At 72.8% G+C, this 57,259-nt stretch carries 47 protein-coding genes (2 of these 47 cut by a window edge); 15 read left to right on the top strand and 32 right to left on the bottom strand.

Going from position 1 to position 57,259, the window contains the following annotated elements:
* On the top strand, positions 1-899 hold the 3' portion of the coding sequence (locus HCU62_RS03340) for a 4Fe-4S dicluster domain-containing protein (protein WP_163298390.1). 244 nt of this gene lie to the left of the window's left edge; only the last 899 of its 1,143 coding nucleotides appear in the window; its start codon lies off the left edge, out of view; the stop codon is at positions 897-899.
* Positions 896-1,270, top strand: a complete 375-nt coding sequence (locus tag HCU62_RS03335; RefSeq protein ID WP_163298389.1) for a DsrE family protein — start codon at positions 896-898, stop codon at positions 1,268-1,270. The genes HCU62_RS03340 and HCU62_RS03335 overlap by 4 nt, the downstream gene beginning before the upstream one ends.
* A gap of 96 nt (positions 1,271-1,366) precedes the next feature.
* Here the strand turns inward: HCU62_RS03335 and HCU62_RS03330 are convergent, their stop codons facing one another.
* Positions 1,367-2,113 (bottom strand): EF-hand domain-containing protein, encoded by a 747-nt coding sequence (locus HCU62_RS03330; RefSeq protein WP_163298388.1) that lies wholly within the window; start codon positions 2,111-2,113, stop codon positions 1,367-1,369.
* A gap of 214 nt (positions 2,114-2,327) precedes the next feature.
* On the opposite strand from HCU62_RS03330, the gene HCU62_RS03325 reads away from it, so the two are divergent.
* From HCU62_RS03325 to HCU62_RS03310, 4 genes are all read left to right on the top strand, one after another.
* Positions 2,328-3,551, top strand: a complete 1,224-nt coding sequence (locus tag HCU62_RS03325; RefSeq protein ID WP_169755425.1) for an ATP-binding protein — start codon at positions 2,328-2,330, stop codon at positions 3,549-3,551.
* Between the two features lie 16 nt (positions 3,552-3,567).
* Positions 3,568-4,806 carry an NAD(P)/FAD-dependent oxidoreductase gene (locus HCU62_RS12495; protein WP_169755424.1) on the top strand — a complete coding sequence of 413 codons (1,239 nt, stop codon included), beginning with the start codon at positions 3,568-3,570 and terminating at the stop codon, positions 4,804-4,806.
* 65 nt (positions 4,807-4,871) lie between these two features.
* Positions 4,872-5,486 (top strand): methyltransferase domain-containing protein, encoded by a 615-nt coding sequence (locus tag HCU62_RS03315; RefSeq protein ID WP_169755423.1) that lies wholly within the window; start codon positions 4,872-4,874, stop codon positions 5,484-5,486.
* A gap of 48 nt (positions 5,487-5,534) precedes the next feature.
* On the top strand, positions 5,535-8,279 hold the full coding sequence (locus tag HCU62_RS03310; RefSeq protein WP_163297669.1) for a hybrid sensor histidine kinase/response regulator: 2,745 nt from the start codon (positions 5,535-5,537) through the stop codon (positions 8,277-8,279).
* Here the strand turns inward: HCU62_RS03310 and HCU62_RS03305 are convergent.
* From HCU62_RS03305 to HCU62_RS03290, 4 genes are all read right to left on the bottom strand, one after another.
* Positions 8,276-9,799 carry an HD domain-containing phosphohydrolase gene (locus HCU62_RS03305; protein ID WP_163297670.1) on the bottom strand — a complete coding sequence of 508 codons (1,524 nt, stop codon included), beginning with the start codon at positions 9,797-9,799 and terminating at the stop codon, positions 8,276-8,278. The two genes, HCU62_RS03310 and HCU62_RS03305, sit on opposite strands and share 4 nt — an antisense overlap.
* A 117-nt stretch (positions 9,800-9,916) precedes the next feature.
* Positions 9,917-10,750, bottom strand: a complete 834-nt coding sequence (locus HCU62_RS03300) for a ribonuclease H-like domain-containing protein (RefSeq protein ID WP_163297671.1) — start codon at positions 10,748-10,750, stop codon at positions 9,917-9,919.
* Positions 10,751-10,788: 38 nt separating this feature from the next.
* Positions 10,789-12,132: a citrate synthase gene (locus HCU62_RS03295; RefSeq protein ID WP_163297672.1), complete on the bottom strand. Its 1,344-nt coding sequence runs from the start codon at positions 12,130-12,132 to the stop codon at positions 10,789-10,791.
* Between the two features lie 93 nt (positions 12,133-12,225).
* Entirely contained in the window at positions 12,226-13,635 is a 1,410-nt protein-coding gene (locus tag HCU62_RS03290) for an MBL fold metallo-hydrolase RNA specificity domain-containing protein (RefSeq protein ID WP_163297673.1), read from the bottom strand.
* Between the two features lie 74 nt (positions 13,636-13,709).
* On the opposite strand from HCU62_RS03290, the gene HCU62_RS03285 reads away from it, so the two are divergent.
* The 6 genes from HCU62_RS03285 to HCU62_RS03260 all read left to right on the top strand — a co-directional run bounded on the left by HCU62_RS03285 (position 13,710) and on the right by HCU62_RS03260 (position 19,787).
* Positions 13,710-15,086, top strand: a complete 1,377-nt coding sequence (locus HCU62_RS03285) for a cytochrome c3 family protein (RefSeq protein ID WP_163297674.1) — start codon at positions 13,710-13,712, stop codon at positions 15,084-15,086.
* Between the two features lie 74 nt (positions 15,087-15,160).
* Positions 15,161-16,186: a cytochrome c biogenesis ResB family protein gene (locus tag HCU62_RS03280; protein WP_169755422.1), complete on the top strand. Its 1,026-nt coding sequence runs from the start codon at positions 15,161-15,163 to the stop codon at positions 16,184-16,186.
* Positions 16,179-16,961 carry a cytochrome c biogenesis protein gene (locus HCU62_RS03275; RefSeq protein WP_163297676.1) on the top strand — a complete coding sequence of 261 codons (783 nt, stop codon included), beginning with the start codon at positions 16,179-16,181 and terminating at the stop codon, positions 16,959-16,961. Before HCU62_RS03280 ends, HCU62_RS03275 begins: the two co-directional genes overlap by 8 nt.
* 32 nt (positions 16,962-16,993) lie before the next feature.
* Positions 16,994-17,944, top strand: coding sequence for an NHL repeat-containing protein (locus HCU62_RS03270; RefSeq protein ID WP_169755421.1), 951 nt, complete (start codon positions 16,994-16,996; stop codon positions 17,942-17,944).
* Positions 17,941-18,318, top strand: a complete 378-nt coding sequence (locus HCU62_RS03265) for a hypothetical protein (protein ID WP_163297678.1) — start codon at positions 17,941-17,943, stop codon at positions 18,316-18,318. Before HCU62_RS03270 ends, HCU62_RS03265 begins: the two co-directional genes overlap by 4 nt.
* Positions 18,315-19,787: a B12-binding domain-containing radical SAM protein gene (locus HCU62_RS03260; RefSeq protein ID WP_163297679.1), complete on the top strand. Its 1,473-nt coding sequence runs from the start codon at positions 18,315-18,317 to the stop codon at positions 19,785-19,787. Before HCU62_RS03265 ends, HCU62_RS03260 begins: the two co-directional genes overlap by 4 nt.
* On the opposite strand, the gene HCU62_RS03255 is transcribed toward HCU62_RS03260, so the two are convergent.
* The 12 genes from HCU62_RS03255 to HCU62_RS03200 all read right to left on the bottom strand — a co-directional run bounded on the left by HCU62_RS03255 (position 19,784) and on the right by HCU62_RS03200 (position 35,646).
* Positions 19,784-21,223, bottom strand: a complete 1,440-nt coding sequence (locus tag HCU62_RS03255) for a beta-propeller fold lactonase family protein (RefSeq protein ID WP_163297680.1) — start codon at positions 21,221-21,223, stop codon at positions 19,784-19,786. The genes HCU62_RS03260 and HCU62_RS03255 overlap by 4 nt on opposite strands.
* A 398-nt stretch (positions 21,224-21,621) precedes the next feature.
* A complete protein-coding gene (locus tag HCU62_RS03250) occupies positions 21,622-22,671 on the bottom strand; it encodes a cytochrome c3 family protein (RefSeq protein WP_163297681.1) in 1,050 nt (349 codons plus the stop codon).
* A 9-nt stretch (positions 22,672-22,680) separates the two neighbouring features.
* Positions 22,681-23,550, bottom strand: a complete 870-nt coding sequence (locus tag HCU62_RS03245) for an NHL repeat-containing protein (protein WP_163297682.1) — start codon at positions 23,548-23,550, stop codon at positions 22,681-22,683.
* Between the two features lie 46 nt (positions 23,551-23,596).
* Positions 23,597-24,784 carry a cytochrome c3 family protein gene (locus HCU62_RS03240; protein WP_163297683.1) on the bottom strand — a complete coding sequence of 396 codons (1,188 nt, stop codon included), beginning with the start codon at positions 24,782-24,784 and terminating at the stop codon, positions 23,597-23,599.
* The gene (locus tag HCU62_RS03235) at positions 24,781-26,724 is read right to left on the bottom strand and encodes a cytochrome c3 family protein (RefSeq protein ID WP_163297684.1); all 1,944 of its coding nucleotides are present in this window, start codon (positions 26,722-26,724) and stop codon (positions 24,781-24,783) included. The genes HCU62_RS03240 and HCU62_RS03235 overlap by 4 nt, the downstream gene beginning before the upstream one ends.
* Positions 26,693-28,345: a peptidylprolyl isomerase gene (locus HCU62_RS03230; RefSeq protein WP_169755420.1), complete on the bottom strand. Its 1,653-nt coding sequence runs from the start codon at positions 28,343-28,345 to the stop codon at positions 26,693-26,695. The genes HCU62_RS03235 and HCU62_RS03230 overlap by 32 nt, the downstream gene beginning before the upstream one ends.
* Entirely contained in the window at positions 28,333-28,962 is a 630-nt protein-coding gene (locus tag HCU62_RS03225) for a hypothetical protein (protein ID WP_163297686.1), read from the bottom strand. Before HCU62_RS03225 ends, HCU62_RS03230 begins: the two co-directional genes overlap by 13 nt.
* A complete protein-coding gene (locus HCU62_RS03220; RefSeq protein WP_163297687.1) occupies positions 28,962-30,509 on the bottom strand; it encodes a FlgD immunoglobulin-like domain containing protein in 1,548 nt (515 codons plus the stop codon). Before HCU62_RS03220 ends, HCU62_RS03225 begins: the two co-directional genes overlap by 1 nt.
* Before the next feature lie 7 nt (positions 30,510-30,516).
* Complete coding sequence (locus tag HCU62_RS03215; protein ID WP_163297688.1) at positions 30,517-31,131, bottom strand: hypothetical protein; 615 nt, start codon at positions 31,129-31,131, stop codon at positions 30,517-30,519.
* Between the two features lie 31 nt (positions 31,132-31,162).
* Positions 31,163-33,178: a hypothetical protein gene (locus tag HCU62_RS03210; RefSeq protein WP_169755419.1), complete on the bottom strand. Its 2,016-nt coding sequence runs from the start codon at positions 33,176-33,178 to the stop codon at positions 31,163-31,165.
* A gap of 144 nt (positions 33,179-33,322) precedes the next feature.
* Positions 33,323-34,420, bottom strand: a complete 1,098-nt coding sequence (locus tag HCU62_RS03205; protein WP_163297690.1) for a cytochrome c3 family protein — start codon at positions 34,418-34,420, stop codon at positions 33,323-33,325.
* Between the two features lie 131 nt (positions 34,421-34,551).
* Positions 34,552-35,646, bottom strand: coding sequence for a cytochrome c3 family protein (locus tag HCU62_RS03200; RefSeq protein ID WP_163297691.1), 1,095 nt, complete (start codon positions 35,644-35,646; stop codon positions 34,552-34,554).
* Positions 35,647-35,987: 341 nt separating this feature from the next.
* Between HCU62_RS03200 and HCU62_RS03195 the strand changes: the two genes are divergently transcribed.
* A complete protein-coding gene (locus HCU62_RS03195) occupies positions 35,988-37,025 on the top strand; it encodes an NHL repeat-containing protein (protein WP_163297692.1) in 1,038 nt (345 codons plus the stop codon).
* Between the two features lie 90 nt (positions 37,026-37,115).
* On the opposite strand, the gene HCU62_RS03190 is transcribed toward HCU62_RS03195, so the two are convergent.
* From HCU62_RS03190 to recC, 5 genes are all read right to left on the bottom strand, one after another.
* Positions 37,116-38,009, bottom strand: a complete 894-nt coding sequence (locus HCU62_RS03190; RefSeq protein ID WP_163297693.1) for a hypothetical protein — start codon at positions 38,007-38,009, stop codon at positions 37,116-37,118.
* A gap of 46 nt (positions 38,010-38,055) precedes the next feature.
* A complete protein-coding gene (locus tag HCU62_RS03185) occupies positions 38,056-38,772 on the bottom strand; it encodes a cytochrome C (RefSeq protein ID WP_169755418.1) in 717 nt (238 codons plus the stop codon).
* A gap of 583 nt (positions 38,773-39,355) precedes the next feature.
* Entirely contained in the window at positions 39,356-41,110 is a 1,755-nt protein-coding gene (gene recD / locus HCU62_RS03180; protein WP_163297695.1) for an exodeoxyribonuclease V subunit alpha, read from the bottom strand.
* Positions 41,107-44,610, bottom strand: coding sequence for an exodeoxyribonuclease V subunit beta (recB, locus tag HCU62_RS03175; protein WP_169755417.1), 3,504 nt, complete (start codon positions 44,608-44,610; stop codon positions 41,107-41,109). The genes recD and recB overlap by 4 nt, the downstream gene beginning before the upstream one ends.
* A 508-nt stretch (positions 44,611-45,118) precedes the next feature.
* Positions 45,119-48,325 (bottom strand): exodeoxyribonuclease V subunit gamma, encoded by a 3,207-nt coding sequence (gene recC / locus HCU62_RS03170; RefSeq protein ID WP_169755416.1) that lies wholly within the window; start codon positions 48,323-48,325, stop codon positions 45,119-45,121.
* Positions 48,326-48,637: 312 nt separating this feature from the next.
* On the opposite strand from recC, the gene HCU62_RS03165 reads away from it, so the two are divergent.
* Together HCU62_RS03165 and HCU62_RS03160 are read left to right on the top strand one after the other, a co-directional pair.
* On the top strand, positions 48,638-49,294 hold the full coding sequence (locus HCU62_RS03165; RefSeq protein ID WP_163298109.1) for a DUF2238 domain-containing protein: 657 nt from the start codon (positions 48,638-48,640) through the stop codon (positions 49,292-49,294).
* A gap of 117 nt (positions 49,295-49,411) precedes the next feature.
* A complete protein-coding gene (locus HCU62_RS03160) occupies positions 49,412-50,071 on the top strand; it encodes a nitrite/sulfite reductase domain-containing protein (RefSeq protein ID WP_163298108.1) in 660 nt (219 codons plus the stop codon).
* 81 nt (positions 50,072-50,152) lie between these two features.
* Here HCU62_RS03160 and cydB read toward each other — a convergent pair whose 3' ends face one another.
* The 10 genes from cydB to HCU62_RS03110 form a co-directional block, all read right to left on the bottom strand.
* Entirely contained in the window at positions 50,153-51,175 is a 1,023-nt protein-coding gene (gene cydB, locus HCU62_RS03155; protein WP_163298107.1) for a cytochrome d ubiquinol oxidase subunit II, read from the bottom strand.
* Positions 51,176-51,193: 18 nt separating this feature from the next.
* Positions 51,194-52,507 (bottom strand): cytochrome ubiquinol oxidase subunit I, encoded by a 1,314-nt coding sequence (locus HCU62_RS03150; protein WP_163298106.1) that lies wholly within the window; start codon positions 52,505-52,507, stop codon positions 51,194-51,196.
* A 92-nt stretch (positions 52,508-52,599) separates the two neighbouring features.
* Complete coding sequence (locus HCU62_RS03145) at positions 52,600-53,301, bottom strand: DVU0298 family protein (RefSeq protein ID WP_163298105.1); 702 nt, start codon at positions 53,299-53,301, stop codon at positions 52,600-52,602.
* Positions 53,298-53,621: a hypothetical protein gene (locus tag HCU62_RS03140; RefSeq protein ID WP_163298104.1), complete on the bottom strand. Its 324-nt coding sequence runs from the start codon at positions 53,619-53,621 to the stop codon at positions 53,298-53,300. The genes HCU62_RS03145 and HCU62_RS03140 overlap by 4 nt, the downstream gene beginning before the upstream one ends.
* A 41-nt stretch (positions 53,622-53,662) precedes the next feature.
* Positions 53,663-54,856, bottom strand: coding sequence for an FprA family A-type flavoprotein (locus HCU62_RS03135; protein ID WP_163298103.1), 1,194 nt, complete (start codon positions 54,854-54,856; stop codon positions 53,663-53,665).
* A gap of 81 nt (positions 54,857-54,937) precedes the next feature.
* Positions 54,938-55,096, bottom strand: a complete 159-nt coding sequence (gene rd / locus HCU62_RS03130; protein WP_163298102.1) for a rubredoxin — start codon at positions 55,094-55,096, stop codon at positions 54,938-54,940.
* A gap of 55 nt (positions 55,097-55,151) precedes the next feature.
* Entirely contained in the window at positions 55,152-55,376 is a 225-nt protein-coding gene (locus tag HCU62_RS03125; protein WP_163298101.1) for a rubredoxin, read from the bottom strand.
* Positions 55,377-55,412: 36 nt separating this feature from the next.
* Entirely contained in the window at positions 55,413-55,931 is a 519-nt protein-coding gene (locus tag HCU62_RS03120; protein ID WP_163298100.1) for a ferritin, read from the bottom strand.
* 13 nt (positions 55,932-55,944) lie between these two features.
* Entirely contained in the window at positions 55,945-56,322 is a 378-nt protein-coding gene (locus HCU62_RS03115; protein ID WP_163298099.1) for a desulfoferrodoxin, read from the bottom strand.
* 66 nt (positions 56,323-56,388) lie between these two features.
* On the bottom strand, positions 56,389-57,259 hold the 3' portion of the coding sequence (locus HCU62_RS03110) for a multiheme c-type cytochrome (protein WP_163298098.1). Its footprint extends 659 nt past the window's final position; only the last 871 of its 1,530 coding nucleotides appear in the window; its start codon lies beyond the right edge, outside the window; it ends in the stop codon at positions 56,389-56,391.

Genomic DNA, 57,259 nt, shown 5'->3' with positions numbered 1-57,259 from the left:
CCGACCCCGGCGAGGTGATGATGGGGCTCCGGCGCTACCTCACCGCCAGGTACGACTGGACGGGGATCTCCCGGCGCTTCTACACCTCCACGGCCTTCGAGGTCTTCGCCTTCGCCGCCGTGGCCGCCCTGGTAGGGCTGGGCATCCACCTCTTCCACGGCCCGGTGCTCACCGACCGGGTGGCCCTCAACACCTTCGCCCCCCGGCCGTTGGTGGAGCGCTTCGACCTCGCCCTGCTGGCCGTCCTCTCGGCCCTGCTCCTCGGCAACGCCAACCGCCTGCGCCGGGCCGTCATGGGGCCCGGGGCCCGGGCGCCAGTCTCGGCCTACCTCGCCGAGTTCCGGGAATTCCTGGCGCACTTCTTCACCCAGAAGCGGTTCGCCGGCTGCGGCACCCCCGAGCAGCGGACCCAGTGGATCGTCCACCTCCTGGTCATGACGGGCTACTCGGTGGTCTTCCTCCTGGTGGTGGCGGGCCTCCGGTGGTTCCAGCGGGACGAGATCCTGCCCCTGTGGCACCCGGTCCGGCTGGCGGGCTACTACGCCACCTTCGCCATCCTCTACGGCACCACCTACGCCATGGTGGGCCGGATCCGGCGGAGCAAGCCCGTCTACGCCCACTCGCACTCCTCGGACTGGGCCTTCCTGGTGATGCTGTGGCTCACCACGGCCACGGGGCTGGCCGTGCACGTGGCGCGGCTGCTCGGCTGGCCGCTCACCACCTACGCCGCCTACACCCTCCACCTCACGATCGCGGTCCCCATGCTGGTGGTGGAGGTCCCCTTCGCCAAGTGGACGCACCAGCTCTACCGGCCGCTGGTGATCTACCTCGTCAAGGTCAAGGAACGCGCCGCCCGAACGGCGACACCACAGAGAGAGAAGGGAGACAAAGGCACATGACGGAACAGGAAGAGAAGATCCTCTACATCTGCACCCACGCCGACGACGACCCGGAGAAGGCGGCCATGCCCTTCGTCATGGCCAACGCCGCCCTGTCCATGGACGTCAAGGCGGTGGTGGTCCTCCAGGGGCAGGGCGCCTACCTGGCGCTGAAGGGCTACGTGGAGCACATGCTCCCCTCCGGGGGCTTTCCGCCCCTTCCGAAGCTCATGTCCGACTTCCAGGCCCTGGGCGGCGAGCTCCGGGTCTGCGCCCCCTGCATCAAGGAGCGCAAGATCGACAAGTCGGAGCTCATCGAGGGCGCCGCCACCATCGCCGCCGCCGAGCTCACCGTGCTCGCCATGGAGGCCAAGGCCGTCTTCAACTACTAGCCTGGACCCGCGGACACCGTCCGCGCACCCCTCCCCCCACAGACGCGGCCGCGCCGGCCTCCCGGCGCGGCCGCCCCTTTCCGGGGCCGCCCCGGCCTAGTCGAAGAAGGGGGCGCAGTAGCCGGGCCACATGCACACGCAGTTGCCCGTGGAGACGTCGTCGTTGGAACACCCGGGATGGGTCGCGGAGGGGCACCAGCCGGCGTCGGGGTGATCCTCGCAGTAGCCGTGGGGACGCTCCCCCGGGCCGCCCGACGACGTGTCGCCCATGAGCCAGACGCAGGTCGGCCCGCAGATCATGACGGCGATCTGGCGGCTCGAAGCCATGCGCCGCGGCACCGCCCCCGACGGGCGCCGCGCAAGCTCCTCGCGGGTGAAGCGCCCGTCTCCGTCCACGTCGAGCCCGGAAAGGCGCTCCAGGGCCACCCGGACGAATTCCTCCCGGGTTACCCGGCCGTCGCCGTCGGTGTCGAAGGCCTCCATCACGGACTGCACCCGGCGCTCGTTGGCGGCGAGAAACTCCGCCCGGCAGACGGCACCGTCCCGGTCCTCGTCCATGTCCTCGGTCACCAGGGCCCCGGTGGCATGGGTCCGGGCCTCGAAGAGCTCGCGCGCGTCCACCGCCCCGTCCCCGTCGAGGTCCGCCGACACCAGCACCCGCCCCGCCACCCGGGCCAGGGACCGCCGGAGCTCCGCCGGGCCCGCGCCCTTTCCGCCCGGCGGGGCCAGGGCCGGGTTCCGGGCGGCCATGGCCGCCAGCTTGTCGGCCAGCCCCGGCCCGGGCCGGGCCGGGCCGCCCTGCCACCGGTCGCACCCGAAGAGAACGGCAAGGGATGAAATCATTATAAAAAAGTATTTTTTTGAAATATATCGATCCATTTTTATTTCCTCCACACTATTTATCCCATATAGCCCAAATTTAGCTAATATCAGACCACAGAAAACATTGCAACCCGCTGCATTCGCCCGGGCGGCGTTCCGGTTGTGCCGCCGGGCTCCGGGCTTATAATCCAGACAGGGCCCGGGCGGACAACCGGCGGCCCCAGGAGATGGTGCCGTGCGCGACCAGGACAAGACGAAGGACGTCCTCATCCGGGAGCTTCAGGTGCTCCGCGCCAAGGTGGACGAACTCAAGACCCTGGAGCACAAGTGCCTCGTGGCCGCCGAGCAGCTCCACCGGGAACGGGCCAGCTACGAGGCCATCTTCGAATCCGTCAACGACGCCATCCTGGTGCTGGACATGGACTCGGGCCGCATCCTCGAGGTCAACCGAAAGGGCCTCGAGATGTTCGGCCACCCGCCCTCCCGGCTGAAGAAGATGAAGCTCGAGGCCCTGGGCGCCGAGGATCCCCCGCACGGCGGCGAGGACGTCCCCGGCCGCCTCCGGGCCGCCGCCGAGGCCCCCCAGCTCTTCGAGTGGCTGGTCCAGGACCGCGCGGGACGCCGCTTCTGGGTGGAGGTCAACCTCAAGCGCGCCCTCATGAGCGGCAAGGACCGGATCCTCGCCGTGGTGCGCGACATCCAGAACCGGAAGGCCGAGGAGGAGCGCCTCCGGCGCTTCGCCGCGGAGCTCGAGCGCAGCAACCGGGAGCTGGAACAGTTCGCCCGGGTCGCCTCCCACGACCTCCAGGAACCGCTGATCACCATCATCGGGCTCCTGCAGCTCTTGGCCCGGAAGTACGCCGCCGGCCTCCCCCCCAAGGGGCGCGAGATCCTGGACCGCGCGGAACAAGGCGCCCGGCACCTCCAGCACCTCATCCAGGACCTCTTGGCCTATTCCCGGGTGGACGCCGCCCGGGCCCATCCCGAGCCGGTGGACTGCGAGCGGGTGCTCGGGCAGGTCCTCGAGGCCCTGGACGGATCCATCCGGGAAAGCGGCGCCCGGGTGACCCACGACCCCCTGCCGCGGGTGACCGGGGATCCGAGCCTCCTCTTCCAGCTCTTCCAGAACCTCATCAGTAACGCCATCAAGTTCCGGGGGGAGGCCCCGCCGCGGGTCCACGTCTCCGCGGCCCGGGAGGACGGCCGGTGGGTCTTCTCGGTGGCGGACAACGGGATCGGCATCGCCCCCAAGGACTTCGACCGGATCTTCGACATCTTCCAGCGCCTCCACCCGCGCCGGAAGTATCCCGGGACCGGGATCGGCCTCTCCACCTGCAAGAAGATCGTGGACCTCCACGGGGGGCGGATCTGGGTGGAATCGGAACCCGGCCGCGGGGCCACGTTCCGCTTCACCCTGGCCGGCGGCCCCGGGTCCCTGCCCGCCCTGCCCCGGGCCTGAGGCCGGGGCGCCCCCCATGCCACCTCCTCCCCGCGCGGAAATCCCCGGGCCGGCCGACGTTCTGGTGGTGGGTCTCGGCCCGGCGGGGGCGGCGGCGGCCGTCTCCCTGGCCCGGGCCGGCTGGCGGGTGACCGCGGTGGACCGGTCCACCGGGGCGCCGGAGAAGGTCTGCGGCGACGGGCTCACGGCCGACGCCCTCCGGGCCCTGGAGGCCCTGGGGCTTTCAGGGCCCGTCCTCCGGGAGGCACGCCGGCTGGACCGGCTCGAGATCCACGGCCCCGGGGGCGGCCGTGCGGTGGTGCGGGGGAACTTCGCCAGCCTGCCCAGGGCCCGCCTGGATGCCCTGCTCCGGGCGGAGGCACGGGCGGCGGGGGCCGGGGTCCTGGCCCCGTGCACCCCGGCCGCCCCGCTGGAACGAGACGGCCGGGTCACCGGCGCCCTCGTCGCCGGGGCGGCGACCCGGGGCGCCGTCCTGCCCCTCCGGGCCCGGGTGACCCTCCTGGCCACCGGCGCCGCCGCCCGGCCCTTGCGGTGTTTCGGGATCCTGGAACGGGCCGCGCCCTGGGCGGCGGGGGCCCGGCTGCGCCTCGAGGTACCCGGAGGCGCACCCGGGGCCGGCAAAGCCGCGCTGGCCATCCGATTCGACCGGGCCCTCTGCCCGGGGTACGGGTGGGTCTTCCCGGGGCCGGGCGCCACGGTCAACCTGGGCGTGGGGGTCTTCTACCGGCGGGGCCGCCCGCCGGGCCGGGCGGGCCTGGCGGAGCTCTGGCACCGCTTCGCCGCCGGCTTCGCGCCGGCCGCCGCGGCCCTCCGGTCCGGCCGGGTCCTCGCCCCCCTCCGCGCCGCCCCCCTCCGGTGCGGCCTCTCCGGCAGCCGCCCGTGGCGGCCGGGCCTCCTGGCCGTGGGCGAGGCGGCCGGCCTCACCCTGCCCCTCATCGGGGAGGGTGTCGGCAAGGCCCTGGAGAGCGGGCTCCTCGCCGCCGACCTGGTCCGGGCCTTCCTGGAAGGGCGGCTCCCCGAAAGCGAGCTGGGCCCGGCCTACGCCTCGGAGATCCAGGCCCGGTGGGGCCGGCTCCACCACGGGTACCGGCGGGGACAGCGCTGGCTCGCCTCGCCCCGGGTCTGCGACTTCTTCGTGCGCCGGGCCCGGCGCGGCGGCTACGTGCGGCGACAGATCGAGGGGACCCTGGCGGAGACCACCCACCTCGGGACCCTCTTCACACCCCTGGGCCTCCTGCGGTCCATGTTCTCGTAAGCCCCCCGGGATGCGCCCGGGCCCGGCGGCGCGGAGGGCGTCCCTGTTCCCCGGCCTCCCCGCCCGTGGTAGAGTTGGGCGGCGCCACGGAACCCATGACCACCTGGATCCCCCTCATCCTGGCCGCCGCCGGCCTCCTCTTCCTGGCCAAGGCCGCCTACGTGGCCGCCACGGCCTCGGTCTACGGGACCACCCGGGGGGCCCTCTTCGTCCCCACCGCGCAGGCCAGGGTCCGGGCCGCCCTGGACGCCCTTTCCCTGCACCCGGGCCAGCATCTCGTGGACCTCGGCTGCGGCGACGGGCGGGTCCTCCGCCTGGCCGCCCGCCGTCACGGGGCCCGGGCCACCGGCTTCGAGCTCAACCCCCTGGCCTACCTCCGGGCCCGCCTGGCCTGCCGGGGGCTCCCAGGTGTCTCGGTGCGGCGGGAAGACTTCTGGAAGGCCGATCTCTCCGGGGCGGACGCGGTCTTCTGCTACCTCTGCCCGGACGTCATGGCGCGCCTGGCGCGGAAGCTCTCCGGCGAGCTCCGCCCCGGGACCCGGGTGGTCTCGTGCAACTTCGAGATCCCCGGATGGGTGCCGGACCGGGTGATCCGGCCGGACCATCCCCTTCACAACGCCCCCATCTACCTCTACCGGGCCCGGCGGAAGGCCGTTGCCAGGAAGCCCGAAACGTTCTAGATTGCAGGTGCGCCGGCGGCCCGACGGTCCAGCCGGACGACGCGCTCCATGCCCGCCGACGACTTCTTCCACGGCTTTCTGCCCGCCAGCGGCCCGGCCTTCGACCTCGCCGCCGACGCCGCCGCCCTGGCCCTCTTCCGGGCCGACCCCGTGCCCATGTGGATCCGGGACCCCTCCGGCGGGGCCCTCCTGGACGTGAGCCAGGGCGCCCTCGACCGCTACGGCTACACCCGGAGCGAGTTCCTCGCCCTGGACGCCGCCGCGTTCCGGGAGGCCGGCACGTCCCCGGCCGCCGTCCTCGGCGGCGACCGGCACCGCGCCAAGGACGGCACCGCCTTCGATGTGGAGATCCTGGCCCGGCCCCTCTTCTACGACGGCCGCCGGGCCGAGCTGGTGCGGGCCGCCCCGCCCGCCGCCTACGCCCGGACCGATCCGGGCGGCGCCGGGGCCCACCGGGACCTCTTCTTCCACAACCTGGACGGGGTCCTGGTGACCCGGGAAGGGGAGATCGTCGCGGTCAACCCCGCCCTGTGCGACATGCTCCGATCGGCGCCCGGCGACATCCTGGGCCGCTCCCCCATCGACCTCCTCCACCCGGAGGACCGCCCCGTGGCCGAAGACCGGATGCGCCGGCTCCTCCACGGCGAGCAACTCCCCGACTTCGCCCTCTACCGGGCGCTCCGGCGGGGCGGGGACGCGGTCTGGGTGGAAGCCCACAGCAAGATCCTCCGGATGGGTGACGACGGCGGTGCCGCCTTCCTCACCATCGTCCACGACATCACGCCGTGGATGACCTCCCAGGCCCGCCTCCAGGCCGAGCGGGACCGCGCCCGCCGCTACGTCGAGACGGCCGGCGTCCTCCTCGTGGCCCTGGACCTCGAGGGGCGGGTCACCTTCCTCAACCGGGAGGCGAGGACGGTCCTGGGGACCGGGGCCGAGGCGGTCGAGGGCCGGGACTGGATCGAGGACTTCCTCCCGCCCCGCCGCCGGGAAACGGTCCGGGCCATCCTCCGCCGGGTCCTGGAGGGAGGCGAGGCGGAATACGCGGACGAGGGCCCGGTGCGGACCCTGGACGGGGACGAACGCCTCGTCGCCGCCCGGTACGTCGCCTTCCGCGCCCCCGGCGGCGCCCCCGCCGGCGTCCTCGTCTCGGGGACGGACGTCACCGAGCAGCGGGCCATGGAGGCGGCGCTCCGGAGGAGCGAAGAGAAGTACCGGCGGTTCTTCGACGCCTCCCCCGTCTCACTCTGGGAGGAGGACATCTCCGAGCTCAGGGCGGCCCTCCGGGCCCTCCGGGACGAAGGCGTCCGGGACATCCGCGCCTACATCGACGCCAATCCCGGATTCCTGGAGCGGGCCGTGGCCATGGTCCGGGTGCTGGACGTCAACCCCGCCACCCTCGCCTTCTACGGGGCCGACTCCAAGGCGCAGCTCCTCGGCGGGCTCGACAAGATCTTCACCAAGGACTCCCTGGAGGTCTTCCGGGAAGAGGTGGCGGCGGTCTTCGAAGGGCGCCGGGTCTTCGAGTCGGAGGCCGTCAACCGCCGGATCGACGGCCGGGAGGTCTCCATCCTGCTCCGGGTCTCCATCCCGCCCGAGGACGCCCCCGACCAGGTGATCCTGGTGGCCATCATGGACATCACCCGCCGGAAGCGGCTCGAGGAGGAACTCCTCAAGGTCCAGAAGCTGGAATCCCTGGGGGTCCTGGCCGGCGGCATCGCCCACGACTTCAACAACCTCCTCACCGCGGTCCTCGGCAACATCTCCCTGGTCCTGGCCGACCCGGGCACCGGGGAAACGGCCCGGGACCGCCTGCACCAGGCCGAGCGCGCCACGCTCCGGGCGCGGGACCTCACCCAGCAGCTGCTCACCTTCTCCCGCGGCGGGGCCCCCGTCAAGCGGGTCCTCCGCCTGGAACCCCTCGTCCGGGAGGCCGCCGGCTTCGCCCTCAGGGGCACCGCCGCGGCCTGCGATTTCCACTTCCCGGAGGACCTGCACCCCGTGCTGGCGGACGAGGGGCAGCTGGGCCAGGTCGTCCAGAACCTCGTCCTGAACGCCGCCCAGGCCATGCCGGAGGGCGGCCGCATCGAGATCCGCGCGGCCAACCTGGACCTCGCCGACCCCGCCCCGCCGCTCCGGCCGGGGGCTCACGTGCGCCTTGCCGTCCTGGACCGGGGGCCGGGCATCCCGCGGGACCACCTCCCGAAGGTCTTCGACCCGTACTTCAGCACCAAGCAGCTCGGCAGCGGCCTCGGCCTCGCCGTCTGCTATTCCATCGTCCGGAACCACGGCGGCATCATCACCGCAGGGGCCCGTCCCGGCGGCGGCACCGCGGTGGAGGTCACGCTCCCGGCGCACCCGGGCGCGGCCGAGCCGCCGGAGGCGCCCCCCGACGCCCCCGTCCCCGGAACGGGCCGTATCCTGGTCATGGACGACGATGCCATGGTCCGAGACGTCGCGGTCCAGCTCCTCACGGCTCTGGGCTACGAGGCCAGGGGGGTCGGCGACGGCGACGGCGCCCTCGAGGCCTGGCAGGCGGCCGCCGAGGCCGGGACCCCCTTCGACGCGGCCATCCTGGACCTCACGGTGCCCGGCGGCATGGGAGGACGGGAAACCGCCGCGCGGCTCCTCGAACGTCACCCCGGGGCCCGGCTCCTCGTCTCCAGCGGCTACGCGGACGATCCCGTCATGGCCCGGTACCGGGACCACGGCTTCCGGGCCGTGGTGAAGAAGCCCTACGACCTCCGGGAACTCTCCGCCACGCTGCGGCGGGTTCTCGAGGAGGACCGCTAGCCCCCCTCCGGCCCCGCCCCTTCGGCCTCCCGGTCCTCGCCGGGCCCCACCTCCAGGAAGACCCGGACCACCTCCGGGTCGAAGTGCGTCCCGGCCAGGGACCGGATGTGCTCCCGGGCCTCGGCCTCGGACCAGGCCTCGTGGTAGCGCCGCTCCGAGCGAAGGGCGTCCCAGGTGTCGGCCACGGCGAAGATCCGGGCCGCCAGCGGGATCTGGGGCCCCTTGAGACCCCGGGGATAGCCCGTCCCGTCCCACTTCTCGTGGTGGCAGTAGGGGATGTCCAGGGCCGGCCGGAGGTAGGCGATGGGCGAGAGCATCTCGAAGGCCAGGGCCGGGTGGCGCCGCATGACCTCCCACTCCTCGTCGGTGAGGGGCCCTTCCTTCATGAGGATGCTGTCGGGGACGGCCATCTTGCCGATGTCGTGGAGGAGCGCCCCCCGGCGGACGTGGACCAGCTCCTCGCCGCGCATGCCGAAGGCCCGGGCCAGGCGAAGGGTGAGCTTGACCACCCGTTCCGTGTGGCCCTGGGTCTCGCGGTCGCGCAGCTCCAGGGCCCTGGACCAGCCCTCGATGGTGGAATCGTAGGCGAGGATGAGCTCCGCGTTGGAGCGCTGGAGCTCGTTGAACAGGGTGGCGTTGTCGATGGCGATGGCCGCCTGGGCCGCCAGGGCCTCCAAGAGGTCGAACCATTCCGGGTCGGATTCCGGGTGGCGCCGGAAGAAGACCTCGAGCACGCCCTTCACCTGGCCCTTGGCGATGAGCGGCACGGCATAGCAGCACTCGAACCCCTCGTCGCGCACCAGGTCGAACCGGCGGAAGCCCTGGGCCGGGTCGTGGAGGTCGTGGACGTGCACCAGGCGGCGGTCCAGGGCCGCCCGCCCCGCGCTGCCCTCGCCGAGCCGTTCCCTGGAACGCTGGATCCCGGCGCCGCGGAACCCGCGGCCCGCCTCGTATTCCAGGTCCTGGGTGATGGCGCTCAAAAGGAGCACGTCCACGGCGTCGGCGCCGAGCAGCGGCATCACCTGGTCGAGCAGGACGTCCAGGGTCACCCGGAGGTCCAGGCTCGAGGTGATCATCATGTCGATGGCATGGAGGGCGGCCAGGTGCTGCAGCCGCACCCGGGCCTGCACCTCGGCCCGTTCCCGGGCCGCCATCTCCCGCTCCAGGGCCTCGTTCTGGCGGAGGAGATCCGCGTTGACCCGGGCGATCTCCGCCTCGTGGGCCAGGATCCGGGCCACGGTGCGCCGGGTGAGGTCCACCACGAGGAAGACGAAGACCGCCCCGGCGAAGAAGACCGCGCCGGTGACGAGGGCCAGGGGAAAGCGCACCGGCCGGGCCTCGATGGCGATGAAGACGGCATACCCCGCGAGGAAGAACCCGATGAGTCCCATGACGGCGTCCCAGGCCCGCCGGTACTCGCCGGGGACGCCCCGGCGGATCCTCACCGCCGCCAGCACCGAGGCCGCCAGGAAGAGGAAGCCCATCGCGGCAAGGAGGATGGCAAGGGACGGGACGGACATGTTCGACCTCCTCCCCCGGCGGCGGCCGGGCGGCTCGGCCGGCCCCGGGGGTGCGATGGTTCCATTATAGGCCGTCGCCGCGAAGATGCGCCGGCGGGGCGCCGCAGCGGGCGCCCCTCAGGCCGCGGGGGCCCCGAGGGCCCGGAGCACCCCGCGGTCCGGCGCGAAGGGCGGCGGCGGGGGCGCCGGCGCCTCGAGGGGCGTCTCCCCGGCGAAGGGCGTGGCGCCGAGCCGCAGGTTGTAGGCCGCCACCATGAGCCGCTCGAGGTTCACCGTGTCGGCGGCGTTGTAGGCGATGAGCGTCTCGAGGGCCCGGCGCGAACCCGACCGGCGCCAGGCGGCCCAGAGCCGGACGGCCGTCCACCCGTCCACGCCGTCGAGCCCGTCGCGGCGGACGCCGAGGGCCCGCTCGCACCCCTTGAGGCCCCCGCGGAAGCCGAGGGCGCCCAGGACGCAGCGGAGATCGATGTGGGCCTGCCCCAGCCGCAGCCCCATGGAGCGCTCGAGGAAGGGGAGATCGAAGCACCGGCCGTTGTAGGTCACGAGTACGTCGTAGCGGGCGACGTCCGCCGCGAAGTCGTCGAGGTTCTCCCCGTGGACGTACCACCGGAGCCGGCGGCCGTCGTAGAGCGCGGCGGTGGTGACGTGACCCGACTCCGCGTCCAGGCCCGTGGTCTCGATGTCGAGGTAGGCCGTCCGGGCCCGGAAATGGGGAAAGAGGCGCCAGTGCTCGGCGGGCGGGAGGCGCCCGGCGAAGAAACCGGGCCGGCCCTCCGCCAGGGCTCGGCGGGAGGCCTCGAGGCAGGCCGACGCCGACCGGGCGGCGGAGCGGGGGAGCACCCCGGTGCCGGCGGCGAGCAGATCGTCCCACGACCGGATGCCCCGGGCCCAGAGCCGGGCCTCCGTGACCGGGCCCACCCGGGGGATGTGGAGAAAGGTGCGGGGCAGCACCGGCCGCCGGCCTCAGGGGGACGGGCGTCGGCGGCGGCTCACCGGCCGGCGCAGGGGACGTCCTCGTCCCCCGCCTCCACCCGATCGTCCAGGGGGACGAACTCCCGGGCGCCGGGGCCGGTGTAGATCTGCCGCGGCCGGTAGAGCCGCGACTCCGGGTCGTCCCAGAGTTCCTTCCAGTGGGCGATCCATCCCGGCAGCCGCCCCAGGGCGAACATCACCGTGAACATGTTCTTCGGGATGCCCAGGGCCCGGTAGATGATCCCGCTGTAGAAATCCACGTTGGGGTAGAGGTTCCGCTCGAGGAAGTAGTCGTCCTTGAGGGCGTACTCCTCGAGTTCCTTGGCGATGTCGAGGAGGGGGTCGGAGACGTTGAGGGCCTCGAGCAGGTCGTCGCAGGTCTTCTTGATGACCCGGGCCCGGGGGTCGTAGGTCTTGTAGACCCGGTGGCCGAACCCGGAGAGGCGGAAGAGGCTCGAGGGGTCCTTGGCCATCTCGACGTACTTCCGGAAGTCGCCGCCCCCGTTGTAGATGCGCTCGAGCATCTCCACCACGGCCTGGTTGGCGCCGCCGTGGAGGGGCCCCCAGAGGGCGCTGATCCCCGCGGAGATGGAGGCGTAGAGGTTCACGCGGGCGCTGCCCACGATGCGGACCGTGGAGGTGGAGCAGTTCTGCTCGTGGTCGCCGTGGAGGATGAGCACCTTGTTCAGGGCCGCCACGGCCTCCGGCCGGATCTCGTAGGGCTGGACCGGCGAGTCGAACATCATGTTCAGGAAGTTGGCGCAGTAGCTGAGGTCGTGGCGGGGGTAGACCAGGGGGTGCCCGATGGACTTCTTGTAGGAGAAGGCGGCGATGGTCCGGACCTTGGAAAGCAGCCGGGCCACCATGCAGTCGAGGTTCTCCAGGGGGTTCTCGGTGATCTCCGGGTAGAAGGTGGACAGGGCGTTCACCATGGAGGACAGGATCGCCATGGGATGGGCGTGGGGCGGAAACCGGTCGAAGAAGTGGATCATGTCCTCGTGGATGAGGGCGTAGCGGCCCAGGAGGCGGCTGAAGTGGGTGAGCTGCCGCCGGGTGGGCAGCGTCCCGTGCACCAGGAGGTAGGCCACCTCCACGAAGGAGCACTTGTCGGCCAGCTCGTCCACGGCGTAGCCCCGGTACCGGAGGACGCCCCGCTCCCCGTCGAGGTAGGTGATGGAGCTGGTGCAGGCCCCGGTGTTCATGTACCCGGAGTCCAGGGTGACGAGGCCGGTCTCGGCCCGGAGCCGGCGGATGTCGATGGCCCGCTCGCCCTCGGACCCCTCCACGATGGGGAGCCGGTGGGTGCGGCCGTCCACGATCAGTTCCGCGTATTGCCGGGTCGTCGTATCCTTCGTGCCCATGGTGATCCCCCGCGGCCGCATCCCGGGCCGCGCTGAAAAGGAATTTATAACATGGAGGCCCGCCGCGGCGAAAGCCCCCCGGCCGGGCCGGCCTCAGACCTCCAGGGTCTCCCCCTCCCGCGCCACGGTGACCCGGGCCTCCGGGAGGGCCCCCCGGAGGAGGCGGGAGAAGGTCTCGGCGGCCGAGGGCTCCCCGTGGACCAGGACCACGTGCCGCGGCCGCGCGGCCCGGGCGAAGGCGAGGAGGGCGTCCTGGCCGGCGTGGGCCGAAAAGCCGTTGATGGTGAGCACCCGGGCCTCCACGGCCACCTCCTCCCCGAAGACCTCGACCCGGCGGGCGCCCTCCACGATCTCCCGGCCCAGGGTCCCCTCCGCCTGGTAGCCCACCACGATGAGGGTGGTGGAGGGTTTCCAGAGGAGGTGCTTCAGATGGTGGCGGATCCGGCCGCCGGCCATCATGCCGCTCCCGGCGAGCACGATCTTCGGCCCCGGCACGTTGTGGATGGCCCGGGACTCTTCCGGGGCCTCGGTGAAGTGCACCCCGGGGAAGGCGAAGGGGGAGCGGCCGACGGAGAGGCCCTCGGCCACCTCCGGGCGGCAGAACCGGCAGTGGCGGTGGTAGAGCCGCGTGAGGTCGATGGCCAAGGGGCTGTTCAGGAAGACGGGGACCTCGGGGGCGAGCACCCCCTCCCGCTTCATCCGGCCCAGGTGGTAGAGGATCTCCTGGCTGCGCTCCAGGGCGAAGGTGGGGACGAGCACCGTCCCGCCGGCGGCCACGGTCTCCAGGACCGCCGCCCGGAACTCCGCCACGGATTCCTCGAGGGGGCGATGCCGGCGGTCGCCGTAGGTGGTCTCCATCACCAGGACGTCCACGGGCGCCGGCGGCGGTGCCGGGGCGTGCTGGAGCGGGCGCTCGTTCTCGCCGAGGTCCCCGGTGTAGAGGAGCCGCCGGGAGCGGCCGTCCGCACCCGGGTACTCCAGGAGGACCTGGGCCGAGCCGAGGATGTGGCCGGCGTCCTCGGCGGTGAAGACGACCCGGGCGCCCCCCTCGAGCTCCACGGGCGCGTGGTACTCCACCACCCGGTCGAACCGGTCCATGGCCTCGAGGACGTCCTCGACCCCATAGAGGGGGGCCCGCGCCCGGCGCCCGGCGCGGGCCAGGCGCCGGTGCTCGGTGCGGAAGTCTTCCCGCTGGACGTAGGCCGAGTCGAGGAGGATGAGTCGCGCGATGTCCCGGGTGGGCGGGGTGCAGATGACGTGCCCCTGGAAACCCTGCTTCACGAGGAGCGGGATCCGGCCGCAGTGGTCGAAGTGGCCGTGGCTGAGGAGCACGCCCCGAACCTCGCGGGGGTCGAAGCCGAAGGGCGCGAAGTTGCGCTGCTCGAGGTCGGGGCCTCCCTGGAACTGCCCGCAGTCCAGGAGGTAGGCCGCGCCCCCGGCCTCGAACAGGTGGCAGGAGCCCGTGACGGTGCCCGCCGCGCCGTGAAACGTCAAGGTCGCCATGTCGTCCTCCTCCGCCGGGGCGCGGGAAAACGCCCGACCCTTGGACCACGGCGGATAGGGCCGAAAACCGCCCTTTGAGCGGCACCGTGGCATGGTATAATTGTTTTGTGGGTATCGCCGTTTCCCATCTCCGGACCCCGGCCCTCCGGGCCCTGGTGGCCGCCGGCCTCCTGGCCGTCCCCGCCGGGGCGGCTGCAGGGGATTATACCAGCTCGGCCCACGGCAGCAGCACCTACGGCGTGGACCGCTCCGCCGTGGACCCGGCGTACTCGGCCTTCGCCCGCGGCAACTGCTCGCACTGCCACGAGCAGCACGCCAGCCTCGGCGGGGCGGAGCCGCTCCCGGCCGACGGCGGACCCAGCAAGTACCTCCTCTTCACCGCCGAGACGGACAACGCCTTCTGCGCCACCTGCCACGCCGACATCGCCACGGAGACCACCAAGGCCTACGCCCACTCCCCCTCCTCGGCGCCCGGTCCCGTGCTCTGCGTGGACTGCCACGACCCGCATCGGGCGCAGCGCATCCCCACCCGGAACCCCGCCGCCGAGGACAACAACGCCACGGGCGCCGTGGTGGGCGCGGCCGGCGTGGAGCCGGACGGCTTCTCCCTGCCGGGCACCCCCTCCCCGGGCCAGGAGACCCTGGCCTCCGCCACCGGCTACACCGCCCGGGATCCCATCTCGAAGGAATACCAGCTCTGCCTCAAGTGCCATTCCACCTACAACGGAGGCCCGGTGGCGGGCGGCGACGTGGCGGCCCACTTCAACCCCGGCAACTACGCCCACCACCCGGTCCTCTCCGACTGGCAGAACCCCAACATCCTCGCCAACTACACCGTGAACCTCAAGCCGCCCTGGAACTCGGCGCCCAACGCCCACCTGAAGTGCACGGACTGCCACGGCAACCCCGCCGGCACCCCCCGCGGCCCCCACGGCTCCAACACCCGCTACATGCTCCGGGCCTGGGGGGCCCGCACCAACCCCAACGCCGCCGAGTGTTACGACAACCTGTGCCTCCTCTGCCACGTGGACACCTACGACGGCGGGACGGCGCCGGGCTCGCCCTGGTCCCACGGCAGCAACGCCGCCCACCAGTACGAGGGCGACGGGGCCGGCCAGAATTCCCTGGGGTGCCGGGCCTGCCACGGGGGCCCTCCGGGGCGGGCCGACTACACCGCCCTCGCCTGCCCGCCCCCGGTGGCCGAGCAGGACAACGGCGGGCGCACCGCCGCCGTCCACGGCGAACACTTCATGTGGAGCAACCCGGGCAGCGGCAAGCAGACCTGCACGGGCTACACCTCGAACCCGGCCGACCACCTCCTGTTGGGGGGCTACCTCCTCGGCATCCGCCTCGACAACTACCACGGGGGGGCCGACGGGGACGGCACCTGCTGGGCCGCCTCGGCGGGGGTGGACGCCTGCGGCTCCATGAACGGGGGGAAACCCTGGTAGGCCCCGGGCCCGCGTGGCGAAGGCTCCCGGCGGCCTGGCGCCGGGTGGACGCGGCTGTCGCCTCCCGCCGCGCCGTGTCGTGGGCGATGGCCGCCTGCGCGGTGCTCCTGGCCGCCGGGGCGCTCCTCCAGGCCGCCTTCCCCGATCCGGGGGCATTGGCCCGCTTCCTCGGCGGCCATCGCCGCCTGGCCGCCCTCCTCGACCTCCTCGGCATCGGGCGCATGCCCCGGGGCGGGGTCCTCCCGGCCCTCCTGGCGCTCCTGTGCTACGCCCTCGCCTCGTGCACCGTGCGCCGGGCCCGGCGCCTGCCGGGCGGCGGCACGCGCGCCGCCTGGGCCTCCGTGGCCTTCCACGCGAGCCTCCTCCTGGTGGCCGCCGGGGGGCTCGGCTCCGCCCTGGGTCGGTACGAGGCACGGGCCGTCCTCACCGAGGGCGAGCTCCTCCGGGAGGGGGCCGCGGGGCTTTCCGTCACCCGGCGGCCCCTCCTGCCCGTGGGCCTCCCGGGGGGCTTCCGGTTCCGGCTGGTCCGCGTCGTGCCCCGGCCCGGGGCGGGGCCCGTCCGGCTGGTCCGCCGCCGCCACACGCAGGCCGTCCGGCCCTTCCACCCCGCCGACCTGGACGGGGTCCGGGTCTACGGCCTGGAGCACGGCTTCGCCCCCTCCTTCACCGTCCGGGACGACCTCGGCCGTGTCCGGTTCAGCGCCTTCGTGGCGCTCCGGTCCGCCGCGGCCGGCGGGACGGTCCGATCCGGCCACCGGGACGCCTTCCGCCCGCCGGGCCTCCCCTTCACCGTGGGCGTCACCCTCCCGGCTACCGGCGGGGACGCCCCCCCGGACCGGGCCCGGGTGACTGTGTCGCGGGACGGCGCGGTGCTCTTCTCGGGGGTCCTCCGCCCGGGCCGGCCGGTGCGCCTCCCCGGCGCCACCCTGTCCATGGGCGGCGTGCGCCGGTGGAGCGCCTTCCGCCTGGTGCGTGACCCCGGGATGCCCCTGGTTTATGTTGGATTCATCGTCGGGCTGGGGGCCCTGGCGGCCCGCGCGTACCTCGCCCCGCCCCCCGGCCGAGACCGATGCCCGGGGAGGATCCAGCACCGTGCCTGAACAAGCCGCCTTCGCCGCCGCCGTCGGTCTCTACGGCGCGGGGCTCGTCCTCCTCGCCCTGCCCGGCCGCCGGGGCCGGCCCGCCGTGCCGGCCCTGGGCCTCGGCCTCCTCGCCCACGGCGCGGCCCTGGCCCTCCGGTGGCACGCCGCCGGCCACATGCCCGGGGCCGACCTCTACGAGCTCAACCTCGTCGGGGCCTTCCTCGCCATGGCCGTCTACCTGTGGATCCAGCGGCGCTATCCCGGCACCCGCCACCTCGGGCTCTTCGCAACGGCGGCCGCCCTGGCCCTCCTCCTCTACGGCGCCGCCCACCCCCACGCCCCGGCGCCCCTGGCCGAGGAATACCGGAGCGGCTGGTTCGCCGTCCACGTCCTGGCGGCCTTCGCCGCCTACGGCTGTTACGTGACCTCCACCGCGGCAGCCGCCGCCCTCCTCCTGCCCCCGAGGCGCCGGGAACGCCTGCCCGGGCCGGACCGGCTCGAGGACCTGGCCTTCCGCCTCGCCGCCCACGGCTTCGTCTTCCACGCCGCCATGCTGGCCTCTGGGGCCGTCTGGGCGGCGAACGCCTGGGGCCGTTACTGGAGCTGGGACCCGGTGGAGACCTGGAGCCTCGCCACCTGGCTCCTCTATGCCTTCTTCCTGCACGCCCGGGCCTTCCTCGGCTGGCACGGGCGGCGCCTGGCCGCGGTGAGCCTGGCGGCCTTCGCCTCCATCGTCTACACCTTCTGGGGCGTGCCCCACATCCCGGTCCACCCGGGCCGGCCGGGGCCATGAAGCCCGCCGGCCTCGCGCGGCGGCGCCCCGGGATGCCCGGCCATCCACGGCCGGCCGGCCCGTTCGGGGTCCGCCGCGGATACGTCAAGGCCTGCGCCTGCGCCTTCCCGGCCCTCCTGGCCCTGCTCGCGTGCCCGCCCGCCGCGGCCCGCGCCGCGCATGCCGGCCCGCCGCGGCTCGTGCGCCGGATCGCCGCCCCCTGCCCCGGGCCCCAGGCCGTGGCCTTCCACGGCGGGCGCCTCCTGGTGGCCTGCCGGGGGCAAAACACCGTGGCGGTCCTGGACACCGACGGCCGCCTGCTGGAACGCCGGCCCTTCACCCCCCACCCCGGCGCCGACCCCGTGGACCTCGCCGTGGACCCGGCCGGCCGGGTCTACGTGGCCGACGCGGCGGGCCTCTCCGTCTGGATGCGGGACCCGGCGGGCCGGCCGGCCCCCTTCCCGGCCCGGGGCGGCCCGGCGCCCGGGCTCCCGCTGGCGGTGGCCGTGGGCGGCGGCAACCTCCTGGTGGCCGACGGCGCAGGGCGCACCGTCCAGGTCTTCGCCCCCCGGGGAGACGCGCTGCTCGAGGTCGGCGGCCCGGGCAACGGCCCGGCGCGCCTGCGCCGGCCGGTGAGCGTCCTCCAGGCCCCGGACGGCCGCATCCTCGTGGGCGACGCCGGCCTCGGCAAGGTGGCCGTCTTCACCTGCAACGGCCGGTTCGCCTACTTCTTCGACGACCCGGCGGGCGGCCCCCTGGAGATCCCCGGCGCCATGGCCCTGGACGGGCGGCGCCGGTTCCACGTGCTCGATATGAAGCGGCGCCGGATCTACCTCTACGACTTCATGGGGCGCCGGCTCGGCGCCTACGGGACCGATGCCTGGGCCGAGGGCGGCCCCGGACGGCCCACGGACCTCGCCGCCGACCCCGGCACCGGGGAGATCTACGTGACCGATGCGGCCGGCGGCGGCCGGATCCTGGTGTGGGAGGAGGACCAGCGGTGACGCTCCGGCTCCTCGTCCTGGCCAACAACTTCGCCCACGACTTCTCCGCGGCCCTCTGGCTGTCGGTGGCGGCGGTGGAGGCCCTCCTGCTGCTGGAATGGCGCCGATCGGGGCCCTTCGACGTCCCGCCCCCGTTCCGGCGGATCCTGTCGCGGCTGCGGGCCCTCTTCTGGTGGGCGCTGTCCGGGGTGGTGGTCTTCGGCCTCGTGCGCCTGGCCGCCTACCGCCGGTTCGAGTGGGTGGACGCGGCGGGCGGCGGCCAGGTCGTCCTGCTCGCGGCGAAGCACGCCCTGTTCCTGGCGCTGGCCGTGCTCGTCGTCCGGGTCCACGTGCTGGCCGGGCGCATCCTCTCCAGGCGGGGGCCGGCGCGGTGAACCGGCCCAAGGTCCTCTTCGTCACACCGCCCTACCACTGCGGCGTCCTGGAATCCGCCGGCCGCTGGCCGCACCTCGGGTTCATCTACCTGGCGGGCGAGGCCCGAAAGGCCGGGTTCCACCCCGTGATCCACGACGCCATGTCGCGCTTCGACGACCTGGAGGCCATCCGGCGCCGGATCGAGGCGGAGCGGCCGGCCTTCGTGGCCACCAGCGCCTACACCGCCACCTTCCCCGCCGCCCTGGAGGTCCTCCGGGCGGCCAAGGCCGTCGACCCCGCGATCACCACCCTGGCGGGCGGCATCCACCCCACCTTCATGTGGGAAGAGACCCTCACGGCCCACGGCGACTGCGTGGACTTCTGCGTGCTGGGCGAGGGCGAGCGGACGCTTCCGGAACTCCTCGCGGCCCTTCGCGACGGGGGCGACCCCGGGGCGGTCCGGGGCATCGCCTTCCGCCGGGGCGGCCGCCCGGTCCGGACCGCCCCCCGGCCCCTCGTGGCGGACCTCGACACCTTGGCGCCCGCCTGGGACCTCGTGGACTGGGACGACTACCCCCTCTACTTCATGGACGGCGCCCGGGTGGCCATCCTGAACTCCTCCCGGGGCTGCACCAACCGTTGCGCCTTCTGCTCCCAGCACCTCTTCTGGCAAGGCACGTGGCGCGCCAGGAGGCCGGAACGCTTCGTGGCCGAGATCGAATCATTGTACCGGGGCTACGGCGTCAACGTCTTCTTCGTGGCCGACGAGGTCCCCACCCGGGACCGGGCCCGTTGGGAACGGATCCTGGACCTCCTGGCGGCGCGCCGCCTCCCGGTGCACCTCCTCATCGAGACGTGCACGTCGGACATCCTCCGGGACGCGGACATCATGGACAGGTACAGGGAGGCCGGCATCCTGTTCGTCTACGTGGGGGTGGAGGCCGGGACACCGGAACGCCTGGCCTTCTTCCAAAAGGACGTGGAGATCCGGGCCGCGAAACGGGCCATCGACCTCATCAAGGGGGCGGGGATGATCGCCGAGAGCGCCCTCATCCTGGGAACGCCCGACGAGACCGAGGCCTCCGTCCGGGAGGCCCTGGAGCTGGCCCGCTACTACGACCCCGACTACATGCACTTCCTGTTGCTGGCCCCCTGGCCCTACGCGGGGCTCTACCCGGAACTCGCCCCCCACGTGGCGGAACACGACTACGCCAAGTACAACCTGGTGGAGCCGGTCATCCGCCCCAGGGCCCTCTCCCGCAAGCGCCTCAAGGAACTGGTCCTGGCCTGCTACCGGGAGTTCTACATGGAAAAGCTCCCGGCCTGGCTAGAGATGGAGGGAAACGACCTCAAGCGGGAGTGCCTACTCCGGGGGATGGAGGCCATCATGGAGAACTCGTACCTGAAGCGCCACCACGGCGACCTCGGCGGGATGCCCCAGCAGGTACGGCTCCTGGTGGCCCGGCTGGCCGGCCGGTCCGGCGGCTAGCGCAGGACGGCGATCCCCACCGGAACGCCGGGGAGCGGGATGCGCCGGTCCACCCGGAGCGACGTGAGCCCCACCACCACCAGCGCCCGGCCGCCCTGGTCCCCCACGTAGAGCCGGCGCTGGCGCTCCGAGGCCCCCATCTCCAGGGGACGGCCGCCCACGCGGATCTCCTGGGTCACGGTGGCCTGCCCCGGCAACAGGACGGACACCGTACCGGACAAGTGGTTGGCGAGGAAGAGGTGCGCCCCGGCGGCCAGGAGGCGCCTCGGGGTCCGCCCCACGTTCACCCGGCGCTCCACGCGCCCCTGGGAGAGGTCGACCACCGCCAGGGTGTCCGCCGTGGTCTCCGCCACGAAGAGCCGGCCGCCCACCTCGGCCAGGCCCTCCGGGATCCCGCCGGCGGAGATCTCCTGGCGCGTCGAGAGGGTCTCCGGGTCCAGCAGGACCACCTCCTGGGACATCCCGGAGGAGACCGCCAGGTGGCCCGCCTCCTCCAGGAAGGCGGCGTACCGGGGCCGGAAACCCACCCGGGAGCGGGCCTCCAAGGTCCCATCCGGGAGGGCGAGGCGCAGGACGTAGTGGCCCTCCTCGTCCAGGAGCACCGCCGCGGTCCGGTCCGCGTTCACGGCCATGAACGCCGGGGACCGGGCGATGGGCACCCGGATCACGTCCACGAGCCGGCCGCTGGTGAGATCGAAGACCTTGATGGCGGTCTCGGCCCCCGCGAGGACGTACAACCGGGAGCGATCCCGGTCCACCGCCAGGTAGGAGGGCGCCCCGGCGACCCCGAGGGTGGCGGCCACCCGGTTGGTGTCGGTCCGGACCACCGCCACGGTATCGATGCCCGGGCAGGCCACGTAGGCGAGGTCCTCGATGAGGGGGATCTCCTGGCGGACCGCCGAGACGGCGGGCACGAAGGCGGCCTGCCCCTGGACGGAACGGTCCGTGTCGAGGGACAGGAAGACGCACCGGCTGTCCCCGGCCGAGACCCGGACGTGGAGGGGCACCCGGACCTCCGGCTCGGGAACCCGGAGGGGCACGGCCCCGCCCGGGCGCACCAGGACGGCCCCGGCGACCCGGAACCGGAACCCTTCGAAGGGCCCGGGGGGCAGCAGCCGGCTCGCCAGGAGCACCTGCCCGCCGCCGAGGATTTCGGTGTCCACGGTGACGGTCTCCCCCGAGAGCGGCAGCCACTCCGCGCCGCTGCGGATCTCGAGGCCGGAGAGCTCGAACCGGACCCTGGCGGCGGCGGGCGCCGCCAGCTGGAAGTACACCGAGAGGCGGCCGCCGCCGTCCGGCCCCCCGGGGGTGGACGCACCCGGCCGGGGACCTGCTTCTTCCACCAGGCTGCAGGCCGCCAGGACGAGGGCCAGCCCAACCGCGGCGAACCCGCGCAGGCAGCCGCCCAGCGCGCTGTGGAGTCCCTTCTCACGCATGTCCCGCCTCCATGACGGTGTCGCGCAAAAAGCCATTCAGAATGGATGGCTCAGCAAAAAATACGGACCGAAAGGCCGTCTGGGTGGACGGACAAGAAATCGCCGCGTCCCGTGATCGGCTCCGTGCTTCTCCCCGGAACCTGCACGGATGGCCCGGCGATAAAGTCCCGGCATCGGCACGGATGGCGCAGCGGGAACCGCCAAGGACAAGGCGCGACCATCGGGGGGAACGAGGCGCCGCCGGGGACTGCGAGGGGCCGAGGGGCGTGAAGCACCACCGCCGAGCGTCCCGCTTGGTGATTCTCGCGACGCCATCGAGGAATGGGGCGTACTTGGCTCCGCCGCGATGACGAAAGCATCCGAAGCAACACGGCAGCCCGCGACTTTTTGCGACGCCATCAGTCCTTGCTGGTATGACACACGGCACAGCCGTTGGTCCCCCCGCCGGGCCAGCTCCGGTAGTCCCACCGCAGGGCGTAGGCGAAGGGCGTTCCGTGGGCCCGGTGGCAGGAGGCGCACATCACCACGGCGTCCCCCGCCTGGGAGTAGACCGTGGTATTGAGGGTCGTGGAGGTGTCCGAGGTGGCCACGGGGCTCACCACGCTGTAGGGGTTCCCGGTGCCGCCGCCGCCGTTGTAGCCGGCGTACTCCCCGCTGGTGGTGGCCCGGGACATGTCGAAGTCCGTGGGGTGCCGGAGCCAGGCCCCGGCCCCGAAGGTCCCGGAGGCCACCTGGCCCGTGCCGTGGTGGAAGTCGCCGTGGCACGAGCCGCAGAGGGAACTCAGGGTGCCCGCCGCGTCGGCCTCCGTGGCCCTGTCCACGCCGTAGTACTTGTTGTGGTGCCCCGCGGCCGTGGGCCGGAACTCGTAGGCCGCGTCCTCGAGGCCCTGGACCCCCATGAGGAACCGGTAGCTCCGGGCCAGCGAGGTCCCGTCCTTCCAGCCGGTCATGTCGTTCTGGTGGTGGGCCCCGAACATGTCCCGGTACGGGTCGGCATCGCTGCGCCGGCCGTGGCAGCCGTTGGTCCCGGCGCAGTTGAGCTGGGTGGAAAGGGCCGTTCCTCCCGGCGGGGTGTTGCCGAGGTCCGGGTCCGGCGGCGCCGCGCCCTGGACGTTGTGGCCGGCCCTGGGGTTCCCGTTGGCCACCCAGTAGAAATTGCCCCCGGCGAGAGTGGTGGTGGTCGCCTCGGTGCCGCTGGTTCCGTAGGCCGGGGCGCTCTGGCTGAAGACGTAGGGGGTCGTGCCCCCGGCGTTGGAACCGGTGTGGCAACCGAGGCAGTCCGCGTTGAGCAGCCCCGGTATCGGCCCCCCGCCCACCACCGAGAGCCCGTTCTGGCTGTTGTGCATGGTGTGGCAGGCGGCACAGGGGCCCGTGACCTTGGCGGCGGCGGGCGCCGCGGCCAGCACGGCCGCCAGCGCCAGGAACACTCCGCATCTCGTCCCGTTCATCCCGGCACCTCAGCGCATGAAGACCTGCACCCGGCCGTTGCCCTCGTCGGCCACGCAGAGACGCCCCCACGGATCGAAGACCAGGGCGGCCGGGTAGTAGAGCCGCCCGCGGGCCTGCCCCTCGCCCAGGAACCGGTACTTGAGGCGCCCGCGGGTGTCGAAGACCGCAACGTCGTGCCGGTGGCGGTCCAGCACGAAGAGAAACCCCGAAGGGCCCACCTCGAGGCCGGCCGGCCGCCGGACGCCGCCCTCCAGGGCGATGGTGCGGCGGAGCCGGCCGTCCAGGCCGAAGACCCGCACCTCCCGGCCGGGGAGGTCCAGGGCGTAGAGCGCGTCGCCGCGGACCCGGAAGGCGCGGAACGGCCGAGGGCCGGCGAACCGGGCCGCCACGGCCAGCTTCCCGTCCAGCGCCAGGACCCGGCCGCTGGCCCTGTCCAGGACGTAGAAGCGCCCCTCGGCCCACTGGAGCCCGTCGGGCACCACCTCCCGGCCGCGGTCCCGGATCTCGTGGGGGATGAGCTTCTTTTGGGCGAAGTCCACCCGGGTGAGGGAGTTTCGGCCGCGCTCCAGGATCCAGAGGCGCCTTTGCCCGTCCTTGGCCGCCGCCACGGGGCGGTGGAGCCCCCCGGCCGCGGCGAAGAGGCTGAGGAACTTCCCTTCCCGGTCGAAGGAGAGGATCCGGTTGTCCCCGGCGTCCACCACGTAGTAACGGCCGGCCTGGCCGTCCACGTAGACGCCGGTGACGTTCCGCATGGGGGCCCCCACGGCCTGCCCGTCGAGGGTGAAGGCCCACCGCCAGGGAGCGGCGGCCGCCGGGGCCGCCCCGCCGAGGCACGCGGCCGTGACGGCCACTATCGCTGCCAGCAGGTTCTTCTTCATGGCGTCCTTCCGGCCTCCGCGGCCTGTCGCCCGCCGCCCGCCCGGATCAGTAAGCGGGGTGGCAGGGCAGGCAGAGGTCTTTCTCTCCGCTCTGCTTCAGGTGGTACTTGAAGTCCGTCCCCATGGCGTCGTGGCAGCTCACGCAGGTGAGGGCCTGGCCGGTCCGCGGATCCCGGGCCTTCTCCCCAACGGGATGCGTGAACTTGCCCTGGGTCTCGTGGCACCCGGTACAGGACTCGGTGCCGTCCTTCTTCAGCATGGCCACCTGGTCCGATCCGTGGGCCGCGTGGCAGGCGGTGCAGTCGGCGAGGTCCGGGTGGACGTAGAGCCGCTGCTCGGCGTCCCGGAAGCTCCCCTCGTGACACTTCCGGCAGACGAACTTCTCGGCCCCCCGGAGCAGGGCCTTGCCGTCCCCGGCGTGGGGGCTGTGGCAGGCCGTGCAGCCGTATTCCCCGCCGCCGGCCAGGTGGCTGTGCAGCCGGAGCACCTCCTCCTTGACCCCCGGGTGGCAGGAGAGGCAAAGATCCGGCCCCCGGGCCGCGCCCTTGCCGTGGCAGGAGCGGCACCCCTTCGCGTAGGGCGGATGCAGGACGTCCCGGACCAGCGCCGCCCGGGAACTCCCGTGCGGGTTGTGGCAGGAGAGACACCGCCCCGCCTTGCCGGGGAAGCCCCTGTGCCGCTTCCAGACCGCCTTCCCCTTGTGGCAGCGGTAGCAGAGCCGCTCCGCGTCGCCCTTCAACAGGCGGGCGTCCGGGCCGGCATGGGGGAGGTGGCAGGCCTGGCAGTCTCCCTTGGCATAGGGGGCATGGGTGTGGGGAAACTTCCGGGGCAAGGCCTTGTGACACCCGAAGCAGGCCTCGGGGCCCTTCCCCTTGCGGAGCCCCGGTGCATCCGAATCGTGGGGATCGTGGCAGGCCAGGCACCGTCCTTTCCGGACGGGTTCATGGACCACGCCCTCGGCGAAGGCCGCCCGTTCCTTGGCGTGGCACCGGTAGCAGAGCTCGGCGTCCTTCTCTTGCACCAGCCCCTCGTAGCGGGCCACGTGGGGGTTGTGACAGGCCTGGCACCGCCCCTGGGCCACCGGGACATGGACGTGGCGGGCGCGAAAATCCTTCGGGTCGTGGCACTGGAAACAGAGCCGGGTACCCGCGGCCGCGTGCGCGGCGCCGCCCCCCGCGAGGGCCAGGGCGGCGAAGAGGCCGATGGAGGCGATCCGGGTGGCGAGGGCGTTCATTTGGACCTCCCGGGATGGCACGGCCGGCAGTTGCCGGACTCGAAGGGGGCGTGCCCCACCGGGTAGAGCAGCCGGTCGTCCGGGCCGCCGTGGGGATCATGGCACTGGAGGCAGGAGGCCGCCCCCGGCCGGATGCCGGAATGGGCCTTGGCGAAGCCGGGTGTCTCGAGATCGTGGCACTCGGCGCAGAGCCGCCCCAGGGGCTCCGTGAGAGACCCGGGCCCGCCGGACCCGTGGGGGTCGTGGCAGGTGGTACAGTCCTCCTCGGCGGGGGAGTGCGCGCTCCCGTCGGCCCAGAAGGCGGCCACCCGGCCGTGGCACTTGAGGCAGAGCCCGGGCTGGTCCTTGACCAGGAGGCCGGGCCGCCCGGAGCCGTGGGACCTGTGGCAGGCGCCGCAGTTGCCGCGGGCCACGGGATCGTGGAGGCGACCCCGCTTCCGGAACGCCCGGGCCGTCTCCGCGTGGCAGCCGAAGCAGAGGGCCTCCGGGGCCGCCTTCAGGAGAAAGCCCTGGTCGGTGGCATGGGAGCGGTGGCAGGCGTCACAGCGGCCCCGGACGAAGGGCGGGTGGCCGTTTTCCCCCCCGCTCTCCCGCGCCAGGGACTGGTGGCAGTCGAAGCAGAGCCGGCCGCCCTCGACGGGTTTTTGCAGGCGGTCCGGGCCGCCGCCGCCGTGGGGGCGGTGGCAGCGGTGGCACTGGCCGGCCACGAAGGGGTTGTGGAGGCTGTAGCGGTCCATCTCGTCGAAGGTTTCCCCGTGGCACGAGCGGCAGACCGTCTTCTCGGGCGCCTCGAGGAGACCCGGCCGGTCGGCCTCGTGGGGCCGGTGGCAGGTGAGGCACTTGCCCTCCCGCGCGGGGGGGTGGGCGTCTCGCGCAGGGCCATACCGCGCCCGATCGTGGCAATCGAAGCAGAGCGCCTCCGGGGCCTTCTTGAGAATGGCACCTGCGCCGGCATGGCCGGAATGGCAGGAAAGGCACGCCCCCTTGGCCGCCGGGGCGTGCCGGCTGCCCGCCTTCTTCGCCTGCCCCTGGTCGTGGCACCCGGTGCAGGTGGCGGCCGGCGGCCGGGCGAGCATCGCGTCGAAGTCGCTGGCATGGGCGGCATGGCACTCGAGGCAGGCGCCGTCGGCGAAGGGCGGATGGACGGCGACGCCGGGCGGGGGAGACCCGGCATGGCACGACCGGCAGAGCCTCGCCGGCGGCGCCGCGACCTCCAGCCCGCCGCCGGGCCCCACGCGATGGCAGGCCTCGCACTTGCCTTCCAGCATGGGCCGGTGCGCCACCCGGCGGATGAGCCCCGGGCCGTCCGAGCTGTGGGGCGTGTGGCAGCCGAGGCAGGCGCCGGTCACGGGCTCGCCCCGGTGGGCCTTCCGGAAGGCCGCGCCGGCCCCGGGGTGACACGACCGGCAGAGGTCGTCCGGGGCCTTCTTGAGGAGGGCGGGATGCACCGAGGCGTGGTCCTCGTGGCAGGCGCCGCAGCCCTGCTCCAGGGCCTTGTGCCGCCGGGCCCGGGTGAAGGGCGCCTTGTCGTGGCACCTGAAGCAGAACTCCGACCCGGCCGCCCCGAGGAGCCCGGGGTTCGGCGCGTTGTGGGGATCGTGGCAGGCGGTGCAGCGGCCCTCCTTCACCGGGCCGTGGACCGATCCCTGCCCGGCGGCGGCCGGTGCCGGGGCCTCGTGGCACCGCAGGCACAACCGGGGTTGCTTTTCGCGGAGGAAGACCCCGCCCATGAGGCCGTGGGGCAGGTGGCAGGCCTTGCACTCGTTCCTCTTCACCGGGGCATGGACCACGCCCGCCTTGAACCTCTCGCCGAGGTCCTTGTGGCAGTCCACGCAGCCCTTGGGCGGCGCCGGGCCGCCGGCGGGCACGCAGGCCGCCACGGCCAGGGCGGCGCAGACCACCGCCCACCTAGCCCTTTCGAGTCGTCGATTCAGCCGCATAGGCTCTCCGGATGTCCTTCCAGGTATCCTCGCGGACCTCCACGGTGGAGGCCTCCCTGAGCCGCCGCACCAGGGCCGCCCGCTCGCGTTCGAAGGCCTCCGCCCGGAGCCGCTCGCGGATCTCCTCCCGGACTTCGTCCAGGGGGCGGCGCCGGGCCGGCGTCCGTGCCACGAGCTGCACCAGGGTCGCCTTGCCGTTGAAGGTGAAGGGGGCCGAGACCTCCCCGGGCGAGAGGCCTTCCACCACCTTGCGGAACTCCGGCTGAAGGTGGCCGACCGGCACCCGCTTGGCGGGTATGTCCCGGGGAAAATAGTGGCGGAGCAACCGGGAAAAGTCCTCCCCGGCCTGGAGCTCGGCCCAGATCCGGTCCACGAGCCGGCCCTCCTCCTGGACGGCGATGATGCGGACCGTGGCCGGCTCGGTGAACTCGGCGGGATGCCCATCGTAGTAGGAGCGGACGTCCGCCTCCGTCACCCGGACCTTGGGCGCCACCAGCCGGGCCTCGAGTTCCTTGATGAGCCGGTGCTGGCAGTAGAACCGGTACACCCACTTGAAGGGTGGCCGTTCCTCGTAGTGGCGGTCCAGGGCCTCCCACGTGGTGAGGGTCTGGGAGAGGATCCCGTCCAACACCCGCCGGCGGGCGGCCGCCGCGTCGCCCTGCGCAAAGCCGTAGCGGTGCCGGAAGCTGCGGTCGCGCCGGATCTGGGCGAGGAAGACCCTGGCCGTGACGCTGCCGCGGTTCGTGCGGACGACCGGCCGATCCAGCACCTCGGCCCGGGTCTCGTTGGCCGCCAGCCCGAGGGCGAGGTCCTCGTCCACCCGGACCTCGTACTTCGCCCGGAGCCGCCGGAGGAGGTCGGCCGTGAGACGCCCTTCCTGCTCCTTCCGAAGCTCTTCCCGGACGCGCCCTTCGACGCGGTGGAAGTCCGCCTGCTCGGGGCCGCGGACATCCAGGAGGCAGAGGACGGCCCAGCCCTTCCCGTAGGCCAAGGGCCCGGCGGCCCCGCCGGGTTCCAGCCCGGCCACGGCCTCGGTCCAGGCCCCGGGTATCTCCCCGGGCCGGAACCAGCGGGTGGAGGCGTGGACCGCGCCGGCGTCCTTGGCCTCGCCGGCCGCGTAGGCCTCGGGGCGGACCTCCCCGGAGGCCAGGCGCCCGGCCGCCGCCCGGGCGGCGGCCTCATCCTGGTAGTAGAGGACCAGCAACCGGCGACGCGGTGTGTACCGTTCCTTGTACCGGTCCCAAAGGTCCGCCTCCCGGATCCGCACCCGGTCGTCCACCTCTTCCTTCTTGAGCAGCATGAGGCCCCGGGCCTTCAGGAAGGTGAGGACCTTTTCCCGGTAGGACGGGGAACGGTAGAGCTCCATCCGTTCCGCCTCCTGGACCTGGAGGTGCCAGTCCACGAAGGCCCCGGGGGTCTCGGGAACGGCGGCGTCCTTCTCCTTCCAGTTCTCCCACCAGTGCCGGAAATCCGACTCCGTGTAGGCCTTCCCGTTGATGACGGCGAGAACCGGGTCCCCCCGCCACCAGTCCGTCCAGAACCCGGCATGCGCCGCACCCGGCGCCGCCGCCAGGGCCAGGAGGAGCCAAGTCAGCGCGAGGCCGCCCTTCACCCGGTACATCCCCGGAGCCCCCTTTTCGTCCACTCGTCCAGTACCTCCCGGGCCATCTGCCGGGCCAGCGCCGTCATGGAATTGATCAACCCGAAGTGCAACACCTTCCGGTAGTGCTGGCCGTCCCGGCGGTGGTAGGTCTCCCACAGGAGCCGGCCGCTGGCCCCGTCCCGGATCTCGAGGCGGATGGCCAAAACGGGGTTCACCCCGCCGCCGCGGCCCTGGTCGTCCATCTCCATGACCCGTCCCGAAACCACGAGGTCGGCGCCGAGGCGGTCATGGAGGATGGGCATGTGCTCCCACAGAGGATCCTGGCCCGGAAGCAGCCGGAGGTGCCCGCGGAGCACCTCCCGGACGTCCCCCTCCTGGACCACGTCGAACCGGCCGGCCTGGACCAGCTCGGCCAGGAAGACCCGGTACACGAGGACCGCCCCCACAGGGTAGCGCGTCTCGTTCCGGAAAGGCAAGACCGCCACGCGGCACGCCCCGGCGGCGGGCAGCGGCGCCAGCTCGTGGACCGCCGGCAGCCCGCTGCAGCCCGGGGCCGAGAGCAGGGCCAGGCCGAGGAGGCCGAGCCCCGTCGCGGCCCGGAGCCGGCATGCCGCCCGTCCACGAACGGTCCGCATCAGAAATCCGCCGCCCACGTGTCCTGGACCACCGGCTTCTTTTCTTCCTCCTGGCCTTGGGCAGCGGCGAGGAGGACGTCCTTCATCTCGCGCCGGGCGCGGTTGCCGAGGGCATCCTGCGCCGTCACGATGCACTCCACCCCGCCCTCCCGGACCACCGTCTCCGGCAGGTCCAGGGCGGCCGGAAGCCGGGTGCCTTCCCGGGTCTCCAGGACCGATCCGTCCCGGGAGCGGACCTCGACGTGCCAATAGGCCACGTCGGTCATACCCTCCTGGCGGATGTCGATCCGGACCCCCCCGTCCCGCCGGGGAGCGGCCCGGACCAGGACGCCGGGCGGGTTCGCGACGAGGAGGGCCGAGGCGGAGGCCGCGGCCTTGTTCCCGGCGCGGTCCCATGCCTCCACCGTGAAGGTGTACTCCCCCTGGCCCGCCCGGAAGCCGTCCGACTTCTTTCCGGACCACACCAACCGGTCCGGGAGGCCGCCGGCCGTCTCCTGGTGGACCACCACCTGGCCCTTGGCGTCTCGGATGGTCACGGCCCAGCGCGTCACCGGTTCCGGGTCCAGGAGCCGCGGGACGAAGGTCATGTCCCGCCGGAAGGCGACCTTGTCACCCAGGCGCACCCCGCGGGGCGCCACGGTGAGCCTCGGGGGGGTCGTGTCCACGTGGTAGGTGCCGACGAAGATCTTCCGCTTCCGCCCCGAGGGCCACCGAAGTTCCAGGGTGGCCGGCAGGCGGCCCTCCCGGTTCGGCGCCGCCCACTCCGCCGCGAAGAAGCCGCCGCCGCCCAGGGGCCGCATGGAAACGGGCGCCCCGCCTCCCACGTCCAGCCAGGCCGAGAAGTCGTCGCCGGCACCGGCCACCCGGACCTCCACCCGGGCCGTGACCCGCTCCCCGGCCCGGACGTACCGCGGGGACACGTCGGCGGAGGCGATCTCGATGAGGGGGAGGCGGGCGGCCGCCACCTCCAGCTCCCTGGGCCAGCGCCGCAGGATGGCCTCCGTCACCGTGGGCCAGAGGTCCTCGATGGAGGTCGGCTCGAAGAGCCCGAGGGGATGGCGCGCGTCCCGACACGACAGGGACTCCACCGCCGCCCAGACCGACCGGGCGTCCCGGGCGCGGACGAGGTTGAGGGCCAGGCCGACGGTGGGACAGGGACGTTCCGTCCTCTGGGTGACACAGCCCAGGAGCACCAGGTCCACGTCCAGCTCCCGCCGCGCCTTGAAGACGTGGAAGGTGTCGAGGTAACCCAGGGTCCGGACGTGGTTCCGGACCAGGAAGGAGCGTACCGCCTCGGCCGCCGCCACCTCGAAGCCCCGGGCCTCGAGGGCCTTGGAGAGGCGCTCCGTGACCGACCAGGAGACCCCGTTGACGCCCTGGGAGAGGTCCTCCACGGGGAAGACCGCGATGCGGACCCCCTGGGCGGCGGCCGGGACGGCCGCGAGGAGCAGCCACGCCGCGAGCACCCACCCCGGCGCCGCCGCCCGCCGCCGGGCCCCCGCCCCCGGCCTTCCGGGGGGAGATATCGGCCTTCCCCGTCGCATCATGCCGCGGTCATCCTCCCCGCCGCGTGGGCAAGGTCCGCAGGAGGTCACCCACGAGGTCCATGCCCACCTGGAACGAGTTCCGCGGGGCGAGGCCGAAGAGGCGCCCGAGGAGGCTGTAGCCGCTGCCGTGGCCGCTGGCCCGCCAGAGCACCGCCCCCGTCCCGGCGTCCACCAGGCGGAGGGTGAGGGCGATCTCCGGGAACCGGAAGGCCCCCCGCTTGCCCTCGCCTTCCTGGTCCACGGTTCCCATGAGGAAGGCCTGGACGTTCAGGCGCTTGCCCAGCCGCTTGAGCGTCGCGAGATCCAGCGGGGTTCCCGGCTGCACCGCCTCTTCGCGCAGCACGCTGTCCACGAGGCCCTTGTCCACCACGTCGAAACGGCCCATGGCCAGACCCTGGGTGATGGTGAAATCCCGTGCCCGCTCCCCGGAAAAGTCTCCCTGCTCGGGCGTCTCGAAGGGGAGGACCGCCACGCGCTGCACGTAGCCGAGATCCGTGCCCTCCCGGGTGAAGTGCCGGACCCCGGTGACGGCCCCGCAGGCCGCAAGGGACATGGCGAGCAACCCCGCCGCCAGCCACCGGACCGCTCGGGTGGACCGCCCGGGCCTTCTTTCCTCCGTCATGTAAGAGGCTCTCCTTTCTTCGACCATTTTATCACAGCCCGGAGAACCGGGCGGTCAGCTGCGCCCCCACCTGCCAGGGCTCCTCGTCGGGCAGGATCTGGTAGCTGCCCGAGGCCTGGAACAGGAAGAACCGGCTGATGTTCCAGTTGGCCGAAAGGCCGAAGCTCTCGGAGGTGGTGGCGGCGTCCTGGTACGTGTAGGTGCCGTTGATCTGGACCTTCCGGGTGGGCGCCAGGCCCAGGGTCACGGACCAGCCGTTGGCGTCCTCCTCCTGGTCCGTCCAGGTCCGGCGCCCGGTCCAGCGGACCGACACGATGTCCGAGGGCCGCCAGGTGAGGTTCAGGACCCCGATGCTCTCCCGGCTCTCCGTCCCGCTGCCGTCGGTCCGGTTGTGCTCCACGGAGCCGTCCAGGAGGACCGCCGGGGTGAGGCGGGCGGTGAGGCGGGCGACGCCGTTCAGGGTCCGGGTCGTCGTGTCCGACTCCAGGTTCTCGGCGGTGGAATAGTTGACGTCGAGCCCGGCGTGGAGGTCCGGGTAGATCTCCGCCGAGGCGAGAAGGCCGTAGTGGTAGGAGGTGCCGATCCGGCGGCCGTCTTCGAGGCTGTCGCTCCTCGTGACCGAGGCCCCGAGGTCGAGGGTGTCCAGGGGGGTGGAGGCCAGGGTCAGGGAATAGCTCCGGCTGGTGGTGTCCGGGTCGTTCTCCCGCTGGTCGCGGGTCTCCGAGGCGCCGAGGGTGGAGGAGAAGTACCGTCCCCACGGGGTCCAGCGGAGGCTGCCCGCCTGCGAAGTCTTGTCCCGGTGGGCGCCGGGATCGGGCCGGCTGGCCTCGTAGGACAGGCTGTAGGAGAAGGCCAGGTCTTCCCGCAGCCGGGCGCCCAGGCTCACGTCGGAGTGCCAGCTCCGGTTGGTGGATTCCGACAGCAGGTTGCTCCCGGTGGCCACCACCCGGCGGAAGATCTCGATCTCGCTCACCGAGACCGCCGTGGCCGGGGTGGCCGTGGCCACCACCTTCAGGAACTCCGGGCTCACGGCCGGCAGATCCATCTCGAACCGCCGTTGCGGCCCGTTGTAGGTGAAGGCCAGGTTGGCGGCCGACAGGGACCAATTGTTCCCGTCGCTGCTCACGTAGAGGTCCCACTGGAAGGCCCCGGCGCTGGCGCTGATGTCGTCGGTGGTATAGAGAAAGAGCCGGTCCGCCGCCTGCCCCCCCGTCCGGGCGCCGATGTTCGTCCGGTCCCCCGGGTTGATGGTCACGGCCGCGCTGAAACGGTCCCCGTCGATGAGGGCCGGGGTGGAGGCCAGGGTCCCGGTCTGGGGCGTGGCATCCACCCCCGAGAGGGCCGTGGCCACCGTCACCCGCAGGAACACCACCTGGCCGGCGGGCCGGGCGCCGCGGACCTCCTCGTCGGCCTGGAGGAACTGCTGCGCGAAGGAGAGCGTCAGGCGGTCGCCGAAGAACGCCGCGCTCCCCTGGACCCGGGCCACGTGGGAGTCCGAGAGGTACTCCAGAGCCTGGGAGTTGTCGGTGTTCTCGCGCCGGTCGTAGGCATAGAAGGCCTTGAGCCGCCCGAGGGTCCAGTCGAGGTTGCCGCCGTAGCGGTCGGACTCCGTGTCGATGGCATGCCGGTCCAGGTCGTCCCGGGACCGGTCCTGCCCGTAGAAGAGGCGGAGGGAGGGCCACCAGCGGTGCCGCCACCGGCTCGTCCACGTGGCCTCCCAGGTGCTGTCCGTGAGGTTCGGCCCCTCCGACTCCCGGCGCCGGTTGAGGTTGCCCGACAGGTCCAGCCGGAAGACGTCGTTGTCCAGGGCGAGGCCGAGGGTCGGCGACAGGATCTCGGAGACGGCCGACTCCCGGCGCGTGCGCTGGTACCGGACGGCCCCGCTGTAGTCGATCACCTCGTTGACCTCCGACCCGAAGTCCATGTTGTAGCTCTGGGAGAAGGTATCCAGGGTCTCCCCGTCACCGCTCTCCGAAAAGCGCCAATCGGCGTTGATCCCGAGGGGCGCGGCCCCGGCCGGCCGCTGGGCGGCCCCGAGGATCATCACCGGGAGCAGGAGCAGAACGATCTCAAAAAAGGGGGGGACCCGTCGTCCCCCCTCCCGAAGACCTCCTGTGGCCACTCCCAGCCGCTCCTTTCCCCCGGGTTTCCGCGCCCCCTTCCGGCGATCCGGCGGGAAACCGGCCCCCCGCTAATCCTTGCTGGTGTGGCAGACGAAGCAGCCGCAGTCCGCCGAGGGACTCCCGGCGTCGCAAGCCTGGTAATCCCACCTGAGCATGTCGTCATAGGGACTGCCATGGGCCCGGTGACACGACAGGCACATCACCTGGTCGCCCTGGGCCTCGCCCGCCGCCACGTACACCTGGGCGTCCGGCCCGGTCATGCCGGCGAGGCGCCCCGGGTCCCTGGCCACCGGCACGAGGGGATTGTACGGCCCCGGGGCGGTGCCGTTGGCCGTGTTGTAGAAGTGGTACTCCTTGCCGGGGTCCGTGTCGGCCAACGCCAGGTGCGTGGGGTGCAGGAACCAGGGCGAATGGTTGTCCGGGTTGGAGCCGTCCGTCCACAGGATCCCGTGGAACTGGTCGTGGCATCCCCCGCAGTAGTTGCTCATGGAATTGTCGTCGATTCCATAGGCGTTCGTCGTCCCCCGATACTCGTTGTGGTCGGCGGCGGAGACGGTGTGCTCCCAGTCGGCGTCCTCGATCCCGATGACGCCGGTGTCGCTCTGGCCATGGGCGCTCGAGTTGAGGAAGCGGTACCAGCCGCCGGCCTCCCCCACCGGCCCGGAACCTGAGTCGTCGGCGTGGTGGCGGGGCGTGTGGCAGCTCTCGCAGTTGGAGATCCGCCCGTGACAGGCCATGCATTGCGGCCCCCCCCGGCTGGTGCCCGGCGCCTTGGCCAGGAACTGGTCCTGGGTGATGCCCGGCACGGTGAGACAGTTGTGTCCCTTGGTGTCGTTGCCGCCCCGCACCCAGTAGAAGTTCCCCGCCGCCAGGGGGGTCACCGGCGGGGCCGCCGTGTTCACGACGGGGACCAGGGTACCCCCGCCGAGATCCAGCACGGTCTCCCCCCCGCTGGGGTTGGTGTGGCAGCCGACGCAGTCGTCGGTGGTGAGGTAAGCGTACGGCCCGCCGGCGGCCACCGGTCCGCCGTCCTGGCTGTTGTGCATGGTGTGGCAGTTGGCACAGGGCCCGGTCACCCGGGCCAGGGCCGTGCCGGCGGCCAGGAAGGCCACGGCCGCCGCCGCGCCGCCGACCGCCCCGATGATCCGGCTCCAGGATCCGTTCATCACCCCGTGCTCCCCAGTGCCCGGCGGCCGCCGCCGGTGCATGTCCTCATACCCACCCGAACCTCCCCTCCGCCCCGGGCGGGGCGGAGGGGGGCCGGATCAGGGATCGGTAGGGTTGGGTCGACTAGGTCTTAGTCCTTGGTGGTGTGGCAGATGAAGCAGCCGACGTTACCCGCGCCGCTGCCCGCCACCATGGCGCTGTAGTCCCACCGCAGGGCATCCGCGTAGGGGGTGGCGTGGGCCCGGTGGCACGACAGGCACATCACGATGGCATCGTCCGCCTCGTCGAAGACCGTCTGCTGCACGCCGGGCACCGTGTCGAGGTCGCTCCCCACCGGGGCCACCACGCTGTAGGGCGCCGCGGTGCTGTTGCCGCCGTTGTAGGCGCCGTACTCCTTGTTCTTCACGTTCCCCATGTCGAAGTCGGTGGGATGGCGGATCCAGGCGGACTGCATGCTCCCGTCGTCGGAAGGCCCGAGGTCGCCGGCGCCGCTGTGGAAATCGCCGTGACACTTGGCGCAGAGGGCGCTGATGGTGGAGTTGTCGACGTCGGCCTCCTGGGCGCGGTCATACCCGTTGTACTGGTTGTGGGCCGTCACCGTGGGCTGGTACTCCCAGTCCGAGTCCTCGATGCCGGTGACGCCGAGCAGGAAGCGGTAGCTCTGGGCCACGGTGGAACCGTCGAGCACGCTGTCGTCGCCGTGGTGGGCGCCGGAGACGGCGGTGAAATCGTCGGCCTTCGTGCGGTCGCCGTGGCAGCCGTTGACGCCGGCGCAGGTGAGCTGGCTCAAAAGGGCCTGCCCGCCCGGCGGGGTCAGTCCCAGCTGGGCATCGGAAGCCGCCAGCCCCGCCACGTTGTGCCCGGCGGCGTCGGTGGCGTTTCCGGCGGTGGCCACGAAGTAGAAATTGCCGCCCGCCAGGGTGTCACCCGTGGTGCCGGTCGCGCCGTAGTTGGGCGTAGAGGTGGACAGGATGTAGGGGATGTTGTTGGCGCCGGTGTTGGTGCCGGTATGGCAGCCGATGCAGCCGTTTTCCGTGGCGATCAGGGCCCCGTTGGGGGTACTCACGATGCTCTGGCCGTTCTGGCTGTTGTGCATGGTGTGACACTGGGCGCACTGCCCCTGGACCTTGGCCACGGCGACCCCGGGGGCACCCAGGACGGAGAACGCCAGAAACGCCCCGAAGAGCACCGCCGCTCCGAACAACTCGATTCTCGAACTCCTCATCGCAGAACCTCCTTATTGTTGTGGTGATCTCGGGCCCCCGCCTCCCCATGGCAAGAAGGCCCAACCCCCGCTTCCCCCCAGGGGAACGGGAATGTCCCGTTTCATGACGGCCGAAGCCTTAAAAAATGCAAATATATTTATATTTAACCAAAATTTCCCTTTATTGCCCTTTACTTTTTTTCTATACCCGATACGCTCGGATGTCAATAATCCGATGCGACTTTTTCGCCAAAACGCGCTATAAATCAGCCAGGCGACCGGAACCGACCCATAGTGTCGTTATTCTGACTAAATTGAAAGCTGGCCTTGTTGTAAATATTCTTTGATTACAGGAGGTTATCGTGAAGCATGCAGCGATGGCCAAGTTCATGACGGTTTTGATGATGATCCTCTCCGCCCCCCCCGCCCTGGCCGGCGGCGTGACAGTGAAGGCCGTGGCCGAGCTGAAGGTGGACGACTCGGGCGCGCCCATCGGCTTCCCCGGGGGCGTGGCCTACGCCCCGGACACGGGGGAAACCTACGTCCTCAGCGCCAGCCGGGGCCGGGTCGTGGTCTACGACCGGAACTTCTTCCCGCGGGTCTCCGTGGGGGCCGGCCGGGGCCTCGACCACGTCTCCGGCTTCGCCCTGGGGCCCGACGGGCGGCTCTACGTGGCCCAGGGACCGGCGGGACCCGGGACCCCGGCACGGATCGCCGTCCTGGACGCCGCCTTCTTCCCGGTGCGGGAAATCCCCCTCCGGGATCTCCCCGACGCCGCCTCCTTCCTGCCGGAGCACCTCGCCGTGGCCAGGGACGGCCGCCTCTACGTGGCCGGTCAGAACAGCGTCGGCGTCCTGGTCCTGTCGCCGGAGGGCCGCCTGCTCCACCGGCTGACCCCCAGGGACACCCCGCCGGGCAGCGGCGAGCGGCCCGTCCTGGTGCGCGACGTGGCCATCGACGGCGCCAGCCGCCTCTACCTCCTCAGCGAGGAGACCAGCAAGGTCTACGTGTACGACGCGAAGGAGGAATTCCTCTTCTCGTTCGGCCAGAAGGGCGGCTCCTCCGGCAAGATGAGCCGCCCCAGGGGCCTCGCCCTGGATGAGGCCCGGGGCCGGATCTACGTGGTGGACTACATGCGCCACACGGTCCTCGCCTACGACCTCTCCGGCCGCTACCTCTTCGAGTTCGGCGGCAAGGGCTGGGGACCCGGGTGGTTCAACTTCCCCACGGACGTGGCGGTGGACGATGAAGGCCGCGTCCTGGTGGCGGACCTCTTCAACCACCGCGTCCAGGTCCTGGAGGTCCACCCCCCGGCCGAGCCGGCCGCCGGCGCCACCTCGCCCGCCCCCAAGGGGGCCGAGGAGGAAAAGGCGAACTTCCAGGCGGTCCCCTCCCGGTAGCCCGGCACGCCGCCCCATCGAACGCGCGGAGGGCGCGGCCCCGCTCCGGGGCCGCGCCCTCCGTGGTCTCCGTGCCCGCCCGAAAAGCGGCTACTTGGCCAGGTTGTGGGCGATGTTGTGGCACCTGCCGCACTTCGGGTACTTCTTGTGGATGGACGGGTTGTGGGGGGTCTCGCCGTGGCACTCCTGGCACCGCTTGATCTGCCCGTGCCGGGGGTGGCACTTCGCGCAGGTGAAGGCGGAGTGCTTGGTCACCTTGGCCTTCAGTTGCTCGAAGGGTTTCTCGTGGCAGCCGGCGCAGATGACCTTGGGGGTGTCGGCGCCGTAGGTGACCTTGAGCGGGGTGTGGACCGGGTGGCAGGAGAGGCACCCGGCGGTGTCCAGCTTGGCGTCGGGGCTGTGGGACTCGTGGCACTCGCTGCAGTCGGGCTTTCGCCCGTGGCGGTCGGAGTGGCAGTCGGAGCAGGGCTGGTCGCGGTGGGCGCTGGGCGCCGCCTTCATGGCCTTCGGTATCGCCTCGTGGCAGATCCGGCACTGCCGCTCCAGCTTGGCGGGATCGGGCAGGGAGGCCACCGGGCGGTGGGGATCCTGGTGACACGCAAGGCACTGCTGCACCGCCTTCGCCGGCCCGTGGGGCTGGTCGTGGCAGGCGCCGCACTTCGGCATGATGGCGGCGTAGTTCCGCTTCCGCGGGTTGTAGGCGTGGAACTGCTCGTGGCACTCCGAGCACTCGAGGGCCCGGTGCTTTCCGCCCTCCTTCTGCACCCGCCGGAACTGGGAGATGTGGCACCGGGCGCACTCGGCCGTCTCCAGGGGCTGGACTTCCACGTCGTAGGGGCTCCCCCCCTTCGCCTTCGCCTGGACGGCGGCCTCCTGCCGGGCCGGGGCGACCCGCTGCTGCTCCACGCACCCCGTCCCGGCCAGCACCAGGCCGGCCGCCGCCAAGAACACCACCGTGACCGTCTTGCCGATTTCTCGTCTCATGCCCTCTTCCCTTCCCTTCGTGTCGGCGCCGCGCGCCGGTTCTCGGTTACTTGACCAGGTTGTGCGGGTCCATGTGGCAGTCGAGGCACCGCGGGATCATCTTGTGCTGCGCGGGGGGATGGGGCTTCCCGTGGCAGGTCTCGCACTGCGGCACCACCGGGTGGACCCCCCGGTGGCAGAAGGCGCAGGTGAACTGGCCGTGCTTGGTCTTGGTGTTCTTCAGCAGCTCGGCCTCTTCCTCGTGGCACGGCGCGCAGTAGGCGGTGGGCGTCTCGTTGGGATAGCGGATCACCAGGGGCGAGTGCGCCGGGTGGCAGCCGAGGCAGTCCTTGACCTGCTGCCCCTCCACGTGGGCCTCGTGGCACTTGAAACACTCCGGGATCTGGCCGTGCTTCTCGTGGCAGAAGCTGCAGGCCTGCTCGCTGTGGGCGCTCTTGTTCCCGTGGAGCGTCGCCCCCTCCTTGGCGTGGCAGGTCACGCAGGCCTCGGTGACGTTGTCGCCGAAGGTGATGTCGAGGGGCTTGTGCGGATCCCGGTGGCAGGAAAGGCACCCCTTGAGTTCGAAGTGGGCCTTCCCCTTGTGGCACCGGGAACACTCGGGGATGGTGTCCTCCCCCTTCGGAGGATGCTCCCGGTGACAGCCCCGGCACCCCACCGCCCGGTGCTTTTCACCCTTGGCCGCCACCGTGGCCGGCTGCTCGTCGTGGCATTTCACGCAGTCGGCATCCTGGAGGACCGCCGCGGCGGCCATGGCCTGCGCCACAGGAAAATGAAGAACGAGTGAGAATACGAAAGCGAGAAAGACCTTGTGCCTGCCCTTTTCTGTCCTCATCGAAGTCCCCTTCCTCCCGGCTGAATAGCGATTCATTCCATCTCTAGCAAACCGGTTTGACTGCTGTCAAGCCCCCGGGAAGATCTCCGGGGGAAGTGAATCGGCTCTCGACGTTCCTTGCGGGTTCGATTCTCCGGAGTCCGAATTCGCACGAAACAGGCCGCGGATCGGGGCCGCAGCGGGAGCACGGAGCCGCCCTCGCCTGCGGCGGGCGGGGTTCCCCCGGCGTCTCGGCGGGCCGGGCGCGACGAGAACTCGCCCCGCTTCGCGGGGCTCGGACAGTTTCGTCGCGCTCCTTCCGGCCCCGCCATCGACGCCTTCAGCGCCACAGAGGGCGGGGGACGGCAATGGGCCGGAGGACCGTCTTCCGTCCGAGGTAGCTACTTGCTTTCCGGATCCATGGACGTTCAAGAACGGGCCAGATGCGAGGCGACGACAAATATACTCGGGGTATATCGAGGGGTTGCCAGCTTGGCTCGATCCACATGGAACGTCGAAAACCCCGTGAATCCCGTCACGCCCCGCCGGCCGCCCCCCGGCGGAGGGCGTCGGCGAGGCCCGAGGCCCGGCGGGTCGGGCGGGCGGCCGCCGCCCGGACGAGGCCGGGATCGGACCAGACCGCCACCCGGCGGCGGGCGCGGGTGAGCCCGGTGTAGAGGAGCTCCCGGGTGAGGACCTCCGAGGGGCCGTGGGAGAGGACCAGGAGCACCTCGTCGAATTCGGACCCCTGGCTCTTGTGGACGGTGAGGGCGAAGGCCGGCTCGTGGGCCGGAAGCCGCGAGGGCGGAAACCGCCGGAGACCGCCCTCCCCGCCCTCGAAGAAGACCCGGAACTCACCCCCGGCCTCCGGGTCGGGCCAGAAGACCCCCACGTCGCCGTTCCAGAGCCCGGTGACCGGGTCGTTCCGGGTGACCAGCACCGGGAGCCCACGAAACCACGCGGGGCCGCCGGCCGGGCCGGACCGGCCCGAGAGCCGCCGGGCGACGAGCGCGTTCACCGCCTCGGCCCCGGCGGACCCCCGGCGGAGGGCGCAGAGGACCCGGAAGGCCGAAAGCCGCTCCAGTGCCTCCCCCGGCCCCCCGGCCGCCGCCACCGCCCGGAACCGCGCCTCCACCGCGTCGAAGAGCGCCGCCTCGAACCGCCCGGGCGGCGGAAGGGGGCGGAGCACCGCTGCCTCCCCGGCCGCCCCGGACAGGAGCCGCACCGCGGCGTCGCCGTCGCCGTCGCGGACCGCCCGGCTCACGGCGCCGATCCCGCCCCGGGCCTCGAACCGGTGGCTCCGTTCCAGGACCACCACGGCCCCGGAGAGGGGGCCGGCCGCGGCGTCGCAGACGTCGGCGAGGACCGCCCCGGCCTCCACGGAGGCCAGCTGGTCCCGGTCGCCGAGGAGGACCAACCGCGCCCCGGGCCCCAGCGCGGCGGCCAGCTTCGCCATGAGGGGAAGATCCACCATGGAGGCCTCGTCCACCACCACCACGTCGTGGGGGAGGGGCCGCTCCGGCCCGTGGCGGAAGCGGGTCCCGCCGGGGAGCGGGCCGAGCAGCCGGTGGATGGTGATCCCCGCGGCCGGGAGCGCCGCCCGCCCCTCCGGGGGGAGCTCCCGGGCCAGGGCCGCGGCGGCCTCCCCGAGCCGGGCCGCCGCCTTCCCGGTGGGGGCGGCCAGGGCCACCCGGGGGCCGGGCCCCGGACCCGGCCACGCCGCCGCCAGGGCCGCCAGGGACCGGACCGCCGTGGTGGTCTTGCCCGTCCCGGGGCCGCCGGTGACCACGGCCAGCCGGCGGCGGGCGACGGCCTCGGCGGCCCGGCGCTGCGCCGGGTCCGACCCGCCTCCCGGGAAGAGGTCCGTCAGCGCCCCGGCCAGCCGCCCCTCGTCCACCTCGGCCCGGGCCGCGGCCAGCTCGAGGAGCCGCCGGGCCAGGAGATCCTCGTATTGCCAGTAACGGTGGAGGTAGAGGCGCCCGGCGGCGTCGAGCACCAGGGGCGAGGCGGCGCCCGGGGCCCCCACCACGGGGGAGCGGGCGAGGATCCGGGTCCAGGTCTCGAGGTCCGGCGGCGGCCCCCCGGCCCCGGGCGGAAGGTCCACCGCCCCCTCCGCCGCGGCCCGCAGATCCAGGCAGACGTCGCCCGCCGCCACGGCCCGGCCGAGCAGCCATGCCGCCAGCTCCACCTCCCGGGCCCCGCCGGAACGTTCCGCGGCGAACCGGGCGAAGAGGACCGCCAGGTCCCCGTCGGGACGGCCGTCCCGCTCCCTGGGCATCCCGTCCGTCATCCCGCCTCCCCTCCCCGCTCGATGTAGCCGGCCAGCCGCTCCACGAGGCCCCGGTCCGGCCGGGCCCGGAAGATCCCCGCCTCGCCGTCCCGCTCCACGCCCCGCAGGAAGACGTAGAAGACTCCGCCGAATGCACGCTCGTAGTCGTAGCCGGGCAACCGGGCGGCCAGGTGCCGGTGGAGGGCCGCGGTGTAGAGGAGGTACTGGAGGTGGTAGCCGCCCTCCTCCATGGCGGCGGCCAGCGCCGCCGGGGCGTAGTGGGCCCCGGTGGGGCCGAGGTCGTTGGACTTCCAGTCGAGGAGGTGATACCGCCCGCCCCAGCGGAAGACCAGGTCCGCGGTCCCCCGGAGCCAGCCCCCGGCCCGGGCGAAACCGAGCCCCGCCACCGTGCCGGCGAGATCCGCCGGCACCCCCGGGCCGCCGGGGCCCGAAAGCGCCCGGGCGAGCCCCCCGGGGGAGAGCAGGCCCGCCGGCAGGAGGAACTCCATCTCGTGCACCCGGTCCGCCGGGGCCAGCCCCCGGAGCCGGAGGCCGGGGACCGCGGGGTCGAGGGGCGCGGCCAGCACGTCGTCCAACATCCGGCAGACCGCCGGCGTCCAGCCCGGGTCGAAACCCCACTCCTCGAGGGTGCGCCGGACCGCCCCCGCCGCCCCGGCCCCGCCCGCGGCGTAGTCCGCGCGCTCCATCACGGCGTGCAGGCAGATCCCGGCCCGGGTCCCCCGGGGGAAACCGCGGACGTGGTCCCCGGGGGCCGGGGACGACGCCTCGGGGGCGCCGTCCCCGGGCTCGTCCCAGGCCGGGCCTTCCGGTGCGGGCCGGGCGGCCACGAGCGACGTGAAGCTCAGGACCCGCCGCGGGGGAAAGCGCCGCGAAAAGCTCCGGCAGGACGGCTCGGCGGGGACGCAGACGGGCGGCCGGAAGCATTCACCGCCGGGGGCCGGAAGCGGCCCCCAGGCCACGGCCCCCCCCGAGGCGCGGGCGAGCTCCTCGAGGGCCCCTCGGGCGGCCGCCTCACCGCCCTCCCCGCCCGGGACATCCAGGAGGTAGTCCAGGGCGGACCGCGACCCCGGGCGCCAGGCCACGTGGCACCGGGCCCCGGCACGCGTGACCGCCACGTAGAAACGGCGCAGCTCCTCGGCCAGCTCCTCCCGCTCCCACGCCGCCTGCGCCGCCTCCTCGTGCTCCGGCCTCAGCTCCAGGACCCGCTCCCCCCCGGGCCCGTGGCAGAGGGGGAACCGCGCCTCCTCCCGCCGGGGTCCCGGCGGCAGGTAGGGCAAGAAGACCACCGGGAACTCGAGCCCCTTGGCCCTGTGGATGGTGAGGATCCGGAGGGCCCGGTCCTCCGTCTCGGGGCGCAGGACGGCCTCCTCGCCGCCGGGCGGGTCCAGGATCCGGGCCCCGAGCCACTGGAGGAGCCCCTCCGGGCCGAGATCCTCCTCCGACTCGGCCCGGTGGAGCAGCTCCAGGCAGTGGAAGAGGTTGGTCACCCGCCGGGGCCCGTCCTCGAGGCGGAGCAGCCGCGGCACGACCCCCGCCTCCGCCGCCAGGGCCCGGGCGCCGGCCATGACCCCCCGGCCGCGCCAGACGTCGTGGCAGCGGGCCAGCCTGTCCATCCACTCGGCCAGCCCCTCCTCCGGCAGATCCGCCAGTTCCGCCCCCGTGAGCCCCAAGAGATCCGTGGCCAGGGCCCCCTTGAGCCGGTCCGGCCGCGCCGGGGCCGCGGCGGCGGCCAGCACCCGGTAGAGTTCCTCGGCCTCCCGCGAGGCGAAGACGCTCTCGCGGCTGGCGAGGACCGCCGGGACCCCGCGCCGGCGAAGAAACGCGTGCATCCGCGCCGCCTGGGCGTTGGTGGCCACCAGGACAGCCACGTCACCCGGCCCCACGGGGCGCTCCCCGATCCGGGCGCGCCCGGCGCGGCCCGCCTCGAGCAGCCGCACCACCGCCGCCGCCATCGCCTCGAGGAGGGCCGCGCCGTCGCAGTCCGCCCCGGCGATCCAGAGGTGGAGGGCGGCCCCGCCGTCCCCCGCGGCCTCCAGCCCCGGCGGAGGCGAGGGACGGGGGCGGGCGGGGCGAAAGTTGATCCAGTCGAACAGGAAGGGCGCCTCGCGCCGGGCGAAGAGGGCGTTCACCGCCTGGACGAGCCCCCCGGCGGCCCGCCAGTTGGTCCGGAGGGTGGCCGTCCGGTCGCCGGCGTCCGCCGCCGCCTGCCGGTAGGCGAAGATGTCCGCCCCCCGGAAGCGGTAGATGGCCTGCTTGGGGTCCCCCACCAGGACGAGCCGGGTCCCGCCGCCGCCGAAGGCCTTGCGGAAGATGGCGTACTGGAGGGGATCGGTGTCCTGGAACTCGTCCACGAGCACCGCGCGGAACCGTTCCCGCAGGCGCCGCCCGAGGAGGCCGCCGCCCGGGCCCCGGAGGGCCCCCTCCACCCGGGAGAGGAGGTCGTCGAAGGAGAGCAGGCTCCGGGCCGCCCGCCGGCGGGGCGCCTCGGCCCGGACCCACTCCACCAGCCGCCCGAGGAGGCCCCGGAACCGGAGCTCGCAGCAGGCCCCGGCGGCCTCCCGTGCCCGGCAGAGCTCCTCGCACCGGTCGAAGAAGGGATGGGCGGGGGGGCGGCCGCCCTTCTTGACGGCCCCCGCCAAGGTGGAGGCCCGGAACCGCTCCAGCGTGTCCGCCCGGACCAGGGGCGCCCCGGCCGCGAAGTAGGCCCCCACCTGCGCCGCCCAACCGGGGACGGACGCGGGCCGATACCGGTTCCGGTTGAGCCCCTCCGCGGCCTGGAGGAGCCGGCAGGCCCCCTCCCCGTCGCGCCGCCACTCGGCCGCGGCGGCCTCGAAGGCCGCCCGGAGCCGGGCCTCCGCCGCGGCCATCTCGGCCTCGGGGGGATCCGGCGGGACCGCCACCCGGACCGGCGCGCCCCCCGCGGCCCGAAGCGCCAGCCGCCGCAGCGGCGCCGGGTCCAGCCCCCCGCCCCGCCCCGCCAGGTACTGGTGCAGGATGGCCGGCTCCGGCTGCACGTGGCGGCGCCAGAAGTCCTCCACCACCTCGTCGAGCAGCGGCGCCTCCTCCGATGTCACCTCCGCCTCGAAGTCCATGCCGCACTCGAAGGCGAATTCCTGGAGGGCCCAGTGGCAGAAGCCGTGGATGGTGGTCACCGCCGCCATGTCGAGGTCGGCCCAGGCCGCCCGGAGCCGGTCCAGGGCGGCCGCCCGGTCCGGCGACCGCTCGAGGAGGCCGGCCAGGATGCGATCCTCGCCGGCCTCGCCCGTCTCGAAGGCCCGCCGGGCCTCGGCCAGACGGGCGCGGAGCCGGCCGCGGAGCTCCGCCGTGGCGGCCTCGGTGAAGGTGACCAGGAGGATCTCCCCCACCGGGAGGCCCGTCTCCAGGAGGAGGCGCAGGAACAGGGCCACCAGGGTGTAGGTCTTGCCGGTGCCGGCCGAGGCCTCCACCAGGTGGAGGCCGGGCTCGAGGGGCGCAAAGGGATCGAACTCGGGTCTCCTCATGGGCGATCCTGCGCGAAGTCTGCAGAAAAGGGGACGCCACCGGGAGAGGCCGCGGGGAGGCGCGCGGCGCCCGGGGCGCCGCCCCGGCCCGCGCATCTTTGGTGGCCTCGTAAAAAGGCCTCTGAGTGGGTGGCCAAGCAAAGATCGGGCTGTTGCGTGGACTTGGCTCCCCAAGACCCGAATCCGGATGACCAAGGGAGAGGATTCGGCGTCTCGGCGGGGCGGGGGGCGGCGATGGCCCGAAAGGTCCTCTGCGTGGATGGCCAGGCAAGAGCCGCCGCGGCCCATGATCGGCCTCTTGTGCCGTCCCCCGGCACCTGCACGGATGGATAGGCGAAAATCGCCAAGGACAGGCACCACTGAGGATGGCTAAGCGAGAATCGCCAAGGACAAGGCGCGACCATCGCGAGGAACGAGGCGTACTTGAGGCACGCCGCAGTGACGGTGCGATGGGAAGCACCGCCGCCAAGCGTTCCGCTTGGCGATCCCCGCGACGCCATCGACGCCATCATCGTTCCACCGCCTCCATCATGGGCCCGAAGACCGCCGCGGCTACGGCGGCGAAGTCCTCGTCGTCCGGAAAGCCTCGATGGCAGAGCCGATTCCACGGATCTGCCCCCTCGCCCGGCCGCCGGGGGCTCCCCTCCCAGCACCGGCGGGCCTGCGCCAGGGCCCGTTCCCGGTCGCCGGAGCGGGCCGCCGCCTCCGCGAAGGCCAGGGAGCTTTCGGGGAAGAAGGGGACCGGCCGGCGCCACCCCTCCCGGAAGAGCGAGACGAGGCCGGCCAGCGGGACGAGGGGGTCCGCCACGGGGCCGAGCCCGAAGTCGCCCCCTTCCCGGCCCAGGAAGCGGCTCCGCACCCGCGCCCCGGGCCGCCGGGCCTGGACCAGGAGATGCGCGATCCAGAGCCCCACCTTGTCCCGGGCCCGCACCCGCCCGCCCCGGTAGCGGAGGGGGCCGGAGGGCCAGACGCCGTCCACGGCGCCCCGGATGCGGCCCGCCGGGGTCTCGAGGTCCACCTCGAGGGTCTCGGGCCCGGCGCCGCCGGCGGCCTCCCGGACCCGCCCGGCCAGGTGCCAGGCCGCCCCCATGGCCCGCCGGAAGGCCTGCTCGCCGGCGGCGCCGGGGGGAAGGAGCCCCTTCTCCCGGGCCACGGGCAGGTAGTCCAGGGGCGCCTCCCCCCGGAGGATCCAGGCGACGAGGTCTTCCACCAGGCGGAACCGGTCGAGGCCCGAGAGGGTGAACGGCTCCCGGTCGGCCGGCGCCTCCTCGGGGGTCGCCAGGGCGAGCCCCAGGCGCTCCCGGAGGAAGAACTCGGCCGGGCCCCGGAAGAAGCGGTCGAGGTCCCGGACCTCCACCGGCGCCCCGGCCCCTTCTTCGTCGGGCAGGGGCCGGGGGAGGAAGGGCGGGGGCGGCGCCGGCGGGGCGGCGCCGGCCTCCATGGCCTCGCAGGCCTCCCGGGAGAAGGAGAAGAGCGGCCCCTCCCCCGAGAAGTAGTCCGGGTGGAACGGGTGGAGCCGTTCGTGGACCAGGACCTGGTCCCGGACCGGGCCGCCGTCCTCGCCGGCGAAGGCCCGGTCCAGGGCATCGAGGAGTTCCCCCACGAGGGCGGAGGGCGGCCGGAGGGTCTTCTCCCGCGGCTCCCAGCCCACGTAGCTCACGTAGAAGACGTCGCGGGCGGCTAGGAGGGCCTCCAGGAAGGCGAGCCGGTCCTCCGCCCGGGGGTCCGGGTCCCCCGGCCGGGGATCGGCGGCGAGGAGATCGAAGCCGGGAGGGCGGGCCGCCCGGGGGAAGACCCCGTCGTCCATGCCCACCAGGGCCACCACTCGGGCGGGGACCCCCCGGAGCGCCGGGATGGACCCGAAGGTGACGCCCCCGGCCGAGACCGCCTCCCCGTGGCCGCCCTCCCCCAGCCGGGCCGCGAGCCAGGCGCGCACCACCGCCGCGGAGACGGGGCGCCGGGCCCCCCAGACCGTTTCGGCCTCCCGGAGCTCCAGGAGGCGGCGGCGCAGCCGGAGGACCTCCGCGGCCTCGTCCTCGCCGGGCTCGAAGAGGTCCGCCAGGAAGCCCTCGAGGAGGTCGGCCCACCGGGCCGGCGGCCGGGGCGCCGGGAGGGCCTCGGCCGCGCGGAAGAGGCGGTGGAGGCAGGCGGCGCAACGCCCGAGTGCCCGGGCCTCCTCGCCCTCGGCGTCCGCGTAGGGCAGGATCCCGTCGTAGAGCGTGGTCCCGTCGCCCGCCATGGCAAATCCCAGGGCCAGGCGCCGGAGGCCGGCGGCCCAGGTGAAGTCGTCCCCGGCGGCGGCACCGATCACCCGTTCCCGGTGGGCCGCGTCCCGGCCCCAGCGGACCCGGGCGGCCTCGACCCAGCGCCGGGCGGCGGCGAGGTCGCCCTCGTCGATGCCGAAGCGGCGGGCCACCGCCGGCACCGCCATGAAGTCGAGGACGTCGGGGGCCCCGAGCCGCCCACCCCCCAGCTCGAGCAGGCGGAGGAGGGCCCCGGCGACGCCGCCCCGGCCCGGCCCGCCGCCGCCCGAAACGGCATAGGGGATCTCCCCGCCCCGACGCCGGGCCCCGAAGACGGCGTCGATGTAGGGCGCGTAGGCTGTGATGTCCGGTGCCATGACCAGGACGTCCCAGGGCTGGATCTCCGGGTGCGCCTCGAAGACGGCCAAGAGGTTCTCGTAGAGGGCCTCCATCTCGCGCATGGGGCCGTGGCAGGCGTGGACCTGGATGGACCGGTCGGCCCGCGGCACCCGGACCCGGTCGGCCCCCCGCCGCTCCCGCAGGTCGAGGATGTCCCCCTGGAGGCGGGCGAGCATCCCGGCGCCGTCCGGCGCCGCGAAACACTCCGTCTCCGCCGCCGGCAGCTCGACCAGGGCGTCGAAGAAGGGGCGGGCCGCCCGCCCCCAGGAGGCCAAAAGCGGGTGCCCCTCCTCGTAGTGGAGCTCCGGCCCGGCGGCGCCGGAGCGGCGCACCCGGCGCAACCGCTCCCGCTCGGAGACCAGGTCGGTCCAGAACTGCCGGGAGGGATTGGGGACGAAGAGGAGGACCTCGCTCACCCGGCCGAGCCGGGGGACGAGGTCGAGCACCGGACGCGGCAGGAGGGTGAAGCCGAAGAAGGTGACCCGCCGGGGCCAGGGGCCCGGTGCGCCGCCGTCGAGGGCCTCCACCAGGGCCAGGTACCGGGCGGCCCAGTGGTCCGCCGGCGGCTCCCCCAGGGCGAGCCGCCAGAGCCGGGCCTGCCAGCCCCGCCCCCGCCCCCGGCTCCAGCCGAGCACTAGCTCCGGCCGGTAGAGGGCGTAACGCTCGAAGGCGGCCGCCAGCCGCCGCGCCAGGGCGAGGCACCGGCGGCCGTCGTCGTCGCCCTCGAGGTAGCGGGCGACCTCCCCGAACCCCTCCCGGCCGGCCGCCTCGGGCAAGACCTCCACGAGGCGCCAGACAAGGGCCTCGCGGCCGAGGAGCGGCGGCCCGCCGCCCGGGGACAGCCCCCCGGCCAGGTCCGCCACGAGGGCCCCCGGGAAGGGGTACCGGGCGTTGGCCCAGACGCCGAGCCGCTGCGCCAGGCCCGCCGCCGCCCACCGGGCCACGGCCCGCGAGGGGACCACCACGGTCTCGGGCCGCAGGGGGTCGGGATCCGGGTCGTTCCGGAACACCTCCGCCAGGACGTCGAGCAGGACCTCGGGGCGGTTTCCGGAAAAGAGGCGGACGGGGGACATGGGGCCTTTCCCCGGCCGGAAACGCCGGCCGGACTGGTGAAACCATTCTGTCCCGCCCGGGCGGCGGCCGCAAGGGCCTGCTGGCCGGACCCGGCCCGAGGGGCTATGATGGGTCCTGGATCCGTGGGCGTTCAAGAACGGGCCGGGTGCACGGCGGCGAAGTCCCGGGCGACTCGGCCCGATGGCCACTGAAAGCCGCCGCGGATCCAGGGGGACGCATGATGAGTGGATGGCCGGGCGAAGATCGCCGGATGCACGACGCGACCGCCGCGGAAAGCGGGACCTGCCCGGGTGCGCCGCGGTGACGATGCGATGAGAGGCCACGCCGCCATCGGCGGCCTTCGCCGCGCCGGCGGGGAACCCGCCGTCCTGGTCGCCCTGGTCCTGGCCGCCCTCGCGGTCTCGGCCATCCACCCCGCGGACCGCCTCACCTGGTTCCTCGAGGCCTTCCCGGTGCTCGTGGGCCTCCCGCTGGCCCTGGCCACGCACCGGGCCTTTCCCCTGACGCCCCTCCTCCAGCGCCTGCTGGTGCTCCACGCGCTGATCCTCCTCGGCGGGGCCCACTACACCTACGCCAAGGTCCCCCTGGGCTTCTGGCTCCAGGACCTCCTCCACCTGACGCGGAACCCCTACGACCGCATCGGGCACCTGGCCCAGGGCTTCGTGCCCGCCATCCTGGCCCGGGAGGTCCTCCTGCGCCGCTCGCCCCTTCGGCCCGGGAAGTGGCTCTTCTTCCTGGTGGTCTGCGTCTGCCTGGCCGTCAGCGCCTTCTACGAGCTGATCGAGTGGTGGACGGCCCTGGCCGGCGGGGCCTCCGCCCAGGCCTTCCTCGGCACCCAGGGCGACGTGTGGGACACCCAGTGGGACATGTTCTGCGCGCTGATCGGGGCGGTGGCCGCCCAACTCCTCCTGGCCCGGCCCCACGACCGCGCCCTGGCGCGGCTCGGGAGGTCCCGCCCGCCGGCGTGAGCCGGCCGGAAGCGCCGCGGCGCGCGAGGACCGCACCTTGCGGGCCCGCTCCCCGGCGGGCAATATGGGCGGGACGCCGGCCCCGCCGGGGGCCGAGATCACCCCGAGGAGGATCCCATGCTGAAAGACGGAGAAAAGGGCGCCGTGCTCCAGCGCGACAAGACCACCTACGCCATCGTCCCCCACGCCGCCCTGGGGGTGGTGACGCCCGACTACCTGCGCCGCCTGGCGGACACCGCCGAGCGCTTCGGCGCCCAGGCCCTCAAGATCACCAGCGCGGAACGGATCGCCCTGGTGGGCATCCGGGAGGCGGACATCGACGCCGCCTGGCAGATGCTGGGCGAACCCCCGGGTCACGCCGTGGGGGCCTGCGTCCGCAGCATCAAGGCCTGCCCCGGGGCCGCCTTCTGCCGCCTCGGCCAGCAGGACTCCCTCGCCCTCGGCGCCGAGCTCGACAAGCGCTACCACGGCCGCCGGCTCCCCGGGAAGTTCAAGATGGGCGTCTCCGGCTGCATCAACCAGTGCGCCGAGAACTGCATCAAGGACCTCGCCTTCACCGGGAAGGCCAAGGGCTGGACGGTGACCGTTGGCGGAAACGGCGGCTCGCGCCCCCGCCTGGCCGACGTCCTGGCCGAGGGCGTCGACGACGCGGCGGCCCTCGAGATCGCCGAGCGGGTGGTGGCCTACTTCGAGCAGAACGCCAAGAAGGCCGACCGGCTGGGGCGCCTCATCGACCGGGTCGGGTTCGAGGCCTTCCGCTCGGCCGTCCTCGGCTGAGCCCCTGCCCCGGCCCGAACGCAAAGCGGGGCGGGCCCTCGAGGGCCCGCCCCGCCGCCTTCACTCGACCGGGCGAAGGGTTCAGTAGCCTTCCTCGTGCCCCCCGGCCTCCGCCGGCCCGGCGGCGAAGGTCCGGTACGTCCAGGCCTGGTAGGCGATGACCACGGGCACCAGCACCAGGGCCACGCCCAGCATGATCTTGAGGGTCAGGGGGCTCGACGACGAGTTGAAGGCCGTGAGCGTGGCCGCCGGGTCGAGGCTCGAAGGGTAGAGGGCCGGGTAGAGCCCCGCCACCCCGAAGAAGGCGGCGCCGGCGATGGTCACCGCCGAGGCGGTCCAGGCCCGCCACCACCGCCCCTGGCCCAGGAAGAAGCGGGTCGCGAGGAGCGCCGCCACCGCCACGGCCGGGATCAGGAAGAGGGCCGGGGCCGCGAGGTAGTTGGCGTAGAGGGAGGTCGCCTTCCAGCTCGCGGCGAAAAAGGCCACGGCGGCCGCGGCCAGCGCCCACCAGAGGCGCCCCGCCAGGGCCGCGGCCCGGTCCCGGAGCGCCCCCGTGCTCCGGGCGGCCAGCCACAGGCACCCGTGCACCATGAAGAGCAGCACGAAGAGCACTCCACCGAGGAGGCCGTAGGGGTTGAGCAGGGTCAGGAGGCTGCCGTGGAAGACGCCCCGGGTGTCGAAGGGCACGCCCTGGAAGATGTTGGCGAAGGCCACGCCCAGGAGCAGGGCCGGCAGGAAGCTCGCCGCCGACAGGACGAGGTCCCAGAAACCCCGCCACCGCTCGCTCTCCATGTGCCCCCGGTATTCCATGGCGATGCCCCGGAAGATGAGGGCGAAGAGCAGCCACAGGAGGGGGGCGTAGAGGGTGCTGAACATCACCGCGTAGGTGCCGGGGAAGGCGGCGAAGGTGACCCCGCCCGCCGTGATGAGCCAGACCTCGTTGCCGTCCCAGAAGGGCCCCATGGAATTGTAAACGGTCCGCTTCTCCTCCTCCGTCTTCGCCAGCGCGGGCATCAGGGCGCCGAGGCCGAGATCGAAGCCGTCCAGCACGAAGTAGACGGTCCAGAGCACTCCCCAGATGATGAACCAGATGGTCTCGAGCATGGTGAGATCCCCCTTTCCCTAGGCGGCGGGCGCCGGCTCGGGCCCCCTTCGGGCGTACCGGGCCATGAGGTAATAGGCCAAAATCCCCAGCCCCGTGTAGACCCCCACGAAGGCCGCCAGCGAGACGGCGACCTGCGAGGCGGCCACGGGGGAGACCGCGTCCGAGGTCCGCATGAGGCCGTAGACGATCCAGGGCTGGCGCCCCACCTCGGCGAGGATCCAGCCGAGTTCGATGGCGATGTAGGGCAGGGGGATGGCCCAGACCATGATCCGCAGGTAGGTGGGGCTGTCCACCAGGTCGTTCCGCTTGAACCACCCCACCACGGTGAGCAGCACGAAGAGGAGACCGAGCCCCACCATGATCCGGAAGGAGAGGAACGAGACGAGGACGGGTGGGCGCTCGTCGGCGGGGAAGTCGTTGAGCCCCTTCACCGTGGCCTTGGGGTCGTGGTAGGCGAGCAGGCTCAGAAAGCCCGGCAACCGGCCGATCTCCACGGCGTTCCGGCCCGCCGCCTCGTCCGGGACGAGAAAGAGGGTCATGGGCGCGCCCTCGGTGGTCTCCCAGAGGGACTCCATGGCGGCGAGCTTCGTGGGCTGCGCCTCGGCCACCTCCGCCCCGTTGAGGTGCCCCTGGACCACCTCGAAGATGGAGAAGACCAGGGCGAAGACGAGCCCGATCCGGAAGGACCGGGTGAAGAAGGGGACCTCGTTCCGGCGGAGCAGGTGCCAGGCGCTCACCCCCATCACGAAGAAGCCCGAAAGGATGTAGGCCCCGCTCACGGTGTGAAGGAACTCGACCCAGGCGAACTTCTGGGTCACCACCGCCAGGAAGTCCGCCAGCTCCGCCCGGCCGTTCCGGAGCACGTAGCCCACCGGGTGCTGCATCCAGGCGTTGGCGATGAGGATCCAGATGGCGGAGAAGGTGGACGCCCCGGCCACGAGCCACATGGTGAGGGCGTGCATCCGGGGCGAGAGCCGCTTCCAGCCGAAGATCCAGACCCCGATGAAGGTGGACTCCAGGAAGAAGGCCAGGGTCGCCTCGATGGCCAGCAGCGACCCGAAGATGTCGCCCACGTAGGCCGAGTACCGGGACCAGTTGGTCCCGAACTGGAACTCCAGGGTGATCCCCGTCACCACGCCGATGGCGAAGTTGATGAGGAAGAGGCGGCCCCAGAAGCGGGCCATCCGCCGGTACTCCTCGTCGCCCGTCCGGACGTAGCGGGTCTCCATGACGGCCACGAGGACCGAAAGGCCCAGCGTGAGCGGCACGAAGAGAAAGTGGAACAAGGTGGCGGCGGCGAACTGCAGCCGCGACAGCATCAAGGCGTCCATGGTCTCGGGTCCCTCCTTTCCGTCTTCCGTGGTTCCCGGCCGGGCCCCTCCCGGCCGATCCCCCGTCCCTTCGGGGCGTCCCTTTCAGCCAGTCAGTTCCCATCCAGGGCCGCCTCGGCCAAGCGGCCCACGGTGACCTCCTCGAACCGGCCCCCGCGGAAGAGTCGAAAGACCGCCCCGTCTTCCCGCAGGGCCTCCAGCGCCGCCCGGGCCTCTCCCGGACCCGTCCCGGCCAGCACCCAGGCGGCCAGGCCCCGCAGGGCCGGATCCGCGGCCCGCAGGAACGGGGCCGCGTGGCGGCCCGCATCGAGGGCCCGCGCGAGGTCCGGCCGGGCCTCGGCCAGGCGCCCCACCCCCCAGAGGGCCCCCCGCTGGAGCGGCGGGTACTCGAGGAAGTTCCCGTCCTCCCGGATGTAGGAGACCAGGATGGGGGCGTATTCCTCCGCCAGGCCCTCGTGCCGCGCCAGGATCTCGCCCATGGCCTCGGGGGCGCCCCAGCCGATGCCCCCGGACTCGTCGTTGAGGCTCCACATGAGGCGCCGGACCACCACCCGGGCCGCCTCCGGGTCCTCGGCGGCCAGGCGCGCCGTGACCTCGCCCAGGGCCCGGACGGCCCCCCACCGCACGCGCTCGTCCCCGTGGCAGAAGAGGCCCACCAGGGGGCTGACGGCCCGCCGGGGCGGCAGGCGCCGGATCTCGGCGAGCGCCCGATCGGGCTCCTTCTCCAGGAGCGACGCCAGGCGGCGCCGGAGCCCGCCCCGGGCCGCGCCGCCCGCCCCCGGGGCCCTCCTCACTCCATGTGCTCCATCTCGCGGCCGCAGCAGAGCGGTACCGAGGCGCCCTCCGCCACGTCCATGTACTTGTTGCAGACGGTGCAGACATAGGTGCCCGCCCGGGCCTTCCGGTCCGAGAAGGCGGTCTTGCCCCCGGGGACGCCCTCGATCAGGAAACGGGCGAGCCGTTCCTTGACCGGGACGTATTCGCCGATGGGGACGAGCTTCTTCCCCTCCTGGGCGCAACCCACGATCACCCGCCAGAGCACCTCCAGGGCGGCGGTCTCCGCCTCGGTCTCCGGCCGCATCTCCACCACGTTCCGGTCCACGTCGATCCGCATGTCACTTCCGTCCTTTCTTTCTTGCGTCGCGCCGCCGGCCCTCAAAAGGCCTCTTTCACCGAGCGGCCCACCTTCCGGCCGAGCTCCACGCAGTCGCGGAGGGAGTCGTGGGTGGGGACGTACTTGATCCGGACCCCGGGGTCCACCACCTGGAACTTCATCTCCTCCATGGCCTGGGTCATGAGCTTCACCGCCTCCCCGCTCCAGCCGTAGGACCCGAAGGCGGCGCCGAGCTTGTTCGCGGGCCGGAGCCCCTTCATGTAGGCGAGCATGCCCGCCATCCGGGGCAAGAGCCCGTTGTTGAGGGTGGACGAGCCGAAGACCAGGGCCTTGGCCCCGAGGACCTCGGTCATGACGTCGCTCCGGTGACACGCCCGGAGGTTCATGATCCGGACCGGGACGCCCTCGTCCTGGATGCCGTCGGCCACGGCCTTGGCCATCTTCTCGGTGCTGTGCCACATGGTGTCGTAGATCACCACGGCCCGGGGCTCGCCCTCCTGCCGCGCCCAGCGGCCGTAGGCCTCGAGGATCCGGCCCGGCTCGCGCCGCCAGATGAGGCCGTGGTCCGGGGCGATGACGTCGATGGGAATCCCCATCTCCTGCACCGAGGCCAGCAGCTTGGTGACCAGCGGGGAGTAGAGGAGGAGGATGTTGGCGTAGTACTTGGCCGCGTGGTCCATGAGCTCCGAGGTGTCCACCTCGTCGTCGAAGCGCTGGCTCGTGGCCCAGTGCTGCCCGAAGGCGTCGCTGGAGATGAGGACCCGGTCCTCCACGAGGTACGAGAACATGCTGTCGGGCCAGTGGAGCATCCGGGTCTCGAGGAAGCGGACGGTCCGGGCGCCCAGGGAGATCTCGCCCCCGTTGGGGACCACCTCCAGGGGCCAGTCCTCCCGGTGGTAGTGGTCGATGAGGGCCTTCTTCCCCATGGCGGAGCAGAAGACCTTCTCGGGCCGGATGCGGTCGATCACCTCGCCCACGCACCCCGAGTGGTCCATCTCCACGTGGTTCACCACCAGGTAATCAATCTTCGACGGGTCCACGATGTTGTGGATCCGGTGGAGGAGGTCGTTCTTGAAGGGCGCACGGACGGTGTCGAAGAGGGTGATCTTCTCGTCCATGACGAGGTAGGCGTTGTAGGTGCTGCCCTTCCAGGTGGAGTAGCCGTGGAAGTCCCGGATGTTCCAGTCCACGGCCCCGACCCAGAAGATGTCCTTCTTGATCTCAACAGGCTGCATGGGTCACGTCCTTTCTCTCCTGTCGCGCCGGGCCGTACGTCCCCGCCCCCCCCCGGGGGGGCGGGGGGCATCCCGGGCCTCTTACTCGCACTCGAAGGCGTCCTTGGCCGCGCCGCAGACCGGGCAGGTCCAGCCATCGGGAAGGTCTTCGAAGGCGGTGCCGGGGGCGACGCCGCCAGCGGGATCGCCTTCTGCGGGGTCGTACACGTAGCCGCACACACTGCAGGTACACTTCTTCATGGATCGCTCCTTGTCGCTTTGTCGCTTTCTTCGCTTTCCGGGGGTGCCCCGGGGTTCAGGCCCGGGCGGCGGCCTTGTCCGCCTCCGCCACGGAGCCCGGCCCGGCCAGGGGCCGGAAGTTCTCCTTGCTCGCGCCGCAGACCGGGCACCGCCAGTCGTCGGGGAGGTCCTCGAAACGGGTCCCCTTGGGGATCTTCCCCTTCCGGTCGCCCCGGTCCGGGTCGTAGATATAGCCACAGTTGAGAGTCTGGCACTGCCACATCTCTTCGGGTGCCGCCATGGTGCTGCCTCCGTCGTCCTTTCGTCACGCCGGGGCTCAGGCCCCGGCCGCCTGCCCGGGCGGGGTGAAGACCCGCTGCCCGAGCTCGTTGTCGATCATGAGCAGCCCGCCGGCGGCATCGCCGGCGAGCCGGAGCTTCTTGACCACGGCGCTGGCCGAGGCCTCCTCCTCCACCTGCTCGGAGACGAACCACTGGAGGAAGATCTGGGTGGCGTGGTCCCGCTCCGCCACGGCGAGGTTCATGAGGTCGTTGATGAGCCCCGTGACCTTCTGCTCGTGGGCGTAGGCGTCCTCGAAGGCCGCCAGCGGCGAGTCCCACTCCGTGGGCGGCGCGTCGATGGCCGAAAGGCGGACCCGCCCGCCCCGCTCGTTGATGAAGTCGTAGATCTTCATGGCGTGGGCCACTTCCTCCTGGGTCTGGGCCCGCATCCAGGCCGCGCAACCGGGCAGATCCACCGACTCGAAGTAGGCCACCATGGAGAGGTAGAGGTAGGCGGAGTAGAGTTCCGCGTTCACCTGGCGGTTCAAGGCCGCCTCCATCTTCTCGCTCAGCATCCCGGCCACCTCCCTATGCCTTCCACAGCCCGTGGAGGTTGCAGTACTCGCGGGCGGTCACGGAGGCGGCGTCGATGCGGAAGAAGGCCTCCGGGGCGTCGCCGGGTCGGAGGAACTTCCGGCAGGTCCGGCCGTCGTCGGTGACCACCTGGATCCACTCGATGTAGTGTTTCTCCTCCATGGGATGCGGGACACTGCCCACCTTCACCAGGAAACCACCCTCCCGCTTCTCCACCACCGGGACGTGCTTCTCCTGCGCGGCGTCCACGGTGTTGGCCTCGAAGCGCTTCATGGGCTGGTTGCAGCAGACCAGTTCGCCGGCCCCCTCATGGACCATCTCCACGATGTTGCCGCAGACTTCGCACTTGTAGATCTCGAGCTTCTTCGTCATCGGGACTCCTCCTTTTCCTTTCGCGGCGGCGGCGCCGTTACGCTGTCGTCCGGGGTTCGACCGGTCTCACCAGAGCCAGCCGCCCTTGTGCTTCTTGAGCTTGAAATCCAGCCAGTCCTTCATCGCCTGGAGGTTCTTCGCCTGGACCCACCGGCCATTGGCGAAGACCCCGTAGTCCGCCCCGCCCATGGCGGCGGCGAAGCGGACGGAATTGCCGTAGAACAACCATTGCTCCACCCACATCTTCTCGATGGCCTCGTTGAAGATGCTGTCCTTCTGCTCGAGCCCCTTGGCCGCGCCCTCGTCCCAGGCCCGGAGGAGGATCCGGGTGGCCGCCAGGGTCATGGCGTTGGTGGTCTCGATGGCCCGGTCGAAGCGGGCGTAGTGGCCCTCCACCCAGCCCCGGCTGTGGCAGGCGCGGCAGACGGCCTGCATGGCGGCCCGCCGGCGGGCCTGCTCGTCCTTGTCGATGAGGAAGGCGGCGGCGGGCTCGCCGGTGAGCTCCGTGGGCAGCGGCAGCCCGGCCCGGTTCCGGATGACGGTGGTGTCCGGCGACTTCGGGTGCGCGTGGGCGTAGACGAGCCCGAAGATCCGCCAGCCGATCCGGTCGTTCATCCGGTGGCTCCGGCGGGCCACCACCTCGCCCTCGTCGGTGACCACCAGGCTGGCGTGGCAGGTGGCGCAGGTGGGCGCGGTGAAATCCCGCCCCACCACCCAGGGGACGGCGGAGAAGTTCCACTCCTTGCCGACGGAGGCGAAGAGGTTGCCGTGCTTGCTCACCTGGTAGACCTTGTAGGCCGGGACGTCCGGGCCCTTGTGGCACTGGCCGCAGGTGTAGGGCTTGCGCGCCACCTCGATGGAGAACCCGTGCCGGGGATGGCAGGAGGTGCAGGCCCCCAGGGTCCCGTCCGGGTTCACCCGGCCCACCCCCTGGTTG

This window comes from Dissulfurirhabdus thermomarina, from assembly GCF_012979235.1.
GTDB lineage: Bacteria > Desulfobacterota > Dissulfuribacteria > Dissulfuribacterales > Dissulfurirhabdaceae > Dissulfurirhabdus > Dissulfurirhabdus thermomarina.
Note: the sequence above shows the minus strand (reverse complement) of the source record. Positions and strands in the feature narration are given on the sequence as shown.

Excerpts from the sequence above, each read along its gene's own strand:
- HCU62_RS03310 (WP_163297669.1), top strand. The coding sequence starts at position 5,535 with ATGCCCGCCGACGACTTCTTCCACGGCTTTCTGCCCGCCAGCGGCCCG.
- HCU62_RS03235 (WP_163297684.1), bottom strand. The coding sequence starts at position 26,724 with ATGCGGCTGAATCGACGACTCGAAAGGGCTAGGTGGGCGGTGGTCTGC.
- HCU62_RS03220 (WP_163297687.1), bottom strand. The coding sequence starts at position 30,509 with ATGATGCGACGGGGAAGGCCGATATCTCCCCCCGGAAGGCCGGGGGCG.
- HCU62_RS03190 (WP_163297693.1), bottom strand. The coding sequence starts at position 38,009 with ATGAGACGAGAAATCGGCAAGACGGTCACGGTGGTGTTCTTGGCGGCG.
- HCU62_RS12495 (WP_169755424.1), top strand. The coding sequence starts at position 3,568 with ATGCCACCTCCTCCCCGCGCGGAAATCCCCGGGCCGGCCGACGTTCTG.
- HCU62_RS03125 (WP_163298101.1), bottom strand. The coding sequence starts at position 55,376 with ATGGCGGCACCCGAAGAGATGTGGCAGTGCCAGACTCTCAACTGTGGC.
- HCU62_RS03135 (WP_163298103.1), bottom strand. The coding sequence starts at position 54,856 with ATGCAGCCTGTTGAGATCAAGAAGGACATCTTCTGGGTCGGGGCCGTG.
- HCU62_RS03215 (WP_163297688.1), bottom strand. The coding sequence starts at position 31,131 with ATGACGGAGGAAAGAAGGCCCGGGCGGTCCACCCGAGCGGTCCGGTGG.
- HCU62_RS03270 (WP_169755421.1), top strand. The coding sequence starts at position 16,994 with ATGCCCGGCCATCCACGGCCGGCCGGCCCGTTCGGGGTCCGCCGCGGA.
- HCU62_RS03225 (WP_163297686.1), bottom strand. The coding sequence starts at position 28,962 with ATGCGGACCGTTCGTGGACGGGCGGCATGCCGGCTCCGGGCCGCGACG.
- recB (WP_169755417.1), bottom strand. The coding sequence starts at position 44,610 with ATGAGGAGACCCGAGTTCGATCCCTTTGCGCCCCTCGAGCCCGGCCTC.
- HCU62_RS03290 (WP_163297673.1), bottom strand. The coding sequence starts at position 13,635 with ATGGCGACCTTGACGTTTCACGGCGCGGCGGGCACCGTCACGGGCTCC.
- HCU62_RS03140 (WP_163298104.1), bottom strand. The coding sequence starts at position 53,621 with ATGCGGATCGACGTGGACCGGAACGTGGTGGAGATGCGGCCGGAGACC.
- HCU62_RS03230 (WP_169755420.1), bottom strand. The coding sequence starts at position 28,345 with ATGTACCGGGTGAAGGGCGGCCTCGCGCTGACTTGGCTCCTCCTGGCC.
- HCU62_RS03165 (WP_163298109.1), top strand. The coding sequence starts at position 48,638 with ATGAGAGGCCACGCCGCCATCGGCGGCCTTCGCCGCGCCGGCGGGGAA.
- HCU62_RS03115 (WP_163298099.1), bottom strand. The coding sequence starts at position 56,322 with ATGACGAAGAAGCTCGAGATCTACAAGTGCGAAGTCTGCGGCAACATC.
- HCU62_RS03160 (WP_163298108.1), top strand. The coding sequence starts at position 49,412 with ATGCTGAAAGACGGAGAAAAGGGCGCCGTGCTCCAGCGCGACAAGACC.
- HCU62_RS03295 (WP_163297672.1), bottom strand. The coding sequence starts at position 12,132 with ATGGGCACGAAGGATACGACGACCCGGCAATACGCGGAACTGATCGTG.
- HCU62_RS03245 (WP_163297682.1), bottom strand. The coding sequence starts at position 23,550 with ATGAAGAAGAACCTGCTGGCAGCGATAGTGGCCGTCACGGCCGCGTGC.
- recC (WP_169755416.1), bottom strand. The coding sequence starts at position 48,325 with ATGTCCCCCGTCCGCCTCTTTTCCGGAAACCGCCCCGAGGTCCTGCTC.
- HCU62_RS03335 (WP_163298389.1), top strand. The coding sequence starts at position 896 with ATGACGGAACAGGAAGAGAAGATCCTCTACATCTGCACCCACGCCGAC.
- HCU62_RS03255 (WP_163297680.1), bottom strand. The coding sequence starts at position 21,223 with ATGCGTGAGAAGGGACTCCACAGCGCGCTGGGCGGCTGCCTGCGCGGG.
- recD (WP_163297695.1), bottom strand. The coding sequence starts at position 41,110 with ATGACGGACGGGATGCCCAGGGAGCGGGACGGCCGTCCCGACGGGGAC.
- rd (WP_163298102.1), bottom strand. The coding sequence starts at position 55,096 with ATGAAGAAGTGTACCTGCAGTGTGTGCGGCTACGTGTACGACCCCGCA.
- HCU62_RS03150 (WP_163298106.1), bottom strand. The coding sequence starts at position 52,507 with ATGGACGCCTTGATGCTGTCGCGGCTGCAGTTCGCCGCCGCCACCTTG.
- HCU62_RS03200 (WP_163297691.1), bottom strand. The coding sequence starts at position 35,646 with ATGAGGAGTTCGAGAATCGAGTTGTTCGGAGCGGCGGTGCTCTTCGGG.
- HCU62_RS03240 (WP_163297683.1), bottom strand. The coding sequence starts at position 24,784 with ATGAACGCCCTCGCCACCCGGATCGCCTCCATCGGCCTCTTCGCCGCC.
- HCU62_RS03205 (WP_163297690.1), bottom strand. The coding sequence starts at position 34,420 with ATGAACGGATCCTGGAGCCGGATCATCGGGGCGGTCGGCGGCGCGGCG.
- HCU62_RS03330 (WP_163298388.1), bottom strand. The coding sequence starts at position 2,113 with ATGATTTCATCCCTTGCCGTTCTCTTCGGGTGCGACCGGTGGCAGGGC.
- cydB (WP_163298107.1), bottom strand. The coding sequence starts at position 51,175 with ATGCTCGAGACCATCTGGTTCATCATCTGGGGAGTGCTCTGGACCGTC.
- HCU62_RS03305 (WP_163297670.1), bottom strand. The coding sequence starts at position 9,799 with ATGTCCGTCCCGTCCCTTGCCATCCTCCTTGCCGCGATGGGCTTCCTC.
- HCU62_RS03120 (WP_163298100.1), bottom strand. The coding sequence starts at position 55,931 with ATGCTGAGCGAGAAGATGGAGGCGGCCTTGAACCGCCAGGTGAACGCG.
- HCU62_RS03250 (WP_163297681.1), bottom strand. The coding sequence starts at position 22,671 with ATGAACGGGACGAGATGCGGAGTGTTCCTGGCGCTGGCGGCCGTGCTG.